General features: G+C 66.4%; 48 protein-coding genes (2 of these 48 running past the window's edge). 26 read left to right on the top strand and 22 right to left on the bottom strand.

The window, feature by feature from the left end:
- A protein-coding gene (locus ACZ1J6_RS05115; RefSeq protein ID WP_431567683.1) for a PAS domain S-box protein crosses the window boundary here: on the bottom strand, positions 1–2,905 show its 5' portion. The gene continues 842 nt to the left of window position 1, outside the view; 2,905 of the gene's 3,747 nt are visible here — the first part of the coding sequence; it begins with the start codon at positions 2,903–2,905; the stop codon falls past the left edge of the window.
- 186 nt (positions 2,906–3,091) lie between these two features.
- Complete coding sequence (locus tag ACZ1J6_RS05110) at positions 3,092–4,057, bottom strand: DUF4424 domain-containing protein (RefSeq protein ID WP_431567682.1); 966 nt, start codon at positions 4,055–4,057, stop codon at positions 3,092–3,094.
- 169 nt (positions 4,058–4,226) lie between these two features.
- On the opposite strand from ACZ1J6_RS05110, the gene ACZ1J6_RS05105 reads away from it, so the two are divergent.
- Positions 4,227–5,708, top strand: coding sequence for a hypothetical protein (locus ACZ1J6_RS05105; protein WP_431567681.1), 1,482 nt, complete (start codon positions 4,227–4,229; stop codon positions 5,706–5,708).
- A gap of 4 nt (positions 5,709–5,712) precedes the next feature.
- Positions 5,713–6,828: an acyltransferase family protein gene (locus tag ACZ1J6_RS05100; RefSeq protein WP_465127062.1), complete on the top strand. Its 1,116-nt coding sequence runs from the start codon at positions 5,713–5,715 to the stop codon at positions 6,826–6,828.
- Here ACZ1J6_RS05100 and ACZ1J6_RS05095 read toward each other — a convergent pair.
- From ACZ1J6_RS05095 to ACZ1J6_RS05065, 7 genes are all read right to left on the bottom strand, one after another.
- Complete coding sequence (locus tag ACZ1J6_RS05095) at positions 6,754–7,230, bottom strand: hypothetical protein (RefSeq protein WP_465127061.1); 477 nt, start codon at positions 7,228–7,230, stop codon at positions 6,754–6,756. The genes ACZ1J6_RS05100 and ACZ1J6_RS05095 overlap by 75 nt on opposite strands.
- 78 nt (positions 7,231–7,308) lie before the next feature.
- Positions 7,309–8,352: a Csu type fimbrial protein gene (locus tag ACZ1J6_RS05090; RefSeq protein ID WP_431567678.1), complete on the bottom strand. Its 1,044-nt coding sequence runs from the start codon at positions 8,350–8,352 to the stop codon at positions 7,309–7,311.
- On the bottom strand, positions 8,340–10,730 hold the full coding sequence (locus ACZ1J6_RS05085) for a fimbria/pilus outer membrane usher protein (protein WP_431567677.1): 2,391 nt from the start codon (positions 10,728–10,730) through the stop codon (positions 8,340–8,342). The genes ACZ1J6_RS05090 and ACZ1J6_RS05085 overlap by 13 nt, the downstream gene beginning before the upstream one ends.
- 73 nt (positions 10,731–10,803) lie before the next feature.
- On the bottom strand, positions 10,804–11,571 hold the full coding sequence (locus tag ACZ1J6_RS05080) for a fimbrial biogenesis chaperone (protein ID WP_465127060.1): 768 nt from the start codon (positions 11,569–11,571) through the stop codon (positions 10,804–10,806).
- Between the two features lie 42 nt (positions 11,572–11,613).
- The gene (locus ACZ1J6_RS05075) at positions 11,614–12,204 is read right to left on the bottom strand and encodes a Csu type fimbrial protein (RefSeq protein WP_431567675.1); all 591 of its coding nucleotides are present in this window, start codon (positions 12,202–12,204) and stop codon (positions 11,614–11,616) included.
- Between the two features lie 20 nt (positions 12,205–12,224).
- Positions 12,225–12,767, bottom strand: coding sequence for a Csu type fimbrial protein (locus ACZ1J6_RS05070; RefSeq protein WP_165921394.1), 543 nt, complete (start codon positions 12,765–12,767; stop codon positions 12,225–12,227).
- Between the two features lie 432 nt (positions 12,768–13,199).
- Positions 13,200–13,751 (bottom strand): hypothetical protein, encoded by a 552-nt coding sequence (locus ACZ1J6_RS05065; RefSeq protein WP_431567674.1) that lies wholly within the window; start codon positions 13,749–13,751, stop codon positions 13,200–13,202.
- A gap of 215 nt (positions 13,752–13,966) precedes the next feature.
- On the opposite strand from ACZ1J6_RS05065, the gene ACZ1J6_RS05060 reads away from it, so the two are divergent.
- On the top strand, positions 13,967–15,682 hold the full coding sequence (locus tag ACZ1J6_RS05060; protein WP_431567673.1) for a methyl-accepting chemotaxis protein: 1,716 nt from the start codon (positions 13,967–13,969) through the stop codon (positions 15,680–15,682).
- A 56-nt stretch (positions 15,683–15,738) separates the two neighbouring features.
- Here the strand turns inward: ACZ1J6_RS05060 and ACZ1J6_RS05055 are convergent, their stop codons facing one another.
- The 4 genes from ACZ1J6_RS05055 to ACZ1J6_RS05040 all read right to left on the bottom strand — a co-directional run bounded on the left by ACZ1J6_RS05055 (position 15,739) and on the right by ACZ1J6_RS05040 (position 20,070).
- Positions 15,739–15,942: a hypothetical protein gene (locus tag ACZ1J6_RS05055; protein WP_132265906.1), complete on the bottom strand. Its 204-nt coding sequence runs from the start codon at positions 15,940–15,942 to the stop codon at positions 15,739–15,741.
- 150 nt (positions 15,943–16,092) lie between these two features.
- Positions 16,093–17,532 (bottom strand): UdgX family uracil-DNA binding protein, encoded by a 1,440-nt coding sequence (locus ACZ1J6_RS05050; RefSeq protein ID WP_431567672.1) that lies wholly within the window; start codon positions 17,530–17,532, stop codon positions 16,093–16,095.
- A gap of 2 nt (positions 17,533–17,534) precedes the next feature.
- Positions 17,535–18,785 (bottom strand): putative DNA modification/repair radical SAM protein, encoded by a 1,251-nt coding sequence (locus ACZ1J6_RS05045; protein ID WP_465127059.1) that lies wholly within the window; start codon positions 18,783–18,785, stop codon positions 17,535–17,537.
- Between the two features lie 169 nt (positions 18,786–18,954).
- On the bottom strand, positions 18,955–20,070 hold the full coding sequence (locus ACZ1J6_RS05040) for an acyl-CoA dehydrogenase family protein (protein ID WP_431567670.1): 1,116 nt from the start codon (positions 20,068–20,070) through the stop codon (positions 18,955–18,957).
- 167 nt (positions 20,071–20,237) lie between these two features.
- On the opposite strand from ACZ1J6_RS05040, the gene ACZ1J6_RS05035 reads away from it, so the two are divergent.
- The gene (locus ACZ1J6_RS05035; protein ID WP_132265900.1) at positions 20,238–21,011 is read left to right on the top strand and encodes a helix-turn-helix transcriptional regulator; all 774 of its coding nucleotides are present in this window, start codon (positions 20,238–20,240) and stop codon (positions 21,009–21,011) included.
- Positions 21,012–21,047: 36 nt separating this feature from the next.
- Here the strand turns inward: ACZ1J6_RS05035 and ACZ1J6_RS05030 are convergent, their stop codons facing one another.
- Complete coding sequence (locus ACZ1J6_RS05030; RefSeq protein ID WP_465127058.1) at positions 21,048–22,682, bottom strand: GMC family oxidoreductase; 1,635 nt, start codon at positions 22,680–22,682, stop codon at positions 21,048–21,050.
- 139 nt (positions 22,683–22,821) lie between these two features.
- On the opposite strand from ACZ1J6_RS05030, the gene ACZ1J6_RS05025 reads away from it, so the two are divergent.
- The 12 genes from ACZ1J6_RS05025 (at position 22,822) to ACZ1J6_RS04970 (ending at position 36,212) form a co-directional block, all read left to right on the top strand.
- On the top strand, positions 22,822–23,220 hold the full coding sequence (locus ACZ1J6_RS05025) for a Zn-ribbon domain-containing OB-fold protein (protein WP_431567668.1): 399 nt from the start codon (positions 22,822–22,824) through the stop codon (positions 23,218–23,220).
- The gene (locus ACZ1J6_RS05020) at positions 23,217–24,377 is read left to right on the top strand and encodes a thiolase family protein (protein ID WP_431567667.1); all 1,161 of its coding nucleotides are present in this window, start codon (positions 23,217–23,219) and stop codon (positions 24,375–24,377) included. Before ACZ1J6_RS05025 ends, ACZ1J6_RS05020 begins: the two co-directional genes overlap by 4 nt.
- A 5-nt stretch (positions 24,378–24,382) precedes the next feature.
- Entirely contained in the window at positions 24,383–25,591 is a 1,209-nt protein-coding gene (locus ACZ1J6_RS05015; RefSeq protein ID WP_431567666.1) for an acyl-CoA dehydrogenase family protein, read from the top strand.
- A gap of 47 nt (positions 25,592–25,638) precedes the next feature.
- Positions 25,639–26,628: a thiamine pyrophosphate-dependent dehydrogenase E1 component subunit alpha gene (locus tag ACZ1J6_RS05010; RefSeq protein WP_431567665.1), complete on the top strand. Its 990-nt coding sequence runs from the start codon at positions 25,639–25,641 to the stop codon at positions 26,626–26,628.
- Between the two features lie 16 nt (positions 26,629–26,644).
- Positions 26,645–27,658, top strand: coding sequence for an alpha-ketoacid dehydrogenase subunit beta (locus ACZ1J6_RS05005; RefSeq protein ID WP_465127057.1), 1,014 nt, complete (start codon positions 26,645–26,647; stop codon positions 27,656–27,658).
- A gap of 13 nt (positions 27,659–27,671) precedes the next feature.
- Positions 27,672–29,108, top strand: coding sequence for a 2-oxo acid dehydrogenase subunit E2 (locus ACZ1J6_RS05000; RefSeq protein WP_431567663.1), 1,437 nt, complete (start codon positions 27,672–27,674; stop codon positions 29,106–29,108).
- Positions 29,109–29,122: 14 nt separating this feature from the next.
- The gene (locus ACZ1J6_RS04995) at positions 29,123–29,668 is read left to right on the top strand and encodes a VOC family protein (RefSeq protein WP_431567662.1); all 546 of its coding nucleotides are present in this window, start codon (positions 29,123–29,125) and stop codon (positions 29,666–29,668) included.
- Positions 29,665–30,879, top strand: coding sequence for an acyl-CoA dehydrogenase family protein (locus tag ACZ1J6_RS04990; RefSeq protein WP_431567661.1), 1,215 nt, complete (start codon positions 29,665–29,667; stop codon positions 30,877–30,879). The genes ACZ1J6_RS04995 and ACZ1J6_RS04990 overlap by 4 nt, the downstream gene beginning before the upstream one ends.
- 2 nt (positions 30,880–30,881) lie before the next feature.
- A complete protein-coding gene (locus ACZ1J6_RS04985; RefSeq protein WP_431567660.1) occupies positions 30,882–31,949 on the top strand; it encodes a phosphotransferase in 1,068 nt (355 codons plus the stop codon).
- 142 nt (positions 31,950–32,091) lie between these two features.
- The gene (locus tag ACZ1J6_RS04980) at positions 32,092–32,472 is read left to right on the top strand and encodes a hypothetical protein (RefSeq protein WP_431567659.1); all 381 of its coding nucleotides are present in this window, start codon (positions 32,092–32,094) and stop codon (positions 32,470–32,472) included.
- Positions 32,473–32,740: 268 nt separating this feature from the next.
- Positions 32,741–34,531: an ABC transporter ATP-binding protein gene (locus tag ACZ1J6_RS04975; protein WP_134095611.1), complete on the top strand. Its 1,791-nt coding sequence runs from the start codon at positions 32,741–32,743 to the stop codon at positions 34,529–34,531.
- Positions 34,532–34,679: 148 nt separating this feature from the next.
- A complete protein-coding gene (locus ACZ1J6_RS04970; protein WP_465127056.1) occupies positions 34,680–36,212 on the top strand; it encodes an MFS transporter in 1,533 nt (510 codons plus the stop codon).
- Here ACZ1J6_RS04970 and ACZ1J6_RS04965 read toward each other — a convergent pair.
- From ACZ1J6_RS04965 to ACZ1J6_RS04955, 3 genes are all read right to left on the bottom strand, one after another.
- Positions 36,133–37,140: a phospholipase C/P1 nuclease family protein gene (locus ACZ1J6_RS04965; RefSeq protein WP_431567657.1), complete on the bottom strand. Its 1,008-nt coding sequence runs from the start codon at positions 37,138–37,140 to the stop codon at positions 36,133–36,135. The genes ACZ1J6_RS04970 and ACZ1J6_RS04965 overlap by 80 nt on opposite strands.
- A gap of 88 nt (positions 37,141–37,228) precedes the next feature.
- Entirely contained in the window at positions 37,229–38,407 is a 1,179-nt protein-coding gene (locus ACZ1J6_RS04960) for a YdcF family protein (protein ID WP_431567656.1), read from the bottom strand.
- Positions 38,407–40,899 (bottom strand): TonB-dependent receptor, encoded by a 2,493-nt coding sequence (locus tag ACZ1J6_RS04955; protein WP_431567707.1) that lies wholly within the window; start codon positions 40,897–40,899, stop codon positions 38,407–38,409. The genes ACZ1J6_RS04960 and ACZ1J6_RS04955 overlap by 1 nt, the downstream gene beginning before the upstream one ends.
- A gap of 148 nt (positions 40,900–41,047) precedes the next feature.
- Here ACZ1J6_RS04955 and ACZ1J6_RS04950 point away from each other — a divergent pair, with 148 nt between their 5' ends.
- From ACZ1J6_RS04950 to ACZ1J6_RS04940, 3 genes are all read left to right on the top strand, one after another.
- Entirely contained in the window at positions 41,048–42,160 is a 1,113-nt protein-coding gene (locus tag ACZ1J6_RS04950; protein WP_134095609.1) for an ROK family transcriptional regulator, read from the top strand.
- A 363-nt stretch (positions 42,161–42,523) separates the two neighbouring features.
- On the top strand, positions 42,524–44,779 hold the full coding sequence (locus tag ACZ1J6_RS04945; RefSeq protein WP_465127055.1) for a TonB-dependent receptor: 2,256 nt from the start codon (positions 42,524–42,526) through the stop codon (positions 44,777–44,779).
- A gap of 196 nt (positions 44,780–44,975) precedes the next feature.
- Positions 44,976–46,427 (top strand): PAS domain-containing protein, encoded by a 1,452-nt coding sequence (locus ACZ1J6_RS04940; RefSeq protein ID WP_243841176.1) that lies wholly within the window; start codon positions 44,976–44,978, stop codon positions 46,425–46,427.
- Positions 46,428–46,484: 57 nt separating this feature from the next.
- On the opposite strand, the gene fumC is transcribed toward ACZ1J6_RS04940, so the two are convergent.
- The gene (fumC, locus tag ACZ1J6_RS04935) at positions 46,485–47,864 is read right to left on the bottom strand and encodes a class II fumarate hydratase (RefSeq protein WP_431567654.1); all 1,380 of its coding nucleotides are present in this window, start codon (positions 47,862–47,864) and stop codon (positions 46,485–46,487) included.
- A 285-nt stretch (positions 47,865–48,149) separates the two neighbouring features.
- Here fumC and ACZ1J6_RS04930 point away from each other — a divergent pair, with 285 nt between their 5' ends.
- Positions 48,150–50,423 carry a S9 family peptidase gene (locus ACZ1J6_RS04930; RefSeq protein ID WP_465127054.1) on the top strand — a complete coding sequence of 758 codons (2,274 nt, stop codon included), beginning with the start codon at positions 48,150–48,152 and terminating at the stop codon, positions 50,421–50,423.
- 137 nt (positions 50,424–50,560) lie between these two features.
- On the opposite strand, the gene ACZ1J6_RS04925 is transcribed toward ACZ1J6_RS04930, so the two are convergent.
- Together ACZ1J6_RS04925 and ACZ1J6_RS04920 are read right to left on the bottom strand one after the other, a co-directional pair.
- Complete coding sequence (locus ACZ1J6_RS04925; protein ID WP_132265869.1) at positions 50,561–51,022, bottom strand: EF-hand domain-containing protein; 462 nt, start codon at positions 51,020–51,022, stop codon at positions 50,561–50,563.
- Between the two features lie 11 nt (positions 51,023–51,033).
- On the bottom strand, positions 51,034–51,858 hold the full coding sequence (locus ACZ1J6_RS04920; RefSeq protein ID WP_431567652.1) for a DUF4198 domain-containing protein: 825 nt from the start codon (positions 51,856–51,858) through the stop codon (positions 51,034–51,036).
- 186 nt (positions 51,859–52,044) lie between these two features.
- Here ACZ1J6_RS04920 and ACZ1J6_RS04915 point away from each other — a divergent pair, with 186 nt between their 5' ends.
- From ACZ1J6_RS04915 to ACZ1J6_RS04890, 6 genes are all read left to right on the top strand, one after another.
- Positions 52,045–52,758: a 2OG-Fe(II) oxygenase gene (locus ACZ1J6_RS04915; RefSeq protein ID WP_431567651.1), complete on the top strand. Its 714-nt coding sequence runs from the start codon at positions 52,045–52,047 to the stop codon at positions 52,756–52,758.
- Positions 52,748–53,404, top strand: a complete 657-nt coding sequence (alkB, locus tag ACZ1J6_RS04910) for a DNA oxidative demethylase AlkB (RefSeq protein ID WP_431567650.1) — start codon at positions 52,748–52,750, stop codon at positions 53,402–53,404. Before ACZ1J6_RS04915 ends, alkB begins: the two co-directional genes overlap by 11 nt.
- Positions 53,386–53,979, top strand: coding sequence for a DNA-3-methyladenine glycosylase I (locus ACZ1J6_RS04905; protein WP_132265861.1), 594 nt, complete (start codon positions 53,386–53,388; stop codon positions 53,977–53,979). Before alkB ends, ACZ1J6_RS04905 begins: the two co-directional genes overlap by 19 nt.
- Positions 53,980–54,044: 65 nt before the next feature.
- Entirely contained in the window at positions 54,045–54,389 is a 345-nt protein-coding gene (rpoZ, locus tag ACZ1J6_RS04900; protein ID WP_132265859.1) for a DNA-directed RNA polymerase subunit omega, read from the top strand.
- Between the two features lie 286 nt (positions 54,390–54,675).
- Positions 54,676–55,464 (top strand): ParA family protein, encoded by a 789-nt coding sequence (locus tag ACZ1J6_RS04895; protein WP_431567706.1) that lies wholly within the window; start codon positions 54,676–54,678, stop codon positions 55,462–55,464.
- Between the two features lie 74 nt (positions 55,465–55,538).
- Positions 55,539–56,579, top strand: a complete 1,041-nt coding sequence (locus ACZ1J6_RS04890) for a DUF3667 domain-containing protein (RefSeq protein WP_431567649.1) — start codon at positions 55,539–55,541, stop codon at positions 56,577–56,579.
- Between the two features lie 4 nt (positions 56,580–56,583).
- Here the strand turns inward: ACZ1J6_RS04890 and ACZ1J6_RS04885 are convergent, their stop codons facing one another.
- A complete protein-coding gene (locus tag ACZ1J6_RS04885; RefSeq protein ID WP_431567648.1) occupies positions 56,584–56,967 on the bottom strand; it encodes a hypothetical protein in 384 nt (127 codons plus the stop codon).
- 229 nt (positions 56,968–57,196) lie between these two features.
- On the bottom strand, positions 57,197–57,671 hold the 3' portion of the coding sequence (locus ACZ1J6_RS04880; protein ID WP_465127053.1) for a TonB-dependent receptor. The gene runs 2,087 nt beyond the window's last position; 475 of the gene's 2,562 nt are visible here — the last part of the coding sequence; its start codon lies off the right edge, out of view; the stop codon is at positions 57,197–57,199.

Genomic DNA, 57,671 nt, shown 5'->3' with positions numbered 1-57,671 from the left:
GCTCTCCCAGCGTCCGCCGCAGCATGTCCTCCATCGAGGCGATCAGCGGGTTCGCGCGGACCGGGCGCGGGTCCAACGGCTGGCGGCGCGAGAACGCGAGAAGACGGTGCGTCAGCGAGGCGGCGCGCTCGGCGGAGGCCTTGGCGCCTTGCAGCCAGCGTTCGAGATCGCCGGTACGCCCTTGCGCCAGGCGGTTGTGCATCATGTCCAGGCTGCCGGTGATGCCCTGGAGCAGGTTGTTGAAATCATGGGCAATGCCCCCGGTCAACTGGCCGACCGCCTCCATCTTCTGGCTCTGGCGAAGCGCATCTTCCATGGCGCGCTGTTCGGTGACATCGCGGCCCACGGCGTGAATGCGGCCGCCGTCCGGCACGGCGGTCCAGGCAATCAGGCGGTAGTCGCCGCCGCGGGTGCGATGACGGTTTTCGAAAGCGAGCATCCCGGCGGAGGCCCGGTCCGATCCGCCAGCTTCGCCCGCGCCCGGTCCTCCCTGGTCCGCTTCCCCTTCATCAGGGTCCGGATTGAACAGGCCCGAACTGCTGGCCAGCCGCGTCAGAGCCGAGGCGGTGACGGCGCGGTCGTCGGGATGGACGAAAGCGGCGATCCGGCGGCCCAGCATCTCGCCCTCATGCCAGCCCAGCAGCCTCTCGGCGGAAGGGTTGACCGCCGTGATCAGGCCGGCATGGTCGCAGACCAGCATGAGGTCGCGGCTGATCGACCAGAGCCGGTCGCGATCCTGCGCAAAGGCGGCCTCGGCCTGCTTCTGGGCCTCGATCTCGGTATTGGTGCCGATCCAGGCCGTGGTCTCGCCCTGGGCATCGACGAGCGGCAGCGCGCGGGATAGGTGCCAGCGATAGCCTTCCTGCGCGTCGAGCAGCCGGAACTCGGTCTCGAAAACTTCGCCGGTCTTTACCGAGTGGGCCCATTTCGTCCGGGCATCCTCCCGGTCGTCAGGGTGGAGCACCGCGTTCCAGCCATCGTTGCCCAGGCTTTCGCGGGTACGTCCGGTATAGGCGTAGACACGCTCGTTGAACCAGTCGATCTGGCCGTCCGCCCGCGCGGTCCAGACCTGGTTGGGCATGTTCTGCGCCAGCGTGCTGAACTGCGCCTCGCTCTTTTCGAGCGCGCGCTGGATGCGGCGGCGGTCGGTGACGTCCTGCACCACGCCGATCATGCGGGCAGGGCGGCCCTCGCTGTCGAACTCGAACTCGGCCTTGCGGGCGATCACCCGCTCTTCGTCGGTGTCGGCGCGGTGGACCCGGTATTCCACGTCGAGCTGGGTCGCTCCCTGCTGGCGCCGGATCCAGGTGGATACGAGGTACCGGTCTTCCGGGACGACCAGGCCCTCGATCAGCTCGGTCGGCGGCGATCCGCCCGGCTGGGTGCTGGGATCGATACCGAAGATGCGCCAGAATTCCTCGGTGCCGTCGATCTTGTTGGCCGCGATGTCGATGGCGAAGAGACCCACCCCGCCCGCGCGCTGCGCGCGGCGGAGCCGTTCTTCGCTCTCCTCCAGCGCCTGGCGGGCACGGTGTTCGGGCGTCCGGTCGCGCATGAGCTTGACGAAGCCGATCGCCTCGTCGGCGGGGCCGCGCAGCGGGGTCATTTCGCTGAGGCCCCAGAACCGCTCTCCCGATTTGCGCAAGTGCCAGCGTGCATCATGGGCGCGGCCGGTCTCCAGCGCTTCCTTGCGCTTCGCTGCGGGACGGCCGAGTGCGCGGTCCTCGGGGGTGAAGAACGTGGCCATCGGTTGGCCCAGCATTTCCTGCTCGCTCCAGCCGAGCATGGCGGCAGCGCCCGCGTTCCACAGGGTGATGCGGCCATCGGGATCGGTGGCAACGATGCCGTAGTCTATCGCGCTGTCCAGGATCTGGCGGTTGAACACTTCCCGTTCGCGCAGTTGCCCCTCCGCGCCCACGCGCTGGACGTGCGCCCACGACCTTTCGGTCACTTCGCGAATGACGCCGAGTTCGTAGTCGCTCCAGTCGTGCGGCTTGCGGTCGTGGATCGCCATTAGCGCGATCAGGTGGCCCTGTTTCACCAGCGGCATGCAGACCGTGGCGGCAATGCCGATATTCTCGAATGTCTCCGCTTCCTCGGGCGCGAGTTCGCGGCGGTTGTCGGCGATGATGAGCGGCCGCCCGGCATTGAGGTCCTGCACCGCGCGCACGCCGAAATCGGCAAGGCTGTAGTGGCCGACGATGGATGGCGAACCGGCCGCGTGCCAGTCGCCGCGAATGGTGAAGCCGTCGCCGTCGCGGTCCATGTCGGCATAGGCGCAGTTGGACAGCCCCAGATGCTGGGCGGTCATGCGTGTCGTGGTCGCCAGGATCTGGTCGGCATCGCGGCTGTCGCGCACGGCCCGGCCCAGATCGTCGAGGAAGCGCAAGCGGGTCTCGCTCTGCTGCAAGGCCTGGCGTGCGGCATGGGCCTCGGTCGTTTCCACCACGACCGCGATCACGCCCGCCGGGACGCCGTCGTCGCCGGGGACGGGGGAATAGTCGAGGTTGAGCCAGACCTCCTCCGGGCGCCCGTGGCGGTGCAGGGTCAGCACATGGTCGCGATAGCTGAGCGTGCCGCCGGAGAGGCCCACTTTCATGACGTTGTCGTTGAAGTCCGCCACTTCCTCCCAGCCGTCACGCACGTTCGAACCGAGCAGGCGGCTGTCCCGCGCGCCGGCGAAGTGGGAATAGGCATCGTTGTAGATCATGACGCCGCTCTCGCCCCAGAGCAGGACCAGCGGCACGGGGGAAGGCAGCATGAAGCCCACGGTCTGCTTCAGGCTGGCTTGCCAGCCGGCGATCGGGCCAAGCGCCGTCGCGCTCCAGTCATGCGCGGCGATACGGCGTGCGAGATCTCCGCCGTGGGACAGGAACCCTTCGGCCTCGTACTCGCCGTGTTTCATCGACCCCACCTCCTGTGCGCCCACCCGCCCGTGCCCCACCCATAGGCGCGCGACCCCGAGTGCGCCCGGCCCCGCCAAGGCTTTAGCCTATCCGCAGTCGGGACACGGCGAAATGCAGAACTCCCGGAAATGTTGCCGGTTCCCGCAAGGGGCGCAAGAGGCGACGTTTTTCGCCTTTTTAGCGTCTTACTCCGAAGCCTGATCGCCGGTGCGGCGTTGCAGGAAAAGGATCGAGAGGTCGCGTTCCGGCCGCCAGTCCGTCTTCGTCATCTCGAAACGGGTCGCACCGATCTTGCGCACGCCTGCTCCGCAGAAGCTGACGAGATCCTCGGGGCGCTCCTTGTCGACCACCAGGCGAAAGCGGCCGATCGGTTTCTTCCAGTTCCCGGCCGTCACCAGGATGTATTCCAGCCAGGCCTCCGAGTAGATGATTTTCGCCGCCTCCGCCCGGCGCAAGGTGGCGAGCAGCGCTGGCTCTATGCAATAGTTCCGCAAGGCCTGCGGCTCTGGATCGCTGCCGAGCAAGGTGCCGACCGTACCGCCCACCGAGGGCTGGTAGCGATGCTCGACGACGACGGGCACGCCGGCGGGAAAGCGCTGCATCCAGTGGTAGGTCGTTTCCAGCGTCCAGGCGGGATAGCCGTCGGCATCGACAAGGCCAAGCCGCTCGGCTTCCGCGCGTGCGGAGGGGGCAAGGCGGTCCACTGCCTCCTGCGCGGGGCCAAGATGAGGCGCCAGCGGCACCGCATGGGCGCGCAGCCAGGCGGCGCGGTCGACCTTGCCGACCATGGCCTTCTGTTCGATCTCCATGGCCACCGGCTTGCCGTCCACCTTTGTCCGGAAGCCCAGGAAGTTGTCGGGCGAGTCCACCGGGATCGCGATGTCCACCTCGAAGAAGGCGCGGCCGCCCACGGCCGGCAGGGGGAAAGCCACGCGGCTGACCACGTCCTTGCCGCTGGTATTGACGAACGTGTAGCGCACCTTGACGGCCGACCGCGAGATTTCCAGGTCCTCGGTGCGCATCTCGATGGCATCGCTTTTGGTCAGGACCAGCCCGCCGGCAGCAAGCTGCGCAGAGGAATCGTTGGCCAGCGCCGCGCCCGGAAGGACGGAAAAGAGGGCCGCGACGGCGGCATAGGACGTTCTCCACATGAACCGGTCCTAACCCGCCCAGTGCCCTGGTTTCAATCGCTTGCGATGCCGCTGCCATGCCAGGACCGTTCCGTGGGCGCGGCGGGCAGAGTTAACGCTTCATTCGCCAAGCCGCGCTACACGCCGTTGCAGCGACCTTGTCGGGACGCGACTTTGCGGAGCTTGTTTCTTGGCGCGTTGGTCTGACCGGATAGTGGTATTCGCCGCGGTGCTGCTGCTGGGCCTTGCGCTCGTCTGGACCTGCCTGCAACGCGGGCCGTGGTACGACGAGTTCTACACCCAGTTCGTGACGCGTCCCGGCCTGTCCTGGATCACCGCGCTGCGCGAGAGCTGGATGGCGGACAATCATCCGCCGCTTTACTACATCCTGGCCCGGGCGACATCGTGGCTGGGGTCGATTGCGCAGCACCGCCTGCTCAACGTCGCGCTCGGCGCGCTGGCTCTGGCAGGGGCAGCCGTCATCGTGCGCGATGTTCCCCGGCTCGCACCGGCCGCCACGGTGACGACGCTGGCGCTCGCTGCCAATCCCTGGGCATTGATCGCGGGCAGCGAGCTGCGCTCCTACTTCCTCTCGCTTTGCGCGGGGACCGTGTTCGCCCTGGGCCTCTGCGCGATCCGGTTGACCGGCGCGGCGGGCGGGAAGGGTCGCCAGACGGCATTCTGGGCCGCCGCGCTGCTGGCGTTCAACACCCATATCATCACCTCGCTGGCCTGCGCCGCGATCGCCCTGCCGTTCCTTTTCGTGGCCGCGCTGCGGCGCAAGGGGGCTGAAGTGCGCGCGGTCGGCGCGCCGGTCGTGGCGGGAGGGCTGGTCTTTGCAGTCGTGACCGCGGTCCAGCTGCCGGTCTGGCTTGCCAATACGGCGGTGTTCTGGATCGAGCCGGGGTTCGATTCCGCCCGCTGGTCGGTCGAATGGGCGTTGCTGCGGACACTGGAAGCGAACCCGTTGGTGCTGGTCGGCGCGCTTGCCGGGGCCGGATTGCTCGCCCGGGACGTGCTGGTCCTGAAGAGACCGCGCAGCGAGGCGGGCGCGCTGGCGCTCCTCGCGGCAGGGGTGGTTCTGGCCGCTGGCGGCCTGGTGGTCCTCCACCTCCTGCGGCCGATCCTGGTCGAGAAATATCTCATGGCGCTGGTTGCGGCCCTTTGCGTGGGCATGGGGCTGGCGGGCGGGAGGTTACTGGAAGGGCTTGCGCCGCACTGGCGTTCGCTGGCGCTCGTCTCGGGACTGGCGGCGACGGTCTGGGCCCTGTTCCAGAACGTGCCGCTGGCGGTGGAGCGGATCAGCTGGCTGAATACCGGGCGGGCGATAGCGCGCGAGGTCGCGCTCTGCCCCGGCACCGTCGTGCATACCGACCCGTTCTGGAATGCCGAAGTCATGGCGATGAAGCCGCGCGACAACGCGCAAGTCGTGCCGTTCGCCTATCGCTATATAGCGCAGTCCTTCGGTTTCGCGCTGGCGCCTGCTGGATCGCGAACGATGGGGCAGGAATGCCCGACCGTGTTCTGGGGCGAGCATGACAGCAAGCGTCAGTTCGATGCGGGCGCGGTGGCGGCGCATTTGCGCCAGTCCGGCTTCGCGGTGGAAGGCATGGACTTCCGGCGGCTTGGCGATGGCTGGATCGCCGTGATCCCGCCGCGTAACCCGCGGTGACCGCATGACGGGTTCTCCTGCCGGCCAGGCGCCCCGCAAGCTCTGGAGCATCCAGGCGCTGCGCGGGTTGGCGGCCCTTGCGGTCGTGGCCTACCATGCCGCGCGCCATCTCGGTAAGGCCGTGGACGCGTCCGCGATCACGCGCCTGACCCAGCCGGGCCATGCCGGGGTGGACCTGTTCTTCGTGCTCTCCGGCTTCATCATCCTCCACGTTCACCGGGCGGACATCGGGCGTCCGCAGGCCCTGCGACGCTATGTCTGGCAGCGCTTTGCCCGGCTCATGCCGATCTATTGGGTGGCGCTGGCAGCGACCATCGCGCTCATGCTTCCCCGTCATGCGGACGAAGTGACCGCGGCAGGCGTGGCGCTTTCGGCCAGTCTCCTGCCGACGGTTCAAGACCCCTTGCTGGGCGTTGCCTGGACGCTTCAGCACGAGATGCTGTTCTACGGCGCCTTCGCGTTGCTGATCCTCAATCGGCGGCTCGGCCTGTGCTGTCTGGCGCTCTGGCTGGGCTGGGGGATAAGTCAGTTCTGCGGGCTCGTTCCGAGCGGACTGGACGTTCCGCGCCTGACCAGCGTGTTCAATCTGCAGTTCCTGTTCGGCATGATGGCCGCTGCTGCCGTCGCCTCCGGCCGCCTCAGCCATGGCCGCCGCCTCGCGGCGGTTTCGGCCCTGCTCCTGGTGGTGGTCGGGATGCTGGAAGCAACCGGGCGGATGGACGGCTATGGCAGTTTGGCCCGCCTAGCCTACGGCGTTCCCTCGGCCCTGCTGATTGCCGGGCTGGCGGGCTGGGAAGGGCAGGCGGCCAAGCCTGTAAGCGTTCCGGGGGTGCTCACGGCGCTGGGCGACGCCTCCTACAGCCTTTACCTCTTCCACCTTCTGGGGATCGGGGTGGCCTGGCAGATATGGCTTCGCGCCGGACCGGATCCCGCCGAGAACCTCGCGGCCTGCTACCTGTTCCTGCTGGCTGGAGCCACCGCGTGCGGTCTTGCATGCCATTACGGCATAGAGAAGCCCTTGCTGCAATATCTGCGGTCGCGGCGCTCAGCCGGGCTTGCGCGTGGCCAGCCGCGCGATGCGCTTGATCCGGCGGTATCCGCTCCGCCGCCCGCGCGCTGAGGGCTCGGCTTCCGACCGGACCCTTTGCAGCAGTGCACGCAGTTCTGCAGGCGTGGGATCCCGTTCCTCGCCGATGCGGGCGACCAGCGCGGGATAGTGCCACTTCGCCTGACCGACGGGCCGCGTCTTCACGCTTTCGGCGCGGGCAGTTCCGCTCGTGGCCCAGAACAGCAGGCCCGCCACTGCGACACATCCGAAGGTCAGTATGGTGGCCCAGAGGCTCCCTCTGCCCACGCCCAGTACCAGCACGGCGACCAGTAGCGCCGAGAGGCCCAGTCCGGCCGCCATCGGGTGATGCATGCGCAGCGCGGCCTTGACGCAGAGCACCGTAGCCGCCGTCACGAGCAGGGCGCTGACGGTGATTTCCAGGATCGCTTGCCCAAGAATGGTCAGGATCGTCATGAAAGGCTCCTCTCCCAAGAATGCCTGATGCAACTATATCGTATCGCGACGGAAAAGCCAAGTCGCCGACCCGGACGATTAGAAGGCCACATCGATGCGGATCGTGTCGCTATAGGCTCCGGCAGGCGGCGTGACCTGGCCCGGCAGGAGGGCCGCGCGGTAGGTATAGCCTTGCGAGGTCAGCGAATCGTAAGTCCCGGCATTGCTGTCTGCCGAGGCGCTGCTGCGGCGAGCGGAGCCGGTCGCGCCCCAGCGGTCGGTGGAACTGGCGGTCTTGTAGATTTCGTACTGGAGGTAGTTGGCGGTGGTGCCCGCACGCATGCGGCGTAGGCCGCTGGCCGCGTTGCTGCCATCGTCCAGGCCGACCGTGTAGGCCGTGCCGGCACTGCAGCGGATCAGGATCGTCCGCGTGATGGGATTGAAGCTCCCCACCAGCGGCGCCGAGCCGAAAGCGGCAGTGGGCGCGGTGATGATGCAGTCGTTCTGAACGACCAGGGTGATGGAAATCCGCACGGCCGTGCCCGTCCCCCAATTCGTGGGCGTGCCGAGTAGCGGCCGCACGAAACCGGGGCTGGAATCGTAGGCCAGACAGACCGCCACCCCCAGCGTGCAGACCGAATAGAACCAGCGCACATCGAGGAACCCCGTGTAGGTTCCGGCCCTGAGCGCGGATGTCGCGGTGGTGCGGAAGTAGATCGGGATCGAATTGTTGGTCCCGCTGAAGAGGCTGAGCAGCGTTGTCGAAGACAGGTTCTGCAAGTTGCCGATGGTCAGCGGCGTGCCGTTCTGCGCCAATGAGGCGACGAAGGGGATCGTCTGGCCGCTCGGCCCGGTCAACAGGAATGTCGAGGCGTCGACGCGCAAGGCGACGTAGTGGGTCGCCAGCAGGGCCAGCGCGACATCGCATTGCAGTCCGGACGAACCGCTCCCCTGCTGGGCAGTGCTGGCCACGCTGTAGGAACTGACGCTGCCGAGGTTGGTGCTGGCGGCGGATACGGTGCAGGCGGCGGCCCGCTGCGGTGTGAGAGCGAGCGCGAGGAACAGCGCGAGCGCGGCCAGGAACCGGCTCGCAGGTCGGCGGCCAAGAGGGTCAGGGAGCAGGCGTGCTATCAGGGCCGACATGTCAGGGTTCCCAGGTCGAGGATGTCATCGCGGGGCGGACCGGCGCTGAACTGGACGCGGCAGCTCGCGTCTTCGGGAAGGGCAACTTCCAGCGCGTTTTCCGGGGCGACGTTCTCGAGATAGAGCATGCCGTCCCACCCGACGTAGGTTCTGGCCGCATGGTTCAGCGTGACCGGCGTTCCTGCGGGAAGCGGCTGCCCCGCTGCATCGACGATCACCGCGCGCGCGGCGGCGACGCGCGCCACCGGGAAGCGCACCACGTAGCCGCTGCCCGCCGCCACCGCCACGCGCTGGCTCACCCGGTCGGCCTGGACGCTGGGGGGCAGGGCGAGCGTGTCGATGTCATAATGCGCCGGATACCAGGCGCTTGCGGCGGGAACGAGGAGTTGCCCGTTGCGGTCGGTCTCGCCGATGACCTGGTTTTCGTAGCGGACGGGGATGCCGGCCTCGCCATTGGTGGAAACGAGGGCGAAAGCGTCGGTCACGCGGTTCGCGGCGAACAGGCCGCCGTCCATGAAGACGAGCGCGCCACTGGCGCCGAACCACCCGGTCATGCCCCCCGCGCCGCCGTGCGGCTGTCCATAAGCGCCCGCGCGAAGCTGGATGGGCTGCGTGCGCCAGGCCGCGTCGCCGCGCAGATAAGGGCTGTCGCCGGAGTCGCGGTAGGCGCTGGCGTTCCAGCCGAACCCACCGTCCGTGGGCACCGGCCGCGTGTAGTCCGCCCGCAGCCCGGTCCTGCCGCGATCGTCCCGCGTCAGGCCGCCGCTGACGGAGCCGGTGCCGAGCGGCACTGTCAGGGTCAATGCGCCCGACCAGCTCCGCCGCTCGCCGTCTCCGCCCGAGAATTCTCGTGAGACCGTGGCGTAGATGCGGCTCTGACCCCAGAGCGGAAGCGTCCAGGAGAGGTTGGCGAAGCGGGCATTGCGGGCATTCTCCTGGCGCAAGTCGAAGACGCCCACGCCCAGGGTGCCGGTGCTGCCCAGGGCGAGGCTGGCCGTGGCCGCCGTCTGGCGTTCCCAGCCTTCGTCCTCGCGTTCCAGGCGGCCCAGATCGGTGTAGCCGCGGTCATGCCGGGTATGGCGCAGCCCGAGTGAGAACGTCCGCGCCTGATATTCATAGCCGACTGCCAGTTCCCCGCCCGCGCGTGCGCCGAAGCTGCGGCTGTAGGAGGCGCTGACGATGCCGAGATTGCCGATCCGCGCCACGCCCCCGGCACCGAGCACATGCATGTCCCGCGTCGTCTCGGCGCGCATTTCCAGCGTCAGTCCGCTTGTCAGGCCGTGGCGGGCATAGGCGCTGCCGGCCAGTGCGCCATAGTCGAAGCTGCGCAGGCCGTAATTGCGCCGAAAGGCTCCGGCAGCGATGGAATAGTCGGTGAAGCCGGCGCGCAGCAGGGTGCTGCTGACGTAGAACGGAACGGAGGTCACCACGCTGCGGCCATGAACGTCGGTGACGATCAGGTTGGCCAGCCCGCTGCCGGAGATCGGTGGCAGGGTGTCGAGCGCGAAAGGTCCGGGATTGACGCGGCTGCCGGCGATCCGCTGGCCGTTGACCACCAGGTCCACGGTCGAGGGCAAGGCGGCATTGCCCGCGAACTCAGGCAGCGGATAGGTGATGATGTCGGGCCGGACCGAGAAGTCGCGGGACACTTGCGCGCCGCCGAGCCGAACCGCGGGCGCCCAGGACAGCGATCGGGTGATAACGTCGCCCGCTTCCACGGTGGTCATGCTGCGCTCGTCCGACCAGCGCCAATATGTGTCGTAGCGCATGTAGGGGCTTTGCGCGGCTGGCCCGCCGCCGACGCGCAGGGCACCCGTGCTGGAGAAGATGCCGGCGGGTCCGAATATCCGCGCCTCGTGCCACAGCGAGGCCTGGAAACCGATGCCGCCGCCGCCGGTGGCATAAGCGTCGTAGTTGAGCAGGGCGCCCATGTCGCGCATGGCCGGGCGAAAGCCGCTTTGCTCCGTGCCGATCCGCTGGGCCGGCAGGTACTTCGGCAGGACGGTGAGATGAAGCTGCTGGCGCCCCGCGTCATAGTCCGCAACAACGCCATCGAGACTGTCGAGGTAGAGCCGTTCCTCGGTGACGGGCAGCACCATTCCGGCCCGGCGCAGGTCTTCCGCCCGCACCAGGAAACGCGGCCCTGCCTTGATGAGCGAGGCCACCACGCCGCTGTCCATGCCGTTGACCAGCAGTTCCAATTCCAGCCTTTGCTCGGCGTCGAAGTCGACCCGCTCGGGCGGCGGGGGAAGCTCGGTGAAGACGTCAAGACCGGGCGCCGCGCTGGCGATCGCCGGGGCGGGGGCAGCCAGGCACTCCGGCGCCAGGACGAGCCCCGCCAGCGCGGTGATCGCGGGAATGCCGCCGGTCCGCGACATCCAGGCCGGGCGCGATCGATCCGGTAAGGCTCCCGGCATTCCGGCTCATTCCGGTCCTGTCGTCATGTGCCGGTCATTCCGGCAGCCGTTCGATGCGGGCCATCGCCTTGCCGTTGAGGGTCGCCTCCAGGTCTCCGGCGGCGTCGACGCCTTCGGGCAGCGGCCAGCGCATCGTCGCGCCGGGCAGGACGTAGCCGAACAGCCCCTCGTTGAGGCTCGAGCGCTTGCCGTTACCCGAAAAGGCCACGCCGCTCAGGCGGGCATGGCCGCCGCCGCTGTTGCGGATCTCTAGGAACCGGCCGCCCGCCTCGGATACCGGGCGCCAGGCCAGGCGGGGCGGCGGAGCCGGCGCCTTCTTGCGGGCATCCTCGGGCCTGGCATAGGAAAACAGCGGCAACGAATAGCGCATGCGGAATGTGACCGCCGCGCCCGGCGTGGTCTGCGCATCGGCCGTGGGGATCTGGTCCACCACGACGCGGTAAGGCTTTTCGGGCACGCCCGGCGGCGGCACGAGGCGGGTGAGGCGCACCAGTTGTCGCTCCCCCGCCGCTATGGTGAGGATCGGCGGAGTGCCCAGGATATCGTTCTGGGCCGCATAGACGTTCTCACCGTTCTTCTGGGCCCAGGCATAGACGCGGACTTGCAGCGTAATGGGCGCCTTGCCCGGATTTTCGAGCCAGAGTGCGGCCGCAGGCTGGTCGCCCTCGATCACCGGGCTGACCGGCCAGAGCAGCAGCGAGCCGGCCGACTGGGCCAGCGCCGGTCCGGCAACCGGCACCAGGGCGCTGGAGGCAATCGCGGCACCGAGGGCGAGTTTAAGCGACAGAACGGCGGCGTTCATCGGTGGCTCCTCGGAGGTGGCGGGGCGAAAAGGGGGCGCTGGTCACCATGTCAACGTGACGATCAGGGTGTCGGTATAGGTTCCGGGCGGCATGGTTCCGGAGGGTGTCAGCGCGGCAAAGATGGGAAGGCGCACGTCCTCGCTGTTGGTCGAACCGATGCTGTTGCCGTAGGCCGTGCCGGCCACGATCGGCAGGGTGCAGGCCGCATCGCGGCAGAGCGCATAGGGAATGCGCGCGGTGGTCGCGCCGGTGCGCTGAAGGTTGCGCTGGCCCGAGGCGGCATGGGTGCCGCCGTCGATGGTCATGATGAGGTTTACGCCCGGCGTGCAGCGCAGCCGGATGGCCTGGCCGGTGGTGGTGGTGGCCGTCCTTTGCTGGGTGGAAAAGGTGGAGACCGTGCCGAAGTCCAGCGTGCCGACCCGTCCCGCATTGCCGCTGGAGCCAAGCCCGTCGACCAGGCAACCCGGCGTGACCGTGGCGGTGACGTCGAATGTCGCCGTCGTGGCCGCCCTTGCGCCGGCGGCGCCAAACGTGGCCCAGGCCGCGAGGACGCCGGCAGCAAGAGCGAGGCTGGAGGCGGGAAAGGCAGGCGCAGAACGCCTTCCCGCCGCGGCAGGGCGGTCGGAGGGCATGACGATTTCGGGACGCTTCCCTAGAGTTCCAGGACGACCGTGACGATGTCCGCATAAGAGCCCGGCGTCAGGCCCGGCTCCCCGAAGGCGCGGCCGTAGACATTCACGGTCTGCACGGAGCCGTCGCTGGGCAGGACGATGTCCCCGCCCACGGGTATCACGGCATTGCGCGCCGCGTCGCTATAGAGGTTGTAGGTAACGAACTGGCCGGGCGCGGCCTGGTTGACCATGGCGTGAACGCCCACCCCGGCGCCCGATCCGTCGTTCTGTCCGGCATTGAAGGAGAGCGTGGGGGTCACGCCGTTGCTGCACTGGACAGTGAAGCCGGCGGCGCCGCTCAGCACCTGGGCGTCGACTTGCGTGAACAGGGTGTTCTGCGATCCGAAGGCGAGCGTTCCGAAATTCACATTGGCCGAACCGTCGTCGTAGTTCTGGCCGTTGATGATGCACCCTGCGGTCAGCGTGATCGTGGCGTTGATCGTCCCGTTGATGTCGGCGTGCGCCGGCACGGCGGCCAGCATGCCCAGCGAAAGACCGCTTGCGGCAATGACAGTCCTCAACACGATGGCACCTCTCTTTCCTCTCTCGCTCCCGGTGGGAAGCAATGCGTTGGCAAAAGCCCGGCCGCGATCCCGCTTCGACCTGACCAGAGCCGCTGGCCGGGTGTCCTGCTCCAGCAATCGAATGAAATGGCTGGATGCGGCGGCGCAGTGCGTGAAATCGTAATCAACCCACAATGGGTGAAGTTCCGACCATATTGGAATGAAAAACCGCCGCATCGGTTATTTCTTGGGGAGGGGTACTTAATTCGGTTCATCGATAACTGTAGAAAAATCCGGCCAGACTGCGGTTTTTCGCAATGCTAATTGTAAATTAACCAAACGCGAATTTACCGCCGGATCGAACAGTGTTCGCGGCTCGAAGATCCTCATGAGCAAATTTTTTGCCATAGATTTAGAGCATTAGCGGATACACAGCCGTGAATCGGGCCATGGTCATGCGTCTCGCCATTTCTCCATGGCGGTATCGTAGGCCTGGCGGGCCTTCGCGACACGCGCGTCCAGCGCGTCCTGTCGCCGGGCGTGGGAACGTCGCAATTCCGTGATCTCCGCCGCGATCCGAGTGCGCTCCGTTTCCAGATCCTGCAGCGCTGCCTCGAACGCCCGCGCCTGCCGATCTCTTTCGTCCTCGGCGGCATCAAGCTGGGCGCGACTGGGCTTCGGCGGCGGAGCCTGGCGCTTTTTCGGAGCAGGTTTGCCGGAAGAACCGAGGGCTTCCACGGCCTTTCGCCGCGACTTGCGAGGCTGCGTCCTGGCGGCTTCGGCAAGATGCTGATCCGTGCTGCCGCGCGGCACGCGGACGACTTTTCCCGGATCTGCCAGGGCCGCCCTGGCCAGTTCGGGGTCCGTCACTTTCTCCGCCTGCCCCCGCGCAAAGAGGTCGGCTTCCGCGCCCCACGCCGCCAGAGCCGCCTTCTGGCTCGGCGCGGCCACATAGGCATCGTGGAATCCGATAGGGGTGCGGAATACCTTGAGCTTGGCGGCCATCACGACATCTCCGACGGGATCAGCGCATTTTTTGCGGCATGGTTCCCGCGGCGTCGTTCAGCAGCTTTGTTGCAAATCATGAAAATTCGCCCGGTTTCGGCGCGGGGCCGCATCATCGTCCTATAACGATTGCAGCCGCGTCCGGTCCGGGAGATCATCTCCCGGCTCGTGCTGCGCGGTGCCTTTCTCTCGTCTCCCCCCAACAGAGAACCGCCATGACCGCCATCCGTGCCTTTCTGAAACGCCAGCATCTCTCGACCAAAGTCACCCTCATGACCGTGGGTGCGCTCATCCTGCTATCCGCCGTGTTCTTCATCGGCACCCGCGTTCTTCTCGTCGACGACGCGCGGACCCAGGGAGAGGAGCGACTGGACACGAACATGCGCGTGGCCTGGTCGGTGATCGAGTGGAGCGGTCTCAACTATTCTCTGCGCGGCGACACGCTCTATGCCGGCGAGACGCCGCTCAACGCCAACAATGCGGCGGTAGACCGGATGAAGGAACTCGTTGGCGGCACCGCCACGATCTTCATGGGCGACCAGCGGGTGGCAACCAATGTCCAGAACCCGGACGGAACACGGGCCCTGGGCACGCGGCTCGCGGCCGGACCGGTGAAGGACGCGGTACTCGGCAAGGGTGAACCTTATCGCGGCGAGACCGAGATCCTGGGAACCCGCTATTTCGCGGCCTACGATCCCATCAAGGATGCCAACGGCAAAGTGATCGGCATCCTTTTCGTCGGCGTCTCGGCAGAGGACTTCTACCGCAATGTCGACAGTCTCGGCTGGCACATCCTGCTGCTGGCCGTCGTCGTCACGGCCATTGCGGCGGCGCTCTGCATGCGCGGCGCCCGGAAACTGTTCGCACCGCTGGAAACCGCGAGTGCCACGATGATGCGCCTTGCCAAGGGCGACAACGAGACCGAGATCGTCGATACCGAGCGACCCGACGAAATCGGCGGGATCGCGCGCGCCCTGCTGGTGTTCCGCGAGGCGGCGGTGGCCAAGGAAGCCGCGGACCGCGAGCAACGGCAGGTGGTGGAGCGTCTGGCCGAAAGCCTGGCGCACTTGTCTTCCGGCGACCTCACGGCGCAGATCGATCAGGTCTTCCCGGAAACTTACGAAGCGCTGCGGACGAATTACAATTCGGCGCTTTCGGGGCTGCGCGGCATGATCGGCGCCACCGGGGACAGCACTTCGGCTATCCGCGGCAGCTCTTTCGAGATCGCCCAGGCCTCCGAAGACCTGGCCCGCCGCACCGAAGCGAGCGCGGCCAGCCTCGAACAGAGTTCGGCGGCGCTGCTGGAGATCGACAATGGCCTGCGATCGGGCGCCACGGCCGCAACCGAAACGGTGACCCGCGCCGACGAGGCGATTGCCACGGTCAGCGGTGGGCGCGCGGTGGCGGCCGAGGCAGTAGGCGCCATGCGCCGCGTTTCCGACAGCGCCACCAATATCGACGGTGTGATCGAGGGGCTGGACAAGATCGCGTTCCAGACCCGCGTGCTTGCCATGAATGCGGCCGTCGAGGCAGGACGCGCTGGCGAGGCAGGACGTGGCTTCGCGGTCGTGGCCGATCTCGTCTCGGCATTGGCCAAACGATCGGAAGAGGAAGCCCGCAGCGCCCGCGCGCAGCTGACCGTCACGCAGTCCGAAATCGTCGCGGCCCTGGGCGCGGTGGAGCGGGTGGACGGGGCTTTCGAAGGAATCGCCGGAGACGTGGCGCAAGTCCATGTCCTGCTGGGCGGCATGGCGCGCAGCAATCGCGCCTCCGCCACGTCGGTCAGCGAGATCACCGCGGCCATCGGCGCGATGAACATTGCGACGCAGCAGAATGCCGCCATGGTAGAGCAGGCTTCCGCTGCCGCGCGGGGACTGACCGAGGAAGTGAACCGCCTTGCAGCGCAGGCATCGGCGTTCAGGGTCGCCTGAGCCGAGGGCGAATCAGGCCCTGATCCTCAAACGACGAACCGCTGGGCAGAAGCCTTCTAGGCCGTGACGAGGACGGTCATTTCGGTGCGGGAACGGCGGATCGTGCAGAGCTTCAGGGCGCCGTCCCACAGTTCGGCGCTGCGCTTGGCCGCTTCGCGGTGGGCGATGATCAGGGCTCCGGCAATGTCCGGGGCCTTGAACTCCAGCCGCTTGGCCAGACCGTGCTCATCCTCGAAAAACCTCAGGGTGTAGATATTCATATGAGTCCTCCAGCGGTGCGCCGCCGTGTTCGGTATTCGCACTTGCGGAAGAACGGCTAACCCATTTCGCACCATTCCGGAGTGATTTGCGTCAAATCGTTGCTCCGAAAAGCCGTGCGGTTGGCGGCGGGTGGAAGGCATTTCGGCGCTTCAGGCGGCTTCGGCCAGGCTTTCGACGGCGCTGCGGATATCGGCGACATAGCGGGCAAACTCCGCTTCCGCATCCGCGTCCGGTGGCAGGCGCAGCAGGTAGCTGGGGTGTACCGTGATCCAGCAGGGCGTTCCGTCAGGCAAAGCCACCGGGCGTCCGCGTTCCTGCCCGACCGTCACCGTGCGGCCGGTCAGCGAGCGCGCCGCCGTGGCGCCCATGGCGATGACGAGGCGCGGGCGGACGATGGCGCGTTCTTGGTCGATCCACCAGCGGCAGGCCTCGATCTCTCCGGTGTTGGGACGGGCATGGATGCGCCGCTTGCCGCGCGGCTCGAACTTGAAGTGCTTGACGGCATTGGTGATGTAAGCCCGGGTCCGGTCGACACCGACTTGCGCCATGGCGCGGTCGAACACGGCGCCTGCAGGACCGACGAACGGCCGACCGGCCAGATCTTCCTGGTCGCCGGGCTGTTCGCCCACGAACATGATCTCGGCATCGTGCGGCCCTTCGCCGAAGACCGTCTGCGTGGCCGGCTTCCACAAGGGGCAGCGCTGACAGCCTTCCGCTTCCCCGGCCAGCAGCACCAACGCTTCCGGCCCCCCTACCTGACCGCGTATCTGACCGCGCCCGGAGCCTTTACCGCGCTCGGGCGCGCTGCGGGCCTGTTCGATCATTTCCAGCTCGCGCTTGCGGGCACCGGCGATGAGCTGCGGCACCAGGGCCGTTTCCGGCATGTTCTTCCAGTATTTGCGCGGCATTTCCTTCAGCATCGCCTGCGGCATGACCCGTGCGGGGTTGAAGATGGCGCTGTAATAGGCCTTCCACACGCTCTCTACCGGGTCGTCTCCGGGGGCGTCGGCGCGCGTGGCGGGCGGACCTTCGGCCAAGGCCATGCCGTCCCAGTGCAGCGATCCGCGCGGGGTCAGGATCGACCAGCGCATATTGGTGAAGCGATCGACGAAGAAGCCGGCATTGGCACGCAGGATGTGATGTTCGGGCTCGAACCAGGCAATGAAGCGTGGCCCGTCCTGGTCCGCCAGTTCGCGGAACCGCACGAAGGCATGCATCTTGTGGCTATCGCGGCGGACGTTGCGCGCCAGACCTTCGATCCGGCGCACCAGCGGGTCGGCGCGGTCCTGAAGCGCCTGGGGTTGGGCCAGTAAGCGGAGCAGGAGAGTGTAGAGCAGCGAAAACCGTTCCGGCTCGCTATGCAGCGCGGCATCGCGCGCGAGATCGAGGAACTCCCGCGTAACCCGCAAGGGCGCGATGCGGGCATGGCCGCCCGCTACGCCTGCAGCCTCACCGGCGAAAAGGTCCACGGCGCCGTCTCCGACCTGCCAGACGATGTCCGACGGCGCCACGCCCTCGCTGGCGAAGGCACGGGCGGCAAGGCGCCAGCTTTCGAAATCGTCTTCGCTTTCCAGGCGGGCGACGCGCATGGTCAGGCCGCGAACAGTTCCAGTTGGGTCGCCCGGGGCGTGACCAGCGGGCGCAAGTCGGCACGGTCCAGCAGGCCGGTCGGGCGCCAGTCGGCGGTGACGATGAAGGGACGCAGCTTCTTTACCGAAACGGTCATGCGCGCCACGTCGTCCAGCCGCAGCGTGCGCCAGCGCCTTGCGGCCAGGATGGCCTCAACCGCCTTGATGCCCAGGCCGGGAATGCGCAGCAGCATCTCGCGCGGCGCGCGGTTCACGTCGATCGGGAACCGATCGCGAAATTGCAGCGCCCAGGCGAGCTTGGGGTCGATGTCGAGCGGCAGCATGCCGGTGGCGGGATCGGCGGCCGCGCTCACTTCCTGCGGGGAATATTGATAGTATCGGATCAGCCAGTCCGACTGGTAGAGCCGGTGCTCGCGCATGAGCGGCGGACGGCGCAGCGGCAGGACGGTGCTGGCATCCGGGATCGGGCTGAAGGCCGAATAATAGACGCGTTTCAGGTCGAACTGGTCGTAGAGCGAGGCCGCGCGCGTCACGATGTCACGATCGGTGGCGGCATCGGCGCCGACGATCATCTGGGTCGATTGCCCGGCGGGCGCGAAAGCGGGTGCGGAGCGGAAGCGCTTGCGGGCATCGGCGCCGTCTTCGATGGCCGAGCGCATCGTGCCCATGGCGCCTTCAATGCGGGCCTGCGATTTTTCGGGCGCCAGCCGCAGCAACCCGCTGGCCGTGGGCAATTCGACATTGATGGACACCCGGTCGGCATGGCGCCCCGCCGCTTCGACCAACATCGGATCAGCGTCCGGGATCGTCTTCAAGTGGATATAGCCGCGAAAATCGTGATCTTCGCGCAGGGATCGCGCCACTTCGACGATCTGCTCCATCGTATAGTCAGGCGTGCGGATGATGCCCGAGGACAGGAACAGCCCTTCGATGTAATTGCGGCGATAGAAGTCGAGCGTGAGGTCGACCACTTCCTTGGCGGTGAACCGCGCCCGCCGCACGTTGGAGGACTTGCGGTTGATGCAGTAGTGGCAATCGAAAATGCAGCTGTTGGTCAGCAGCACCTTGAGCAGGCTGATGCAGCGCCCGTCCGGCGCATAGGCGTGGCATATGCCGCCGCCGCCCAGCGTCGAGCCAATCCCCTTCCCATCACGCGAATCCCGCTTCTTGACGCCGGAGGAGGAGCACGAGGCATCGTACTTGGCGGCATCGGCCAGGATCGTGAGCTTTTCGGCGATTTCGAGCGCGGGCATTTCGCGGGACCTTGCTTTCCGCGCCATCGGCAGCGCGGCGGTGAAGGTGCAAACTGGCTCATCGCTCCCGCGGATGCAATGAAAATGTTCTCTATACGTTCCGATCGCGCGATCGATTGCAGGAAGGGGAGATAGGAAGGATCTGCGCGCCTGGAGCGTGCCACCCCGCTCAGTTCAGCAGGCGGGCGTAACGATCGAGCGCCGCTTGCGGCCCTTCCGGCCACCGGGAGAGCACCAGCAGCCGCTTGTGTCCTGCCCCAATCGCCAGTTCGTCGGTCACGCCCATGCCGCCATGGAACTGCACCATCTCATGCGCCAGAGTGAGCGCTGCCTCGCAGATGAACGCGCGCGCGCCGCTTACCGCCTCGGCGAAGCGATCGCCCTCCCAGGTCACGAGCGCGAGGTTCAGCAGGGCGCGGCTTTGCTCGATGGCAGCATATTGCGCCACCATGCGGTGCTGGATCGCCTGGAAAGAGCCCAGTGCGGCCCCGAACTGGTCGCGGGTGCGGACATAGTCGAGGGTATCGTGGAAAATGCGCTCCATGATGCCGAGCGCCTCGGCGCAGCGAGCGAGATCCGCGAGTTGCTGGACCTCTTCGATCTGCGCGGTGCCGCCCTGGAGGCGGTGGCTTTCCGGTATGTGCACACTCTCAAGCGCCAGCGAGGAGGCGATGGAGCCGTCCGCCAATGGCCAATCGCGGCGGCGGAGGCCGGGCGTGTCGGCGGGGATGAGGAACATGGCTTCGGCCTGTTCGCCGGCCTGGCCGGAAAGGCGCGCCGAGACGATGTAGCCGTCCGCGCCGCCGCCGGCGATGGAATAGGGCTTGGCACCGTCCAGCCGGTATCCGCCCTGTTCCGGGGTGGCCGTGGTCGCGATCGCGCCGCTTCCGCCCCGCATGCCGGTTTCGGCATGGGCGAGGGCGAGGCGCCTGCTGCCGGTGAGCAAGTCGCCGAGCCATGCGTCGCGCAGGTCCTCGCGCGCGGTCAGGGCAAAGAGGCGTCCTGCCAGCACCGAAGCCTCGGCCAGCGGCTCCACCACCATGCCGCGTCCCAGCGCCTCGAAAATCGTGGCTATGCCGGTGGCGTCGAGGCTGAGCCCGCCCAGTTCCTCGGGGAAGGGCGCGGCGATCAGGCCCAGTTCGCCCAGCAATGCCCAGTTCTTGCCGGAAAAGCCGCCCGGCTCGGCCAGGAAGGTGCGACGGCTAGTATGGTCGTACGTATTGGTGACGAAGCGCTCGGTGAGCGCCTTGAGCATTTCCTCGTCTTCGCTGAGATCGAAATTCACGTGGCTCTCCCGTCTGTCACACGGATGTAGCACCAGCCGTGGGAGCATCTCCGCTAGGCAAAAGACTAGTGTGCAAAAGACTAGGCCCGAACGGGCCGGATTTGGGCTTTCGAGCAATTGTGCACCCTGCCGGGGCGCGTTAAGCTCCACGGCAAGAGAGGAAAAACATGTCGCTGTTGTCACAGGAAAACATAGACGCCGTGCGCGTCTCGTCGCCGGCGGAGATCCGCCCGGCGGCGGAGGCCTTCCATCGCATCGCCATGGACCTGGGTTTCAGGGCCGCCCCCGCGCACGACATTGCCGACAAGCGCACGCCGGTCGATGCCGAGGGCAAGGTTCTGGCCATCGAGGTGTTCGGCTGGGCGGACGATGAAAGGGTCTGGTGGCGCAATTCGCGCATCGCGCTCGATTCCCCGCTCACCACCGCCTGCCGCTTCGAAAGCCAGCCGTTCTGGGCCAATGCCGAAGGTTTCCGCACGCGCGAGCCCAACGCCTACCTCCAGTCCATCGACATCGCCAATTTCGAGCAGCGCGCCATGACGCGGGCCTGCATCGCGGTGCCGGTGCACTTGCCGTTCGGGCAGATCGGCGCAGTGAGCTTCAACCCGCTGGACCGCGACCGGACCGATCTTTCCGAAGATTTCCTGCGGCTGTCCGACGCGCTCGGCCTTTATGCGCGCACGTTCATCGCCACTTACGTCCAGGTGATGGGTTCGACCCAGGCTCTGCCGCCCGGTTCGCGCCTTTCCAAGCGCGAGGTGGAGTGTCTGCGCTGGGCGGCGATCGGCAAGACCGATCTGGAGATCAGCATGATCATGTCGCGCAGCCGCGCGACGGTGCGGTTCCACATCCATAATGCGGCGACCAAGCTGAATGCGGTGAACCGCAGCCAGACGGTCTTCAAGGCCGCCCAGCTCGGGTATATTTCGCTGCACAACTGAGGTTGCAAGGCGTGTCGTCCCGCATGGCGACGGGCTTTACCGCAGCCTGTCTTCCAGCATCAGCTTCGCGCCGCGCAGGCCCAGCGCCATGGCGGGGGCATTGGTGTTCCCCGTGACATGGCCGGGCATCACCGAGCAGTCCGCTACCCGCACGCCGCGCACGCCTTTCACCCGCAGGCGGGCATCGACCACGGCGTCAGGGTCGTCGCCCATGCGGCAGGAGCGGATCGCATGGAGCCCGCAGCTGGACAGGCGGCGGAAGGCAGCCAGGATCTCTCCGTCGCTCTCCACTTCCGCGCCGGGCACCAGTTCGGGTCCGACCATCTGCCCCAGCGGCGCTTCGGCGATGAAGGCGCGCATCTTGCGTACCAGCGCGACGGCGGAGCGGCGATCGTGCTCGGTCGTCAGGAAGTTGTGGCGGATATCGGCCGGATCAGCGGAGTTCGGCCCCGAAGCCCGCACCGCGCTCTCGCTGGTGAGGCGCAGCAGCTGGCCGTAGATGGTGACGCCGGGGAGCGGGTCGATCTTGTCGAGCGGGACCGGATCCTTGTCGTCGCCGACCTTGAAAGTGTAGCCGCCAAGGTAGAACTGCGCGTCGGTGCGCCCGTCGGGATGAGCGACATTGCAGAAGGCGCCGACTTCGAAGGGGCCGGTCGCCAGCACGCCGTCATGGCGCAGCAGATAGCGTAGCATGGCCAGCCCCGCGCCCACCCCGAAGAAGCTGCGGTTGGTGCCGCGTCCGTGCTCAAGCCGGAACGGGATCGAAATCGACAAGTGCTCGATCATCCGCTCGCCCACGTCGGGTGAATGGACGAGCGGGGCGATGCCCGCCGCCCGCAGCCGCTCGGTGTCGCCGATGCCCGATCGCTGCAGCAGCAGCGGGCTTTCCATGGCCCCCGCGCTCACCACGATCTCACCGGAACAATCGAAGCGCTGGGGGCGGCCGTTTACGACGGCGTCGAGGCCCACCGCGCGGGTGCCGTCGAACACGATCCGCTCCGCCAGCGCGCCTGTCACCACGGTCAGGTTCGGCCGTCCGCGCGCCGCTGCCAGATACGTGCGGGCAGAGGATTCGCGGCGTCCGTTTCGGATGTTATGGCTGTAATAGCCGACGCGCGGGCCGGTTTTTGCGTTGAGGTCGTCCACCCGCGTGAGTCCCAGCGCCTCGCCGGATTCGATCATGCGCTCTGCCAGCGGATATGTGTAGCAAGCCGGATCGACATGGACCAAACCCCCGCTGCCGCGCATTGCGGAGGCGCCTGCGGCATGGTCTTCCAGTTCCAGGAAAGCCTCGGTCATGCTTGCGCCGTTCCAGCCCACGGCACCGGCCTCGCTTTCCCAGGCGTCGTAATCCGCCGGCTCGCCGCGGCTCCAGATCATGCCGTTGATCGAGGAAGAGCCGCCAAGGCCCTTGCCTCGAATCCACACCTCGCCGCCGCTGTCCTCGTTCGCGCCTTCCTCGCGCGGCTGGGTGACGGGATAGGCCCACATGTGCTCGGGCTTCTTGACCAGCTTGGCCACGCCCTTGGGCAAGGTGACCCAGAAACTGTCATTGCTACCGCCCGCTTCCAGCAGCAGCACTTGCGACCGGCCGTCGGCGCTCAGCCGTTCCGCCATGACGCAGCCGGCCGAACCGGCGCCGACGATGATGTAGTCCCAGGCCTTTGCCATCTGTTCGTTCTCCCGCCTCAATGCGTCGCACGAACTGGCACATTGGCTACCCTAGCGTTTTGATGAGTCACAAAGGGGGAGCGGGCGCGCTTAAACCATTCACATCAACGGACTCGAAAGCCGAGAGATGGGGAGAACGATGCGCGCCATTGCCGAAGGCCTGTTTACCGACGAGACGCCGCCCCGGCTGCTGGGCGGCCGCGAACGGGCGACGGGGCGGGTGGTGTTTCCCTGTCCCGCCGGGGATAGCTGCGATCCGGTGCCGCTGGCGCGGGAGGGCAGGCTCTGGTCCTACACCGTGCAGCGCTATCGCCCCAAGACTCCGCCATATACCGGGCCGGAAGCCTTTGCGCCGTGGATCGTCGCCTATGTCGAACTGCCGGGCGAAGTGATCGTGGAGGCACGGCTGGTGGGCGGGGATTTCGGCGCGGTGCGGATCGGCATGCCGGTACGGCTCGTGCCGCTGGCGCTCGATCCCGAGGCGGCCGAGCCGCTGGCCATTCCTGCCTTTGCGCCGATGGAAGGAACCCGCGCATGAGCGACGTCTGCATCGTCGGCATCGGCATCCATCCGTTCGGGCGCACCGAAGGCCTGTCCGGGCTTGACCAGGGCGTCTTCGCCGTGCGGCAGGCGCTGGCCGATGCCGGGGTGGACTGGCCGCAGATCCAGTTCGCTTATGGCAGTTCGGATGCCGCCGGAAACCCGGACACGATGGTCGATCGGCTGGGCCTCACCGGCGTTCAGTTCATCAATGTGCGCAACGGCTGCGCGGCTGGCGGATCGGCGCTGTTCTCGGCGCAGATGGCGATCAAGTCGGGCGAGTTCGAGCTTGGCCTTGCGGTCGGGTTCGACAAGCATCCGCGCGGCGCCTTCAATGCGCTGCCCAGCGAATACAACCTGCCGGACTGGTACGGGGAGGCGGGCTACATGGTCACCACTCAGTTCTTCGCGGCGAAGATCATGCGCTACATGCACATGTTCGGCATCTCCACCGAAACGCTGGCGCGGGTGTCCGAAAAAGCCTTCCGCAACGGTGCCCATGCGCCGCATGCCTGGCGCCGCCAGCCGGTGCCGATCGAGGAAATCCTGGCCGCGCCGCTCGTTTCGGACCCCTATACCAAGTATATGTTCTGCTCGCCTGCCGAGGGCGGCGTCGCGCTCGTGCTCGCCAGCGAGAAGAAGGCGCGCGAACTGGGCAAGCCGCTGGTCCGCCTGAAAGCGGCGACCATGCGCACCCGCCCGCCGCACAGCTTCGAGGTCTTCGCGCCCAGCGTGGATGTGGTGGAGGACGATAGTGGCCCGCGCGGCACCGCCACGCGCATTGCCTCCGCCGACGCCTTCCGCCTCGCGGGCATCGGACCCGTCGATATCGACGTGGCTCAGCTTCAGGACACCGAAGCGGGCGCGGAGATCATGCACATGGCGGAAAACGGCTTCTGCGCCGATGGCGATCAGGAACGCTGGCTCTCCGAGGGCCGCACCGAGATCGGCGGCGCGCTGCCGGTCAACACCGATGGCGGCTGTCTTGCCTGCGGAGAGCCGATCGGCGCTTCGGGGCTGCGGCAGGTCTACGAAAATGTGGTGCAACTGCGCGGAGACGGTGGCGGCCGTCAGGTGCCTCATCAGCCGAAGACCGCCTACAGCCACGTCTACGGGGCGCCGGGCGTATCGGCAGTGACGATACTGGAACGATAGAACGCATGGACATCGAACTCTCCCCCGCCGACGAAGCCTTCCGCCAGGACGTACGTGCGTTTCTGCGCGAGAACCTGCCCGATGCGGTGAAAGCGGGCGCCGCCGCCACGCCATCGGTCTTCGTGGAGCCGGATATCGGGCAGGCCTGGAATGCAGTGCTCGATGCCAAGGGCTGGCTTGGCTACCAGTGGCCGGTCGAGCATGGCGGCACCGGCTGGACGCCGCTTCAGCGCTACCTTTTCGAAAAGGAATGCGCCGCCGCCGGAGCGCCCAACCTCACCGTGCTGGGCTTGAAGCTCTTGGCCCCGGTGCTCTGGACGTTCGGCAATGCGGCGCAGAAGGCGCGCTACCTGCCGCGCATCCTTTCGGGCGAGGATTACTGGTGTCAGGGCTTTTCCGAGCCCGGTGCAGGGTCCGACCTTGCCAGCCTGAAGACCCGCGCGGTACGGGATGGCGAGCACTACATCGTCAACGGATCGAAGATCTGGACCACCCATGCCCATCACGCCAACGGCATGTTCACGCTGGTGCGCACCGATCCCGAGGTGAAGAAGCAGGCGGGCATCTCGTTCCTGCTGATCGACCTGGCCAGCCCCGGCGTCTCGGTGCGGCCGATCCTGACGACGGCGGGCGATCATGAGGTCAACCAGGTCTTCCTGGAAGACGTGCGCGTGCCGGTCGAGAACCTCGTCGGCGCCGAGGGCGAGGGCTGGACCATCGCCAAGTTCCTGCTCGAAAACGAGCGCGGCGGATCGTGCCATGCGCCCAAACTGGGCTATGATCTCGCCCAGATCGAGGCGGCCGCGAAAGATGAAAGCGACGGGCGCGGCGGGGCGCTGGCCGACAGCACCGACTGGCGGCGCCGGATGGCGAAAGCGCGGCTCGGCGTGGAGGCGCTGGAGATGATCGAACTGAAGATCATCTCGGAGATCGCCAAGGGCCGCAAGCCGGGGCCGCAGACCTCGCTGACCAAACTGCTGGCATCCAACTTGCGGCAGGAGATCGACCTTCTGGCCGTGGACCTGTTCGGCATCGCCGGGCTCCAGCTGGAAACCTCACGCCCGCTCTATGGCGACAACGCGCCGGAGCCGGTCCATTCTCGCGCCGCGCAAGTTGCCGCCGCGCGCTATCTCAACAGCCGGGCCTGGACGATTTTCGGCGGGACAAACGAGGTGCAGAGCACCATCATCGCCAAGTCCGTGCTTGGTCTTTGAAAAGGAACCGTGAAGCGATGCGGACGACAACGGGAGAGGAAGCTGGCATGCAACTGAACCGCGAGGCGCTGACCCGCGCCTATCGGCAGATGAAGCTGATCCGCGAATTCGAGGAACGCCTTCACGAAGAGATCCAGACTGGCGAGATCGCCGGCTTCACCCACCTCTACTGCGGGCAGGAAGCCGTGGCGGTGGGCGTCTGCGAGCATCTTTCGGAGCGGGACAAGATCGTCTCCACCCATCGCGGCCACGGTCACTGCCTGGCCAAGGGCTGCGACGTGACCGGCATGATGAAGGAGATCTGGGGCAGCCAGGAGGGCCTTTGCAACGGCAAGGGCGGCTCCATGCACATCGCCGATATCGACAAGGGCATGCTGGGCGCCAATGGCATCGTCGGCGCGGGCGCGCCGATCGCGGTGGGCGCGGCGCTTTCGAACAAGATCGACGGCCCGGACGAGAACGGCAAGCTGGCCGTCTCCATCGCCTTCTCGGGCGACGGCGCCTGCAACCAGGGCACCACGTTCGAGGCGATGAACCTGGCCGTCGTCACCAAGGCGCCGGCGATCTTCGTCTTCGAGAACAACCACTATTCGGAGCATACCGGCGATGCCTATGCCGTGGGCACCGCGCAGGACATCGCCAGCCGCGCCGAGGCCTTCGGCATGAAGGTTTGGCGCGCGGACGGGACGGACTTCTTCTCGGTCTTCGACACCTTTGGCGAGGTCCTGGAATTCGTCCGCACCCCCGGCAATGGCCCGGCAGCGGTGGAGTTCGATACCGAACGCTTCTTCGGCCACTTCGAGGGCGATCCCCAGCGCTATCGCGGCGAGGGCGAACTGGATCGCCTGCGCGCCACCCGCGACTGTCTTCGTCACTTCCGCGAGCGGGTGACCGGCGCGAAGCTGCTGACGGGCGAGGACCTCGACGCGGTGGATGCGGACGCCCTGCAGGCCATTGAGGATGCCGTCACGGCATCGCGCGCGGCGGCGCGGCCGCAGCCCGAGAACGTCCTCGAAAACGTTTACATCAGTTACTGACGGCGGAGCGAAGCACATGGCAAAGATGATGTACCGCGACGCCATACGCGGCACGATATTCCAGGAAATGCAGCGCGATCCGCGCGTCGTCGTGCTAGGCGAGGACGTGGTCGGCGGCATGGGCACGGCGGGCGGGCCGGAGGCGATCGGCGGGATCTGGTCCACCTCCACCGGGTTCTACGACGCCTTCGGGCCGGACCGGGTGATCGACACCCCGATCAGCGAAAGCGCGATCATGGGTGCGGCGGGCGGATTGGCGCTGGCGGGCAAGCGGCCGGTGGCGGAGATCATGTTCGCGGACTTCATCGGCGTCTGCATGGACCAGCTGTGGAACCAGATCGCCAAGTTCCGCTACATGTTCGGCGGCAAGTCGGTCTGTCCTGCGGTGATCCGCATGCCCTGCGGCGCGGGTTACAACGCCGCCGCGCAGCACAGCCAGATGATCAGCCAGTTCGTCACCTCCATGCCTGGCCTGAAGGTCGTTATGCCGGCCACTCCGGCCGATGCCTGCGGTTTGCTGCGGCAGGCGATCCGCGACGACGATCCGGTGGTCTTCCTCGAACATAAGTTCCTCTACGCCATGACGGGCGAAGTGCCAGACGATCCGGACTTCGTGATCCCCTTCGGCCACGCGCGACTGGCGCGGGCGGGCGAGGACGTTACCGTGGTCGCCTCCGGCATGATGGTCGGCTATGCCGAGACGGCGGCCGACGATCTGGCGCAGGACGGTATCGGCTGCGACGTGATCGACCTCCGCACGACTTCCCCGCTCGATGAGGAAGCGATCCTTGATTCCGTGGAAGCAACCGGGCGACTGGTGATCGTGGACGAGGCTCCGCCGCGGTGCAGTCTGGCCACCGACATTGCCGCGCTGGTGGCCAGCAAGGCATTCGCCAGCCTGAAGGCGCCGATCGAGATGGTCACCGCGCCGCATACCCCGGTGCCCTTCGCCCGCGAGTTGGAAGGCGCCTATCTGCCGAGCCCCGCGAAAGTGGCCGCCGCCGTCCGCAAGACGCTGGCATACCGGTGAGGGGGGCGCTGTCATGAGCAGAATCCGCGCTTTCACGATGCCCAAGTGGGGCATCGAGATGACCGAAGGCACCGTGGCCGAATGGATGGTCAAGGAAGGGGATGCGTTCACGCGCGGCCAGACGCTGTGCCTGATCGAAACCGCCAAGATCACCAACGAGGTGGAGGCCGAATACGACGCCACCGTGCGCCGCGTGCTGATCTCCGGTGGTAGCGAGGCAGAGCCGGTGGGCGCGCTGCTGGCGGTGTTCGACGAGGGGGCCCATTCCGAGGACGAGATCGAGGCCTTCATTGCCGCCTTCACCCCCGCCGAGGGCGGCGTGGCGCAAGGCGCATCGAAGGCCAAGGCGGCCGTGCCCGAGCCGGTGGGCGCCGCTGTCGGCGCGCCGGAACGGGTGCGCGTCCCGATCGATACTAACCGCCCGATCAGCCCCGAGGCACTGCGTCTGGCCGAGGAGGAGGGCGTCGATATCTCGGATATCGAGGGTTCCGGCCGTCAGGGCAGGATCACCCATCAGGACGTGGTCAAGGCGATGCGCGGCCCGGCTAGCCCGGTACTGAAAGGTGCGCTGGCCCAGCTCGAGGAGGATGGGAAAATCTTCGCCTCCCCGCTCGCTCGCCGCCTCGCCGCGCTCCATGGGCTTGCGCTGGCGGGCATGAAGGGCACCGGCCCGCGCGGGCGTATTTCCAAGGCGGATGTGCTGGCACTTGTCCCGGCACCGGCAAGTTCCGGTTCGCTCGCTGCACCTGAGTTCGTCGCGGGGCAGAACCGGCCCGAAATCGTTCCCTTCGATCGCATCCGCAAGGTCGTCGCCCAGCGGCTGACGCAGGCGAAGCAGGAAATTCCGCACTTCTACTTGCGCTTGTCCGCCCGCGCCGATGCCCTGCTGGAACTGCGCAAGAGCGCAAATCTCGTGCTCGGCTGCAAGGCCTCGGTGAACGACTGGGTGGTCAAGGCCTGCGCCATCGCGCTGGTCCGTCATCCCGAGGTCAACGTACAGGTCCACGGCACCGACATCTACCGCTTCCCCCATGCCGACGTCTCGATCGCGGTTGCAGGGCCGAAGGGCCTCGTGACCCCGGTCGTGCGGCAGGCCGACCGCATGCGGATCGACCAGCTTGCTGCCGAAACCCGCCGCCTGATCGACAAGGCGCAAGGTCGCGGACTGGGCATGGAGGACATGGAGGGTGGTACGTTCTCTGTCTCCAACCTCGGCATGTTCGGGGTGGAGAACTTCGATGCGATCATCAACCCGCCGCAGGGCGCGATCCTGGCCGTCGGCGCGGCGCAGCGCCAGCCGGTGGAGACGGCGGGCGGCGGCGTGGCGTTCGAGACGCGGATCGCTTTCACGCTCTCGGTAGACCACCGCGCGATCGACGGGGCTGCCGGCGCGCAGTTCCTCCAGACGCTCAAGACCCTGATCGAAGAACCCCAAGGCCTCTTCGCCTGATTGAAGGACACCCCATGACCAGTTCCGCCAGACCGGGACCTCTCAAAGCCTTGGGCGAGGTGATCCAGCTTGCCTATTTCCCCACCGATTTCGACGCGGCGCTGAAGTACTGGATCGAAACCGTGGGCGTCGGGCCGTTCTTCGTGCTCAACGACGTGCGGCTCGGCGAGATGAAGTACAAGGGCCAGCCTACCGACGCGACGTTCTCCATGGCGATCGGCTATTGGGGCGATATCCAGATCGAGCTGATCCGCACCGAGAGTGAAGAGCCCTCGCTCTACACCGGCGAATATGCCGTGCGCGATAGGCTGCACCACGTCTGCGTCTTCGTGAAGGACATTGCCGAGGCGCGCCGTGCCTGCGCGGAAGTGGGTGCGGACGTGATCGTGGAGGGCAAAGTGGGGGACGACGGCGAGGTGATTTACGTCGATCCCGGCCAGGGTCCGGGCTTCGTGATCGAATATCTCCAGCCCATGGCTGGATCAGAAGGTCTATTCGAAATGATGAAAGAGGCCGCGCGCGACTGGGATGGCAGCGATCCCGTGCGGGTGCTGCAATGACCGCGCCGATTTCCGCCCAGGCCATGGCCATGGCCGACCGCGTGGAGAGCTTCGTCCGCGAAATCGTGTTGCCTTACGAGCAGGATCCGCGCCGCGACCATCACGGCGCGCCGACCGACGAACTGGTCATGGACCTGCGCGGCAAGGCGCGCGCGGCGGGCGTGCTCACGCCGCATATCCGCGATGACGGCAGCCACCTGACCCAGCGCGAGACGGCCGAAGTGCTGATCCGCTCCGGCCTTTCGCCGCTCGGCCCGCTGGCCTGCAACACCATGGCGCCCGATGAGGGCAACATGTACCTGATCGGCCATGTCGGCTCGCCCGCGCTGAAGGACAGGTTCCTGACGCCGCTGGTGGAGGGCAGGGGCCGCTCCGCCTTCTTCATGACCGAGCCGGCCGACTGGGGCGGCGCGGGGTCCGACCCGTCGATGATGAAGACCACCTGCCGCCGCGATGGCGGGGACTGGGTGATCGACGGGCGCAAGACCTTCATCACCGGCGCCAAGGGGGCGATGGTCGGCATCGTCATGGCCGCTTCGGTGGACGAGGCGAGCAAGGGCGGAGCCTGCATGTTCCTGGTCGACCTGCCCGATCCCGCCATCGTGATCGATGAAGTGCCGAACACCATCGACACTTCAATGCCGGGCGGTCATTCCACGGTGACGATCCGGGAACTTCGGGTTCCCGCCGCGCATATGCTCGGCGAGCCGGGAGAGGGCTTCAAGTATGCGCAGGTGCGCCTGAGCCCGGCGCGCCTGTCGCATTGCATGCGCTGGCTGGGATCCTGCATGCGCGCGCACGAAATCGCGGTGGACTATGCCTGCCGCCGCGAGGCCTTCGGCAAGACGCTGATCGATCACGAAGGCGTGGGCTTCATGCTGGCGGAGAACCGTATCCTCATCCAGCAGTGCCGGCTGATGATAGACTGGTGCGCGGGCGTGCTGGACGGCGGATCGCTGGGCACGGTCGAAAGCTCGATGGCCAAAGTCTCGGTCAGCGAGGCACTGATGAAGATTGCCGACAACTGCGTGCAGGTGATGGGCGGCATCGGCGTAACCGACCGCACGATCGTGGAGCAGGTGTTCCGCGAAATCCGCGCCTTCCGCATCTATGACGGGCCGACCGAAGTGCACAAATGGTCGCTCGCCAAGAAGATCAAGCGCGAGTGGAAGCAGGCGCAGGAAGCGACCCGCGCCGAGCAGGCGGCGTAGCCATGGCCGTCGACCTTGCCGCCGACAACGCGGGTACCGTGCCCGTCCGCGAAGGCTATCGCTTCGACGAAGCGGCGCTGGCGCGCTGGATGGCGGCGCATGTCGAGGGTTTCGCGGGGCCGCTCAGGGTGGAGCAGTTCAAGGGCGGACAGTCCAACCCGACTTACCGGCTCTGCACCCCCGCGCGCAGCTATGTCCTGCGCCGCAAGCCGCCGGGCGATCTGCTACCCGGCGCGCACGCGGTGGACCGCGAGGCACGGGTGCAGATGGCGCTGGGCGCGGCCGGCTTTCCGGTGGCGCGCATCCATGGGCTCTGCACTGACGATGCCGTGATCGGCACCTGGTTCTACGTGATGGACATGGTGGAGGGCCGGATCTTCTGGGATGCGACCTTCCCGCAAGTCTCGCGCGAGGAACGGCCGGCCTACTTCGACGCGATGAATGCGACGATGGCCGCGCTTCATGCCATAGACCCGGTAAGGGCGGGGCTGGGCGACTATGGCAAGCCGGGCAATTACTTCGCACGCCAGATCGGCCGCTGGACGAAACAGTACCAGGCGGACGAACTCGCCGGTCGCAATGCCGATATGGATGCGTTGGTGGAAGCGCTGCCCGGCCTGATCCCGCCGGGTGACGAGACTTCGGTGATCCACGGCGACTGCCGCTGCGACAACATGATCTTCCACCCCACCGAGCCGCGGGTGCTGGCGGTGCTGGACTGGGAGCTTTCCACGCTGGGCCATCCGCTGGCGGATTTCGCCTATCACACGCTGATGTACCGGATGCCGCCGGAGATCGTGCCCGGCCTCATCGGCGCGGACCTCGGGGCGCTCAACATCCCTCCCGAAGAGGACTACGTAGCCGCCTATTGCGCGCGGACGGGGCGGGACGGCATCGCGAACTACGAGTTCTACGTCGCCTTCAACCTCTTCCGCCTCGCGGCGATCTTCCACGGCATCAAGGGCCGCGTCCTGCGCGGCAATGCCGCCAATGCCCAGGCGGCGAACCGGGCCGAGAGCTTTCCCGTCCTGGCCCGCATGGCGCGTGAAAGCCTGGAAGCCGTGGGCTGAAGCTCGCGACGGTGGCCGGAACGAGCGGCCTGATCGTCGTTTCCGTCATCAGAAAGCGAAACTTCCCGTTCGCCGGCGCGCTGTGATCCTGTCAGCATCGTCCCGAAGCCTCGCGCCCGGCGCGCGAAAACAGGAAACCAGCATGTCGAGCCAGCACCGCCCTTTACGCAATGTTTCGGCCAAGTGGGACGAAGTCCTGCTGGTGTGCCGCAAGTGCAGCAGGAAGGTCCACGGCGGTTTCGGCAAGGACGGCGACAAGCGCCTGGAGAAAGCGCTCAAGTCGGCGCTGAAGTCTCAGGGGCGCTACAAGGTGGTTCCGGTCTCCTGCCTCGATATCTGTCCGAAGAACGCGGTCTGTCTCGTCCAGGCGAGCGGGCCCTCTACGGTTCATCTCGTGCCGCCGGGGACGCCGATGGAGGAAGTCGTGGGCCGTCTCGCCCCTCTGCCCGAAAAAGCGCGCGTGCGCCGTGGCAAGGCGCTGCGCCAGCAGGCACCCGATAGTGCCGGTTTGCCTTCGGGCTGAAACAGGCGCTGCTCCGTCTGGTCCTTGCATCCCGTTTCTGCTAAGGACTGCCGGACCAGCAGGGCATGGGCGCCTGCCGTGACGAGGGAGGGCGAAGATGAACTATCCGTACAGTCCCTTCCGCGCGCCGAACTGACGGCAAGAGTCCCGAACCCGGCGTCCCGATGCTCAGGCTCGGGCGGCCGCCTCCCGACTTAGATCCGGTATCGCCGGGTCGCTCCTGACAATTGCCGAACCGGGACCGCGCAAGGCCGCGCGGAAAAACCTCATGACTGATACCGACGAAGACCTGTTCCCGCGCGCCGCGGTCCTGCGCAAGGTGCTGTCTTTCACGTTCCGCCATTGGCGGCGCGCGCCGGTGCTGGCCGCGGCCTGCGGCAGCGCGATGATGGTGGCGACCGTCACCGAGGTGTTCGTCCCGGTCTATGCCGGGCGGATGATCGACGCGGTCGGCGGAGGCGCCTCGGCCGAGGCATGGCGTGCTTTTGCCGCGATTACCGTGCTGGGGCTGGGCCTTGTGGTCTTTCGTTTCCTCGGCTGGTGGGCGATCACGCCGCTGACGCTGAACATGATGCGCGATGTGACGCAGGAGGCCTTCGCCCGCGTGCAGCGCCTTTCCACCGATTGGCACGCCAATGCCTTTTCCGGCTCCACCGTGCGGCGCATCACCCGTGGAATGTGGGCGCTCGACACGTTGAACGACGTGCTGCTGCTCTCCCTCCTGCCTTCGCTGACGGTCCTGGCGGCTACCGTGATTCTGCTGGCCCTGCACTGGCCGGTGCTCGGGCTGGTCATGGCGATCGGCGCTTTCGCCTATATCGCGCTGACCGTGGGGCTGGCGATGCGGGTGCTGGCGCCGATCGCGCGGCTTTCCAACCAGTGGGACACGCGGATCGGCGGCATCCTGGCCGACGCGATCGGCACCAACGCCGTGGTCAAGGCGTTCGGCGGCGAGGAACGCGAGGAGGAATTGCTCGGCCGCACGGTCGCCAAGTGGCGGCAGCGGACGCGGCGGACCTGGATGGCCTTCACCTGGGCGGGCAGCGGGCAGACCAGCCTGCTCTGGCTGGTGCGCGCGGCGGTGACGGCTGCCGCGCTGTGGCTGTGGATGCGGGGCGAGGCCAGCCCGGGCGACGTCGCTTACGTCATCACGAGCTACCTCGTGCTCAACGGCTATCTGCGCGACATCGGGCAGCACGTTCACATGCTGCAGCGCTCGGTGAACGAGATGGAGGAACTGGTCCAGCTCCACGACGAACCGCTGGGTGTGGCCGACCGCGCGGATGCCGGTCCGATCCGCATCGCCGATGGCGCGATCCGCTTCGACACCGTGACTTTCCACTATGCCGGGCAGGACAAGCCGCTGTTCCGGGACCTGGACGTGACGATCCCCGCTGGGCAACGCGTGGGGCTGGTGGGGCCCTCCGGTTCGGGCAAGACCAGCTTCGTCAAACTGATCCAGCGGCTCTACGACGTCGCGCAGGGCCGCGTGACGATCGATGGGCAGGACGTCGCCCATGCCACCCAGAACTCGCTGCGGCGGCAGGTGGCCATCGTTCCGCAGGAGCCGGTCCTGTTTCACCGCACCTTGGCCGAGAACATCGGTTATGGCCGCCCGGACGCGACGATCGCGGATATCGAACAGGCTGCGCGCCTCGCCAATGCGCATGAATTCATCATGCGGCTTCCCAAAGGCTACCGCACGCTGGTGGGCGAGCGCGGCGTGAAGCTTTCGGGCGGCGAGCGCCAGCGTATCGCGATAGCCCGCGCGTTCCTGGCCGATGCGCCGATCCTGATCCTGGACGAGGCGACTTCCAGCCTCGATTCCGAATCCGAGGCGGCCATTCAGGATGCCATGGAGCGGCTGATGGTCGGCCGCACGGCCATCGTCATCGCGCACCGCCTGTCCACGGTACGCGCGCTGGACCGCATCCTGGTCTTCCATCGCGGAGAAATCGTCGAGGACGGCACGCACGATGCGCTGCTCAAGTCGCAGCAAGGGCAATATCGCCGGTTGTTCGAACGGCAGGCCGGAACGGCGGAGGCGGAAATTCACTGATCCGCAGGCGGATATCCGGCCGCTCCGGCTCGCCATGGAGGCTCATCGGCGAGCGAAGATCGCGGCCCGTCGCAAAACTGAAATGCCAGGCGACTAGAGGCCGCGCAGGGCGTGCGGTCGTGCGCCGTTTCAGCGACGTGACATGCAGGTGCCATCCATCAGGTCCGCCCCGCGCCGGGCAGCGACACATTCGGTTACGGCGAACCCGGGCTTCGGGCGTGAGGCGCGGTTGCTGGGCTATGCCAGCGGCAATTTCGGCAAGAATCTGGTCTTCGCCGGGGCCGACGTCACATTTCTTTACCTGCTGACCGACCTTTTCGGGCTGCCGGGCTCGGTGGCGGGCCTGCTCATGCTGGTTGCGCTGGCGGGCGATCTTGTTTTCGACCTGCTGGCAGCGCTGCTGGTCATTCGCCTGCGCCGCGCGGGCAAGGGCTACCGCTGGCTCATTCTGGCGGGCGCGATACCGGGAGGCACGGGTTTCGCGCTGCTCTATGCGCTGCCGGCGCTGGGTGCGGAGCGGGTCTGGATGGTCGCCGCGGCGCTCCTGCTGTTTCGCGGTGCCTATGCCGTGATCGATGTACCGCACAATGCGCTGATGGCGCGCATGACGGTGGACAGCCGCGCGCGCGGCAGGGTGTCGGGATATCGCCTGTTCTTCAGCACGACCTCCTCCCTGACGGTCGCCTCGCTGCTGATGCCGACCGTCCAGCAGGCGGTGGCGACGCGCACGCTGGATCTTCTGGCCATGACCGGCTGCCTGGCGGGCCTGCTGTTCGCCATGACCATCGCCTTTTCGGCCTGCGCCTCGGGGAACGACACAAGCGCCGAAGGCGGGCACGACGCGGGGGAGCATGACCAGGGGCGCCAGAGCGACGGCGACGGTATCGCCGTGCCTCTGCGGGAAGGGATGGTCGCCGGCATGGGCGTGCTCGCGCTCATCACCGGCTTTGCCGTGCCGACGTTCGAGCGGATGCTGCTTTACATGGGCACATACGTCTTTCACCGGCCGGAGATGGTCAGCACGCTCCTGATCTCCGTGACGCTGGGACAGTTCCTGGGCGTACTGCTCTGGACCCCGCTGACCGGCCGCTACGACAAGAGCCGGTTGCTGGGGACGGGGCATCTGCTTTGCGCCGCAAGCCTGGCGTGCTTCGGTCTCTGCATGGCCTGGCCGCCCGCGCTACTGGCTTGCGGCGTGCTGATCGGCATCGCCTTCACATGCGTCTTCATGCTGCCCTGGGGACTGCTGGCCGATACGGTGGATTTCGTGGCCTGGAAGCGGGGGCGCCGCTACGAGACCGGGCTCTTCGCCTTCTATCTGGTGATCGTGAAGGCAGGCGGCGCGGCCGCGAACGGGGCCATCGGATGGTGTCTCGGCAGCCTTGGCTACACGCCGGGGGCGGAGCAATCGGCACTGGTGCGCGCCGGTATCCTGACGCTGGGCCTGGGCGTGCCCATTGCCGGAAGCCTGGCCGCGGTTCTGCTGCTCCGCCGCTTCGATATCGGTCATGCCCGCCACGCCCGCCTGCTTTCCGCCCTGTCGGCCGGGCGGACCGGCGCGAGAGAGCCTGGACAGCAGAGGGGATGCCCGGTCGTTCCGGTCAGGCGCCCGCTTGCGCCGGTGCCGAGCCGGTTTCCGGGTCGTAGGCCGGGTTGGCCGGATCGAGCGGCGAAGGCTTGAGCGGGACGGGCTTCACCGCGCTTTCGGCCCAGGCACGGCAGATCATGTCGCGCAGCATCGCCGCGCCCTTGGCCGTGCGTGCGTAGACGAGTTCGCGCACGTCCTTGTCCTTGAAGTTCGCGAAGCGGTCGCGCTTTTCCAGGACATAGACCTGTTCCATGTGACTGGCCGCCTCGTCGAGATAGGCGAGGACGGCGTCGAACATGTCGCCCTCCCGGTGGCCGGCGGCGCCGATGCGGGGGGCGATGTCCCCGGTGGTCAGGGCCATGCCGTCCACGAACTCGCTTTCGAACCGGCCGTGGATCGTGCGGTCACGCGTGTAGCCCTTGGGATTGTCACCCCGCCAGCCGTCGCTGTTGACCGAATCGTGCAGCGGCTGCGCGCCGTCGCCAATATAGTGGCCGAGGCGGATCACCTGGAAGGCGCAGTGCTGTTCGGCAAAGGCGGTCGCCTTGCCCTCGGCGCGCAAGGCACGGATCTGGCGCATGCAGGCGATCAGACGTTCATACGATTCCATCGCGGCATAGGGAAGCGTCCCGGTCCAGCGGACATTGGTGCGCTGGGCGGTCAGCGGATCCTTGTCCTTGATCGCCTCGTAATGCTTGTAGAGCGCGATCACGAAAGCATAGCGCGACCGCGGGATCGGCTTGAGGAAAGCGAACTGTTCCTTGAACCAGCCGTGGTTCGGATCTTCCTCGATCTTGGAGAACGGCTCGCTATCCCCGCGCCAGCCGTCCGGAAGGGAGGCGGAGCCGGCGATATAGTCCACCTGTTTGCGCAGGAAGACGGGGCCATCGTCCGGGATCGCCTCGATGGCCGCGCGGTCGATCACGGCATGGGCGGTCCCACCCCAGGCGAGAGCCGCATTCGGGTGAAGCGCAGCGGGGAAAACGGCGGCGGCTAGCGCGGCGAGAACGAAGGGGCGCATGTCGGGCTCCGGTCGAGAAAGCGGGGGTCGAGAAGGCGGGGATCGAGAAGGCAGGGGTTGAGAAGGCAGGGGTCGAGAAGGCGGAAAATCAGGGATCGAGCGGGTCGCGCGGATCGATCCGGGCCGACTGCGACGATGGGCGGAATTCCAGCTCGGTCGGCGAGACGCGTCGTCCGACTTGGCCGGGCTGGTAGCCCAGTTCGGCAAGATTGCGCTGGACGAAAGCGGGGCTTTCGATCGAGGCGCTCTGGCCGGGGTTGCAGACGATCACCGTATCCTTGTCGAGCGGCGCGCCAATGGCCATCAGCAGGCGCGTGGCATTGCGCAAGTTGGTGGTGGTGTGGCGGGCGTAAGGCTCGATGACGATGGCCTCAGCCGGCACGCCGTAGCGCTCGATCAGCGCCTTGCGCATCTGCTCCGCCTCCACGAAGCGGGTGGCGCGGGGATGGGCGCGGCCGCCGGTGACGATGATGAACGGCACGTCGCCGGCCGCGAAACGGCTGGCGGCAAGGCGCAAGTGGTACTTCCCGAAGGGGCTGACCGCCATGTCGTCCACTTCCGGACCCACGCCGGTGACGATCATCGCGCTGTAGCGGTAGCGTTTCCAGTCGAGACTTTTGGCACGCTTCATGGCCGGGGCGTTGAGGCCGCCCATGAGCGGTTCGAAGCCGATGGCGTCCGTCCGGTCGCTGCCGTCGAGCAGGGCGAGCGCGAACTCGATGCTGGGGTCCAGCGCCTGGACCGAAGATGCGCGCGGGGTCTGGGCCAGCCATGCCGCGGCCTGGAGCCGGGCGCGGGCTTCCTGCGGGTCGATCGTGCCTGCACCGTCGATCTGCGGATAGGCGGGTACCTGACCGAGACCGAACGTTCGCACGATGGCGTTGACGCCGGCGATCTCGCGCGCGGCCTGGGCCGCGGTGCCGTCATCCGCTCTGCCGAGGTTGGCCGGCTGGACCGCCGCGCCGGAGAGCGCGGCGCTTTCGGCCGGCGTCCAGATCATGGCCTGGGCCAGGCAGCCGAGGTCTGCCGCGCAGGCTTCGCGGCGTTCCTGGCGGGCGCGCAGCATCGCGGCGACCTCGGGCCTGGCCATGAGCGCGGCCATCGCCGAAGTGTCCTGGCCGAGAGCCCCGAGCAGGGGGAACAGCCGGTTGGACAGGGCTTCTGCCTGGACGTCGCGAACCGCCCCGGCCGAAGCCGGGACGGAAGCGAGCGAGAGCATGGCGGCAGCGACGAGCGGCGCCGCCATCCGGTACGCTTTTACGCGCATTACCAGGACTTGCTCACGACCAGGCGGAAGTTGCGGCCGAAGATCGGGCGGCCGTAGATCGCTTCCGCGCTGCCCTGGCCGGCCAGCGAGTCGGTGCGGGTATTGCCTTCGGTCAGGCCATGGGCGTTGAACAGGTTGTCGCCCACCACCTGAAGCTGCCAGGTACCGTGCGAGACCGTGAAGCCCGCGCCGATCGTGCCATAGGCCGGCAGCGCGGTGTTGTTGTAGAGGTCCACGAAGCGCTTGCCCATGTAGGTGTAGCGTCCATAGACCGAGATGTCGGTGTCGTCGGTAGAGAAGTTGAAGCTCGGACGGATGTTGCCGTAGACCTTCGGCTGGCGGACGATCTGGTTGCCTTCGGCCTGCTCCGGATCGGCGCCGGTGGCGCTCTGGAAGTTCTTGTACTTCGGATCGCTGACCGTGAGAGCGCCGTTCAGCGTGAACCACGGGGTGACCGACCAGGCGCCGTCGAATTCGATACCCTTGACTTGCGCTTCGCCGATGAAGGGTACGTTCACGTCATTGCGGCCCGTGGTCGGATCGAACGCGAGGAACGAGGCGTTGAGCGGGTCGAAGTTGGTGTAGAACCCGGTCACGTAAAGGTACGAACGGCCCGAGGCGAACTTGAGGCCGGCTTCGAACTGGTCGGCCACGGTGGTGATGATCGTCGGGTTGATGCTCATCACGGTCTGGACGTTCGGCGGCGTCTCCAGGTGCGAGGCGCGGCCGTAGACGCCGATATTGCTGGTGAAGTCGTAGTTGGCGCCGACCGTCCAGTTGGTGACGTTGGGCTTCAGCTTCTGGTTCAGGATCACGCCGGTGAAGGCGCGGGTCGTGTCGTCGGCCAGGGTGGTCGCATCGCCCAGGTTGATCTGGGTGGTGAGTGCGGCCCAGCCCTTGTAGCTGTAGCGTTCGTGGCGGATGCCGGCATCGATGCGCAGGCCCGGCACGATTTCCCAGGTGTCGTTGGCATAGACCGCGAACATCTTGGCGTCGGAATCGCCCTGGTTGAGCGTGGCGGCGTAGTTGAGCACGCCGTTGTCGGTAACGCGGCCCACAACGGCGCCGGCAGCGTTGTAGCCGACGAGGTCCAGGGTGCGCGGTTCGCCCGCCACTTCGATCAGGTAGTTCTGATAAAGCGTGCGGCTGTCTTCGCCATAGAGGCTGCCGTAAAGGCCCAGCTTGATGTCATGGCTGCCGATGCCCGTCTCGAACTGCTTGGCGACCGAGAGATTGGCCTGGCCCGAGTAGAACTTCGAGTGGATGTCGCGGTACTGGCCCTGCATGACCAGGCCCGAGGCCGCATAGGGATCGTAGACGGTGCTGGTTCCGGCCAGCACATAGCCGAAGCGCGTGGCGCCGAAGGCAGCGCCGCCGGAGCGGTTGAGATAAGTGTTGGCGAAAGCATTGGCGTCGACCGGGTTGGTGGTCGAATAGAACGCGGTGAAGTCGTTCTTGCCCTGGGTATAGCCCGCCGCGGCCGTGACCAGCCAGCCGTCGAAATCGCCTTCGTAGTGAACGCCGAAGTTCAGCATCTGCATGTGGCGACCATCCGACAGGTCGCTGTTGCGGCTCTGCACGACACCGTTGCCGTCGCGGTACTTCAGGTTGACGTGGCGGAACGCCGGCGAGTTCATCGTGCCGTCGAAATAGTCGATGTACTGGTTCAGCGATTCGCCGGTCAGCGGGTTGTTGGTCGGGATCGGCAGGTAGAAGACGTTGTGATCGTTGACGTAGTTGACGTTCAGCTTGATGAAGCCGTTGTCCATTTCATGCTTGATATTGGCGCGGATCTGGCCGCCCTTGTCGTTGGGGAAGCCGTTGTCGCGGTAGCCGTCATGATAGCGCATGAAGCCGCCGATCGCGTAGTAGGTCTTCTCGCCCAGCGGGCCGGCCTGATAGGCGTCGAGGCGGTAGAGGCCGGTATCGCCCAGCGTCACTTGCGCCTTGCCGCGCGCCACGTCGCTGCCGGTCACGGTGATGGCGTTGATGATCGCGCCCGAGTAGCTAGCGTAGACGGGGGCCGGGCCGCCGCGGACCACTTCGACGCGGTCGGTCATGAGGTCCTGTTTCAGGATCGCGTCGCCGCGGAAGAACACGCCGTCGTTCTCGTGGAACAGCGGCAGGCCGTCCTGCTGGAAGCTGACGAAGCCGCCGTCGTTGGGCAGGCCGCGGATGCGATAGATGTTCTGCACTTCGCCGCCGGTGATCTCGGTCTGGAAGCCGGGCAGCTGGCCGATCAGGTCCGCGAAGTTCACGGGCGCGATCTTCTGGATGTCTTCCTGCGAAACGGTGTTGATCGCGTAGGACACGTCGAAGCGGCGCTGGGCGCGGGTCGAGCCGGTGACGATGATGTCGTCGGACGAGGAGGACTGGTCGTCGGCCTGAGCCGGAGCGGTGGACGCGGCAGCCGTCTGGGCGGCGGCCGGAGCAATGAATACGGTGCAGACGGCGGCCAGCGCCGTGCCGGAAGCGAGAATGCTCTTGAGCATTGGAAGGACCCTCATTTCGTTGATGCCGCCTTTCTAGAGGCGACGCGCAAGCCCCTTGACGGCTGAAGATGACGCTTTTAATTATTATTCGTGAAATAATTAATTATGACAGTTTCGCGGCAGTGCCCGAAGCCTGGAGCCGATCGCCATGCATTTGCCTGCCCTGGAAAAGGATCAGCGAAGGATCGTCCAGGAATTGCGCAAGGCCGGGGCCTTGTCTCGCTCCGCCCTGGCCAGCCGGCTGGAGATAAGCCCGGCGGCGCTTACCAAACTGTCGCGGACGCTCCTGTCTATGGGCGTGGTCGAGGAACTGGACGACCCCGCCCATGCCGCGCGCGGACGTCCTGCCGTGCCGCTGAAACTCGCCTCGGGGGGCGGCTATGCCGTGGGCGCCACGGCGCACAAGGGCATGCTGGACATCGCGCTGGTCGATTTTGCAGGCGGCACCATCGCTACGCATCACGAAACGATCGAGCCCATCGATCCCCGCCAGTTCGCCCGCAAGGTGCGCGAAGTGACGCATGATCTCGTCAGCCGTCACAATCTGCTGGGCCGCCGCATGCTGGGCATGGGCGTGGCCGTTCCCGGCCCGGCGCTCTCGACTACCGGAGACAAGTGGAGCGTCGTGGATGCCTTGCCCGGCTGGCGCGGTTCACCGCTGCGCCAGATCCTGTCGAGCGAGCTGGGCTGGCCGCTCTGGCTGGAGAACGATGCCAATGCCGCGGCGCTGGCGGAATTCTACCTTGGCGGCCTGCTCCGGGACTTTTCGACGGTCGTCGTCCTGCTGCTCGGTTATGGCATAGGCGCCGGGGTCATCGTCGACGGGCGGCTGGTGCGGGGGCAATACGGCGTGGCGGGCGAAGTGGGATGCCTCTTCCCGATGGATCGCCCCCGGCCGAGCCCTCTCGATCTGCTCGCCTGCCTGCGGGCGGATGGCTGCGCAATCACGTCGGTGTCCGAGATCGATCCCGCCGCGCCGGAACAGCGCAGCACCATCGAGAGCTGGATGGACCGGGCGGCGGCCCAGCTCGAAGTGGTGTGCAATACCGCCTTCGCCTGGATCGATCCGGGCGCGATCGTGCTGGCCGGACCTTTGCCCTCCGTCATCCTGAATGGCCTGCAGGACCGCCTCAGGCAGGCGCCGCTGGTCCAGACCGTGGAAAGTCGCCGGCCGCCGGTGCGCGTCTCCGGCGTGGGCGGATCGCCGATCACGCTGGGAGCGGCGCTTCTGCCGATCCATGCTTTCGCGGCGCAGGAATGAGGGCAGGCTTCGGACCGGCGGAGCAACTCCCGGAAATCTCGTGAATTTGCCTGTGCTCTTTGCGCCTTCGCGCAAGGCCAAGGGACCGGGCATGGCTTCGGTCTGGTCGCTTGCGGCAATGTGTCCTGTCTCTCGGCGAAGTAACGCAAGGAATTGCGGGGCGATCGATTGACCCCCGCCGCGCTCCTCCCCACGGCTTGGGGACGGGACCGAAAGCTCGGCCCGAAATCGAAAAGCGTATCGGGGAAGGCTCTGGCCTGACCGGCGACGGTGGCGGGGCTCACCCCCGGATCGGCGGCGTCCCTGCGCGATGGAGGAGGGTGTGCCATGCCTGTTATGCGATCATCGACGAAGCGACCGGCCTTGCGACGAAGCGCGGGCGCGCTGGCCATGGCAGCGGCCTGTGCCGCGCCCGCCGCCCTGGCCCAGGCTGCAGCACCGACGGGAACGCAAGCCTCCCCCGATCCCGCGACCGCCCCGCAAGATTCATCGCATGGCCTGCAGGAAATCATCGTCACGGCCCAGCGCCGCGCTGAAAATCTTCAGGACGTGCCAATCGCGATCACCGCCGTGACCTCGGCGGCGCTCGGCTCCGCGGGAATCGCGGAAACGAATACCCTGACCCAGGCGATACCGGCGGTGCAGTTTTCGCGCTCGGGTGCGAGCGGCCTGTTCTTCGTGCGCGGCGTGGGCACGACCAATGCCTCCATCGGCGATGAGGGCTCGAACGCCTTCTACGTCGACGGCGTCTACATGCCGGACCTTTCCAGCACGGTCATGCAGTTCAACAACATAGACCGGGTGGAAGTGCTGAAGGGGCCGCAAGGTACGCTCTTCGGGCGCAATGCCTTCGGCGGGTTGATCCACGTCATCACCAAGGAGCCCGGCGATCGCTTGGAAGCGACGGCGCAGGCCGGCTATGCGAACTACGACACCATCCAGGGCCAGGCCTACGTCGGCGGCCCGGTTTCGGAAAACATCAGCGCGGACCTGGCGCTTACCGGCTACGACCAGCGGGACGGCTGGGGGCGCAACGTCACGCTGGACCGGGACATCAAGAAGATGTGGTACTGGGGCGCCCGCTCCAAGATCGTGATGCGGGCGAGCGATGCCGTCAAATTCGTGCTGGGCGGCGATTACTACCGGACGAACGACAATACGGCGATCGGCTGGAGCGTGGATGAGGACTACCTCGTCGTCGGCGGCATCCGGTCTATCGGCAGCATGGATACCGCGTCGAACAGCTATTCGCTGACCAAGCTGGAGAATTGGGGACTGAGCCTGACGGCGGACGCCGATCTCGGCTTTGCCAGGCTGACGAGCATCAGTTCCCTGCGGGACAGCACCAATCGTTCGGACTTCGATGTCGATGCCACCCAGGTCCCCTACCTGCATATCGGCTTCACATCGGGCTCGCGCGCATACCAGCAGGAGCTGCGCCTGGCATCGAACGAGACCGATCCGCTCAGCTGGCAGATCGGCGTGTTCTATCTCCATTCCAAAGTCTACAACCGCTCCCAGCTTGCGGGACTGGCGCTGGGCGGGATCAACACCGGCCAATATATCGACGCGACCCTCGACACCGATTCCTACGCCGCATTCGGCGAAGTGACATATGCGCTGACGCCGACCACCAAGCTGACGGGCGGTGTCCGCTATACCAAGGACAAGCGCCAATTGGGCGGCGGCTATGCCGCGCTGGTGAACGGTGTGGCGGGCACGCTCATCCCGGTCGACGACGAGATCAGCTACGGCAAGTTCACCTGGCGCGCTGCCCTGCGGCAGGAACTGACGGAGGACGTCAGCGTCTATCTCTCCTACAACCGCGGGTTCAAGGCCGGGACGTACTCGCTGCAGAACCCGCAGCTTCCGCCAGTGCTGCCGCAATATATCAACGCTTACGAGGCCGGTGTGAAGTCGGAGCTGTTCGGCCGCGCGCTGCGGCTCAACGCGGCGATCTTCCACTACGACATTTCGGACTATCAGGTCCGCTCCGCCGCGGTGGGCACGCTGGGCACGGCAGCGCTGCTCAATGCCGCGTCGGTGAAAGTCGACGGGCTGGATGTCGATTTCGAGGCGGCGCCTGCCCAGGGCATCCGCATTTTCGGCGGCTTCACTTGGCTCAATTCCCGCTTCCACTACTTCGGCCCTACCGAGACACTGGCGGGCGCGCCGTTCATCTATCCCAATCCCGCGATCTGCAATGCGCCGGGCACCAGCGTTCCGGGTACGGTCACCGGGCCGCAGGTGGGCGGTTTCCGCACCTGTTTCGGAGACGCCTCCGGCTTCCAGACGCCCACCGCGCCGGACTTTTCGGCCAGCCTGGGCATGAGCGCGACAGTGCCGATCGACGAAATCCAGGAACTGCGGGTCTCGGTCATGGGCAGCTACAACAGCGGCTTCCCCTTCGAGACGGACGGCGTGCTGCGGCAGGATGAATACATGCTGCTCAACGGTTCGGTGGAGTACCGGCCAAGCGAGCATTGGGGGCTGGAGTTCTGGATGAAGAACCTGTCCGACACGAAGTATTTCCAGCAGAAGATTTCCACCGGGCTGGGCGCCACCACCGCGCGGGCGGCACCGCGCACATATGGCGCCACGCTGCGTTTCACTTACTGACGGGCTTTCGCAGGGGGAGGGCCGCGCCGGCTACACTGCCGCGCGGCCCTTTCGCTCTTGCCCCTTCCGAAGCGAGGCTCCGCATGTCGAAGGGCGAGGAGGATGCCTGGCCGGCCTGGCCGGTTGACAGCGGAGCCGCCGGGCCGCAGTGCTCTGCCATACGCGCTTCGGGCGCCGTACCGGCATGGAGCTAGGCTTGCCCATCGATCTAGAGGCGCTATTCTCACTTTCACCCAATCCCTACATCGTCCTCGACCGCGATCTCAAGATCGCGTGGATGAACGAGGCTTACCTGAAGGCCACGATGCGCCGCCGGGAAGAACTGATGGGGCAGGGCGTGTTCCAGGCTTTCCCCAGCGAACCGGGCAGCGATAGCTACGAGATGATGCAGGCCTCCTTCGCGCGCGTCCTGGCGACCGGCGAGAAGGACGAACTGGCCCTCATCCGCTACGACATTCGCGGCGACGACGGCACGATGGAGCGCCGCTACTGGAGCGCGACCCACACCCCTCTGGCAGGTCCGGACGGCGAAGTGGCCTTCATCCTGCAGCACACCGTGGACGTGACCGAGCTGCACGGCCTGCGCAAGCTGCGGGACGAGATGCACGTCATGGACCAGGCGCGCGCGGTGCAGGCGCGCAACCGCGATCTCGCCGCCGAAAGCCAGAGGATCAGGACGATGTTCGACCAGGCGCCGGGCTTCGTGGCGATCGTCGAAGGGCCCAGCCACGTCTTCACCATCGCCAACAATGCCTACCGCCGCCTGATCGCCCAGCGCGACATCGTGGGCAAGACGGTGGCCGAGTCCCTGCCCGAAGTGGTGGACCAGGGCTTCGTCGATCTGCTGGACGAGGTCTATCGCACTGGGGAGCCCTATATCGGCCGCGATGTGCGCGTGGCGCTGGCCAGCGAGGAAACCGGCCAGCTTGAGGATCGCTACCTGGACTTCATCTACCAGCCGATCTTCGACGAGGAAGGCAAGGTCGGCCAGATCTTCGTGCAGGGCCAGGATGTCAGCGAGGAAGTGGCCGCGCTGGAGCGGCAGCAATTGCTGATCGACGAACTGAACCACCGCGTGAAGAACACCCTGGCGATCGTCCAGAGCCTGGCCACCCAGTCGTTCCGAGACATCGAAACGGCCGGCGACGCGCGCCAGATCTTCGATGCGCGCCTGCGGGCCCTGGCCCTGGCGCATGACCTCCTGACCGAGCGAAGCTGGCAGCCTGCCGAACTGGCCGCGACCGCGCGCGCAACGGTGACGGCGGCAGTCGGCGGCGCGATCGAGCGCGTCACGATTTCCGGGCCAAAAGTGCTGCTGGCGCCGCACACTTCGGTGTCCATGGCCCTGACCCTGCACGAACTGGCGACCAATGCCGTGAAATATGGCGCGCTCTCGGACGGGGAGGGGCGCATCGCCCTGGCCTGGCATCTCGAAGCGGAGGGGGACCTAGAGCGGCTCGTCATCGAATGGACCGAGCGGGACGGGCCGCCGGTCGGTCCGCCGCTGCGCCGGGGATTCGGCACGCGGCTCGTCGAACGCAGCTTCGTGGCGGACAAGGGGCTTTCGGTGCTCGATTTCGCCCCCGGCGGGCTCCATTGCCGGATATCGCTGGTCCTGCCGAAGACCGACGAAGCCGAGGAAAGCTGAACCGCGTCGGCGGCGGCGCTTGAGGCAACGCCGTCGACTGAGCTCAAGCGGCCGGGTTCAGACCATCGTTTCCGGCCGCACCAGACGGTCGAAAGTGGCGCCGTCTACCAGGCCGAGTTCCAGCGCGGCTTCGCGCAGGGTCTGCCCTTCGGCATGGGCATGCTTGGCGATCTTGGCGGCATTGTCATAGCCGATTTCGGGCGCCAGCGCGGTCACCAGCATCAGCGAGCGCTCCAGCAATTCGGAGATCCGGGTGCGGTTCGGCTCGATACCGTCCACGCAGCGTTCCGCGAAGCTGGTCATGCCCGTGGCGAGCAGTTCGATAGAGCGGATCACCGCCGCGCCGATCATCGGCTTGAACACGTTCAGCTCGAAAGCGCCCTGAAGGCCGCCGACTGTTACGGCCTGGTGGTTGCCGATCACCTGAGCGGAGACCATCGTCAACATCTCGCACTGGGTGGGATTGACCTTGCCCGGCATGATCGAACTGCCGGGCTCGTTCGCCGGGAGATCGAGTTCGCCCAGGCCGGATCGCGGGCCGGAGCCGAGCAGGCGGATGTCGTTGGCGATCTTCGTCAGCGCGACGGCCAGGGTCGACAAGGTGCCGGAAAGCTGGACCAGGGCGTCGTTGCTGGCGAGGGCTTCGAACGTGTTCGGTGCCCTGACGAAGGCCTTGCCGGTCTGCTCGGCCAGATTGGCGGCGATATCCTCGCCGAAGTTTTCCGGCGCGTTGAGTCCGGTGCCGACGGCGGTGCCGCCCTGCGCCAGACGCAGCACGCCCTTTTCGGCGTCGCGGATCCGCTGGTAGGCATCGCGGAGCTGTTGGACATAGCCGGAGAACTCCTGGCCCAGTGTCAGCGGCGTGGCATCCTGCAAATGGGTGCGGCCGATCTTGACGATATCCGTCCAGGCCTTGGCCTTGGCATCGAGCGACGCGGTCAGCCGGTCCAGTGCGGGCACCAGCTCCTCCTCGATCGACACGACCGCCGCGACATGCAGCGCGGTGGGGAAGCTGTCATTGGAGGACTGGCCGCGGTTAACGTGATCGTTCGGATGGACCGGGCTCTTGCCGCCGCGCTGGCCGGAGAGGATCTCGTTGGCGCGTCCGGCAATCACTTCGTTGACGTTCATGTTGCTCTGGGTGCCGCTGCCGGTCTGCCAGATCACGAGGGGGAATTGCGCGTCCAGCTTGCCCGCAACGATTTCACCGGCGGCCGTCTCGATGGCGTCTGCCAGCTTGGCGTCGAGGCCGTGCGCGCGGTTGGCACGGGCGGCGGCCAGCTTCACCCGGGCGAGGGCGCGCACGATCGGCAAAGGCATGCGTTCGGAGGCGGCAAAGGGAAAGTTCTCGATGCTGCGCTGGGTCTGGGCGCCCCAATAAGCCTCCGCAGGAACTTCGATTTCACCGATGCTGTCGGACTCGCGACGAATATCCATGGCCGTAACCGTCTCCTCGTTGCCGGACCGCGCTATCTGGCCCGTGTTGAACCTAGGATCTCCCCCCGAGGGGTTCAATGGCGGCGAATCAATGCACCGCTGGGAGACCATGGCCGTTGTTTGAGGAAAAGCATATGCGAAGCATTAGCAATTATCGCTTAAGGTTCGGCGGTTTCCGCATGAGCCGGTTCTCGTCCTGACGGGCAGGGTCAGGTGTGCATATTGCGCCGACGGTGTAATACCGTATACGATCCTGGTTTCCATTCCTTGCCGAGGTCCTATCCCATGTCGCTTGCTGCTCGTCGTGCCCGTATCTGCGGATTGATGTTGGCGGGCTGCGCGGCAATCGTTTCCGGGGCGGTGATTGCGGCGCCGACGCGGGCAGACCTGGAACGGTCGCTGGCATTGCGCGAAAGCTGGCAGTATCTCACCCGCGACGTGTCCTGGCCCGCGCACTGGACGCCGGACGGAACGGCCTTTTCCTATCGCAAGACCGTGGAAGGCGGCTTCGCCTTCGAGACTGTCGAAGCCGTTTCGCAGAAGCGCAGCGCCGCGTTCGACCAGCAGCGCCTGGCCGCGAGCCTGACCGAAGCGCTGGGCCATGCGGTCGCCCCGCTGCGGCTCCCTTTCGCCGAGTTCGATTATGCAGGCGATCGGCAGACCATACAGTTCTGGCTCGACGAAGAGGGCTGGCGCTGCAAGCTGACTGACTACACCTGCCAAAAGCAGGAAGACCCGCGCCGTCCGCGGGGTTTCGGCGTGGTGCGCGATCTCTCGGTACCGGCGGACAATCATCCGCGCCTTTCGCCGGACGGCAAGTGGGAAGCCTTTGTCCAGGATGACAACCTGGTGGTCCGCGCTGCGGGGACATTGGAGGTCGTTCGCCTCAGCAGCGATGGTTCGTCCGGCAATTTCTATGATCCCGAGACGATTGCCTGGTCGCCCGACAGCCGGCACCTGATCGCTTATCGCGTGCGTCCCGGTTTCGCGCGCCATGTCCTGCGCGTGGAAGCGGCACCGAAGGACAAGGCGCAGCCGGGCCTCCAGACGCAGCTCTATCCCAAGCCCGGCGATGCCATCGACGAGGAGCAGCCGGTGCTTTTCGACATTGCTGAGAAGCGGCAGACCGTGGTCGACCCGGCGTTGTTCCCCAATGCCTACGAGCTTTCCGGGGTGCGCTGGCGCGCCGACGGCAAGAGCGCCGAATTCGACTATGTCCGCCGCGGTTTCGGGCAGGCACGGATCATCGCGGTCGACGCTGCCAGCGGCGCGGCCCATGCCGCCGTCACCGAGGATGCGAAGACGTTCGTCTATGCCGACCGCCGTTTCTCGCACGACGTGAAGGGGCTGGGCGCCGAGATCGTCTGGGCTTCGGAGCGCGATGGCTGGAACCACCTCTACCTGATCGACGGCCGCACCGGCAAAGTGAAGAACCGCATCACCACCGGCCAGTGGGTGGTGCGCGACGTGGTGAAGGTGGACGACGAAAAGCGGCAGATCTGGTTCGCCGCCAGCGGCATGACCGCTGGCGAGGACCCCTATTTCCGCCACTATTATCGCATCGATTTCGACGGCCGGAACCTCACCCCGCTCACGCCCGAGCGCGCCGATCACACCGTCAGCTTCTCTCCCGACATGCAGTTCTACGTCGATACTTACTCGCGGGTGGACCTGCCCAATGTCAGCGTGCTTCACCGTACGAGCGACGGCGCGCCGATCATGGAAGTGGCCAAGGGCGATATCAGCCGCCTCGCCGCCGCCGGCTTCCACGCGCCCGAAGTGTTCACCGCCAAGGGCCGTGACGGCAAGACCGACATCTGGGGGCTCGTCGTCCGGCCGCGCGATTACGATCCGGCGAAGAAATATCCGGTGATCGAGAACATCTACGCCGGCCCGCACGACAGCTTCGTGCCCAAGAGCTTCTGGCCCTTCGGTTACCATTCCGGCGGCGACAAGGTGATCGGCATGCAGGCGTTGGCCGACCTGGGCTTCATCGTCGTGCAGATCGACGGCATGGGCACTGCCAACCGGTCCAAGGCTTTCCAGGACGTGGCATGGAAGAACCTCCAGGATTCGGGCTTTCCCGACCGCATCCTCTGGCACAAGGCTCTCGCGGCGAAAGACCCGGCCTACGACATCGGCCGCGTCGGCATCTACGGCGCTTCGGCGGGCGGGCAGAGCACGCTCAACGCGCTGCTGTTCCATGGCGATTTCTACAAGGCCGGCGTCGCCATGGCGGGCTGCTACGACAACCGCATGGACAAGATCAGTTGGAACGAACAGTGGCTGGGCTGGCCGGTGGACAAGAGCTATGCGGATGCCTCCGGCGTCGACAATGCCGCTCGGCTCCAGGGCAAACTGTTCATGATCGTGGGCGAGCAGGACAGCAATGTCGATCCCGCCTCGACCATGCAGGTCGCCGATGCCCTCATCAAGGCGGACAAGGACTTCGACCTGCTGGTGGTGCCGGGCGGCGAGCACAGCGTCGGGCGGTCGACCGGCCCGATCGATTATGTGACGCGCCGCCTGTCCGAGTTCTTCATCCGCAGCCTGCAGTGAAGCTGCACTGGCTGGCTTCGTTCCGCTCGGAATGATGGACCCGGACTGGACACCGCCTCAGGCTCGGCGCGGTACCTCAGCGGAGCGGCGATAGGGCGGTCACCACGCCGCCCTATCGCGCCCCCTCGCCGGCCAGATCAGTCGGCGTCCTTGGCAGGCGTGTCGTCGGCCGAGACGAAGCCGTCGTGGTTCGTGTCGTGGCGCAGGAACATGCCCCAGCCGGTGGCGGCGAATTCCGCCGGGGAGATGCTGCCGCTCTTGTCGCTGTCGAGCACGCCGAAGCGCACTTCGGCCTGACGGAGCTGGCGGGTACGCTCTTCGGCGCGGTCCTTTTCGGGGCGCTGCGCCAGTTCGCGCTCCAGGCGCTCCCGGTAGTCGCCGACATATTCGTCATGCGAGAGCACGCCGTCGCGGTTGCGATCCATCCGGGCGAATTCGGCGTCGCGGCCGCGCTGGAACTCTTCCTTGCTGACCTTGCCGTCGCCGTCGAGATCCTGCTCCTTGATGAAGGTGGCGAGATCGTGGGAGGCAGCATGGGCCGCCGTGCTGCCGGCGAGGGTCGCGGCGATCAGGGAGGCCGCGCAGATGGCCGTCTTCATGGTATTCATCCTCAGTTGGTAACCGAATAAGTCAGGGCGTAAGTGTAGCTTCGCGCGGGCTGCGCGCCCATCACCCCGACGCGGTGGCGGGTCATCGCAAAGTAGAGACCAGGTTCCGGCGCGGTAATGGTGAAGCGTCCGCGGGCGTCGCTGGTGATGATCGGCAGCCTTCGGTTCTCGACCTGCCCGGCGCGGGCTTCTTCCACTTCGACATCGGCATTGGCGAGCGGCTTGCCGTCGAACAACAGCTCGAATTCGGCGGGCTGTCCCGCGCGAATGAGCGACGGGTGGGTCAGCGCGCGATATTCGATGCCCTTGCCGGAAGGCGCGAGTGCGGCATCTCCGGGCTTGCCGCGCGTCACATAGGCTTCGGCCTTGGTCACGCTCTGCATGTCGACCGGGACGACGCCGGCAGGAAGCGGCCGGTTCGGCGCCACGAATTCCCATGTGCCGTCGATCAGCGCGGCCTTGGCGACGCGGCCCTGCCGCTCTCCGCTGGTCAGGCGGTAAGTGCCGTCAGCGGGCAGCGGGGCTTCCAGGATCACGAGATCGCGCAGGGCCACGGGTTTCAGCGGCACGGCCTTTCCGTCCGGTCCTACCAGGTGAAAGTCATCGGACTGCATGGCGACGGTCGGCACGAAGACGTGCTCGCTGAAAGAGGCTTCCACGGTGACGTGATCCTCCTTGTCGAGCGCGAAGCCGTTGGGCAGCAGGTAAGGCGAATGGGCAAGGGCCGGCGAAGCCACAAGAGTGACGGCGGCGAGACTGCCGAGGATAGGGGCGATCGTGCTGAAGCGGTGAGAGAAGGGCATCGGGTCTTTCTCGATGATAGGCATGGCGAACTCTTGGCCATATAATCTAATGCGAATCAATAGCGATAATTGTATCCGGAGAGCAATATCGCCGTGCGGTTGCGGCATCCCCGGCAGCGGCAGGCAACTCACCCGCCCGGCCATCTGCAATGAAGTTTGACCGCAAGGATCGGATCGCTATCGCCGGGCTATGAGCTTAGGCGCTGCCCGATGATCGAAAGCACGTACTTTTCCGAGGACGCCGCCGCCTGGGCGAATGCCGAGACCCAGCTCGACAGCGAAGGATGGGCTTTGCTCCCTAGCCTCCTGGATCCAACCGAATGTGCGCGGATCGCGGCGCTTTACGATGTTTCCGGCCCGTTTCGCAGCCACATTCACATGGCGCGGCATGGCTTCGGGCTGGGGGAATATCGCTATTTCGCTTATCCCTTGCCGGATCCGGTGCAAGCCTTGCGCCAGGCGCTCTACGCCCGCCTGGCGCCGCTTGCGAACCGCTGGAACGAGCGCATGGGCCTGACCACCTGCTTCCCGCCGGACCACGAGAGCTTCATCGCCCGCTGCCATGAGGCCGGCCAGCGCCGTCCCACGCCGCTGCTGCTGCAATACGGGCCGGGCGACTATAATTGCCTCCACCAGGACCTTTACGGCGAACATGTCTTTCCGCTGCAGGTAGCGGTCCTGCTGTCCGCGCCCGGCCGGGATTTCACTGGCGGAGAATTCGTCCTGACCGAGCAGCGACCGCGTATGCAGTCGCGGCCGATCGTGGTGCCGCTGGCTCAGGGCGATGCGGTGGTCTTCGCCGTCAACAATCGGCCGCAGCGCGGATCGCGCGGGGACTACCGCGTGACCATGCGGCACGGCGTTTCCAAGCTGCATTCCGGCAAGCGGCATACTCTGGGGATCATCTTCCACGATGCAGCCTGACCTGTTCGCCGAAAGCCGCGAAGCCATCCCGCTCGGCCCCGGCGCCGTGCTGCTGGGCGGTTTCGGACTGGCCGAGGCTTCCCTGCTGCTTGCCGAGATTCCCCGCCTCGCGGCTATTTCACCGTTCCGGCACATGACGACCCGCAGCGGCGGGCGTCTGTCGGTCGGGATGTTCAATTGCGGCGAGACCGGGTGGGTCAGCGATCGCAAGGGCTACCGCTATCAGCCGCTCGATCCGGAAACGAGGTTGAACTGGCCGCCCTTGCCGCCGGCCTTCCTGTCGCTGGCCGGGCGTGCCGCAGCCAGGGCGGGATATGATGGCTTCCTGCCCGATGCCTGCCTCGTCAACCGGTACGATGCGGAGACGCGCCTCTCGCTGCACCAGGACATGGACGAGCGCGACCGGGAGGCGCCGATCGTTTCGGTGTCGCTGGGGCTTTCGGCCAGCTTTCTCTGGGGAGGCCTCGCGCGCGGTGACAAAGTGCGGCGGCACCGCGTGCACCATGGTGACGTGGTGGTCTGGGGCGGGCCCTCGCGACTGGTTTTCCACGGACTGGACAGCGTGGAGCGGGGGCACCATCCTGAGACCGGACCCTGGCGCTACAACCTAACATTCCGGAAAGCCCGATGCCGAGAGACCTCGTGACCGAAACGATCCACCGCTGCCGCTGGGCCGAGGGCGATGACCGCATGCGGGCCTATCATGACGAAGAGTGGGGCGTGCCCATCCGTGATTCCCGTGCGCTTTGGGAAAAACTGGTGCTGGACACGTTTCAGGCGGGGCTGTCGTGGCGAACGATCCTTCACAAGCGCGATGCCTTCCGCGCCGCTTTCGAGGGCTTCGATCCCCTTCGCATCGCCGCCTATGGGCCTGCCGAGATCGAGCGGCTGATGGGCGATGCCGGTATCGTCCGCTCGCGCGCCAAGATCGAGGCGACTATCCGCAACGCCCGCGGCTTTCTGGACATGCAGGAGCGGGGCGAGGATTTTTCGGCTTTCGTCTGGTCCTTCGTGGACGGCGATCCTGCCATGGGTGACGGGACCGGCAGCGCGGCGCGGTCGGCTGCGGGCGATGCGCTGTCGGCGGCGCTCAAGAAACGGGGCTTTGGCTTCGTCGGCCCGGTGGTCGTCCATGCCTGGCTGCAGGCGGTGGGCGTGGTCAACGACCACGAGACGACGTGCTTTCGCAGGGACGCAGTGGCAGGCGCGCAGATTTCTTGACTTTGCCCGGATCGGGGCTTATCGGGCCAGGTTCACCGATCCACCAGATTTTATACGGAGTGCCCATGGCGCGCGTTACCGTCGAAGATTGCGTCGACAAGATTCCCAACCGCTTCGATCTGGTCCTTCTTGCCGCGCAGCGCGCGCGTGAGATTTCGGGCGGTGCGGAACTCACCCTCGAGCGCGATCGTGACAAGAATCCGGTCGTCGCCCTGCGCGAAATCGCCGAGGAAACCGTCACCCCTTCGATCCTCAAGGAAACGCTGGTCACCTCGATGCAGCGCGTCCTGCCGGACGACGACGACGAGATGGACGAAATCGGCTCGCTCAGCCAGTCGGCCGAAGCCCTGCGCATCACGGCCTCGGCTCCGACCCGCAACACCTCGCTGGGCGGCGACTACGACGGCTGATTTTCCGGGCTGACCGGGAAACCGGATTCAGCCCTTTCAGTCGATCCTGCGGCATTTTCGGCCCGCGCTTCCTTCCGGTTCTCCCATGCAGTGCAGACTGCGGGAGACCGGATGAAAGCGCGGGCCGTGCCCGTTTGGCTGGGTGGCCATTCGTTCCGTTCGAATGCCCTGGGCCATAATGCCAAGGTTCGCGGTTGACGGATGGGCCGTGACGGGCAACGATCTCCGCGTGGCTGGAAAGAAGAACAAGTTGCCCCGGATCGCCGGCGGATCGGTGCGGGCGCGGATGCTGTCGGCAGCCGCGCGTGAGGACGAGGATGAGGGGCCACGTCCGGAAAACAGCGCAACGATCGCCATCTACAGCGTGAAAGGCGGCGTCGGTAAAACGACGTTCGCTGCCAACCTGGCCTGGTGTTCGGCGCAGGACGGGCATTCGACCTTGCTCTGGGACCTCGACGCAGCGGGCGGTTCCGGGTTTCTCTATGGCCTCGAACCCAAGGGTTCGGGACTGGCCGAGGATGTCTTCTCGCGCGATCGATCGCCTACGCGCCTGATCCAGCGCACAGCCTGGGACGGGATCGACGTTCTTCCTGCAGACGAAAGCATTCGCGCGCTTGACGCCCAGCTGGTGCGCATCGGCAAACGTCGGCGCCTGGCCAAGCTCACGGAGGAACTGGCCGGAAACTACGCCCGGATCGTGCTCGATTGCCCTCCGGTGATGAACGAGCTGTCCGCGCAAGTGGTCCGCGCGGCCGATCTGGTGATCGTGCCGCTGCCGCCATCGCCGCTTTCGGCACGCGCCTTCGATCTGGTCGTGCGCGAGATTGCAGGCAATACCCGGCGTCATCCGCCGATCCTGCCCGTGCTGTCCATGCTGGATCTGCGGCGCGCCCTTCACAAGCAGGCGCGCGACGCCAACCCCAATTGGCCGACCGTGCCTTATGCCAGTGCGGTGGAACAATGCGCGGTGCACCGCCAGCCCGTCGGCGCGCATTCCCCGCAAAGCCCCGCGGCGCAGCAGTTTGCCCGGCTGTGGAATGCCATCGAAGCCAAACTCGCCGAGCGGCGGGTCTGACGCGGGCTTCTCTGGAACGACTGTTCAGGGCGGCGACAACGCGGTAGGTTCATCGGCGTTTCAGGGGGAAACGCATGAACGGGATCTCGGAAAGTCTCGCGGAAATCGGCCAGGGCACTTTGACTGCCTCTGCCGTGGACCCGGCGCAAGGGAGCCAGGGCCATACGCATGAGACGGCCTGCCTCAATTGCAGCACGCCTCTGATCGGTACGCATTGCCACGCTTGCGGCCAGGCGGCCCATGTCCATCGCAGTCTGGGCGCTTTCTTCCACGACCTGCTGCACGGCGTGTTTCATTTCGAGGGGAGGATCTGGCGGACGCTGCCGATGCTCGCCTGGCGGCCGGGGCGGCTGACCCGCGAATATATCGACGGACGGCGCGCCAGCTATGTCTCGCCGATCGCGCTGTTCCTGTTCAGCGTGTTCCTGATGTTCGCGGTCTTCCACGCGCTCGAAGGCAGTGAGGGCGGCGAAACGCCGGCCGTTCGGAGCGGCGATCTCGACAAGGCGATCAGCGGCACCGAGGCCGAACTCGGCGTCCTGAAGGCACAGCGGCAGAAACTGAAGGACGGCCGTGCCGATACGGGCGACTTGGACCGCCGTATCGACGGCAGGGAGCAGGCGCTGGAGGCGATGAAGGACACCCGCTCCGCCATTGCCGAAAATATTCCCGATACCCGGCGGTTCAGCGATTTCCACCAGATCGATAAGGCCATCAGGAAGTTCAAGAAGAACCCCGAACTCGCCGCCTACAAGCTTCAGACTTACGCCTATAAGTACAGCTGGGCACTGATCCCGATTTCTGTGCCGTTCCTGTGGTTGCTTTTCCCGTTCAGTCGGCGGTTTCACCTCTACGACCATACGGTTTTCGTCACTTACTCGCTCTGTTTCATGACGATGCTGGTGATTCTCGGCATGGTGATGGACTGGCTCGGCGCCAATGCACTGCTGGCCGTGCTGTTCTTTCTCCCGCCGATCCACATGTTCAGGCAATTGCGCGGGGCTTACGGCCTTGGCCGCTTCGGCGCATTGTGGCGTACGGTGCTGCTCGTCTGGTTCTCCTCGACGGCGCTGATCATCTTCTTCGTGATGATCATGGCACAGATCAGCCTCTGATCGGTCAGGATGGGCTTTCGGTGAGCGCTCTGGCCCGGCGGGTCTGCTTGAGCGTCAAGGCGACCATGATCCGCGTCGAGCGGATCGCGAGATCCAGCAAGCGACCGCGCGGCTCTTCGCAGGGGAGGGCGGCGGCGCGGGTGGCCGGTCCTTCCAGCAGAGCCACCATCAGCCGTTCGTCCGAGGAGAGGCTATGCGACCTGCCCACCCGGAACGGGCGGCCGAGCGCGCCTTCGAACAGGAGGCAGAAGCTGTCGATCACCGGCGCCAGCACGACGCAGTCCAGCGTGTCCAGGCACGAGGCGAGGGACGGCTGTGTGGGGCGATCCTGTCCGCGAGCGTGCCGCCAGCACCGCGCCGCATCGACCAGCACGCTCGGTGGCAGCATGGCCGAGAGGTGAGCAGGTGCGAGCGGAGCAGGTGCAGGCCGGATTGGTGAAGGCCGGATTGGTGAAGGAAAGTGGAAGGTCATCGTCAGGCACTCCAGATCGCCAAATCAATGCTATTGCAAATCATTCGCAAATACCAGCCTTAACTTTCCCTTCCCGATGTCGTTCGCTTCGGGCTTCGATCCGGCGAGGCGAAGGCGGCGGATCGGGCCGCCTTCGCCTCGCCGTTCAGAACCGGGTGTTCCCGCCCGAGCGCTGCTGGCCTCCAGGAGGTCCCGTGAAGAAGAGCTTGCGGAATGTGATCTGGAAAGCCCGGCCTACCGGGTCGAGGTAGTAAGGCGAATAGGCCAGCGGCGTATTGCCGTTGCCGTCCCGCACTTTCTGGCGCGCATCGAACAGGTTGGCGACGGAGAATGTCACCCGCGCCCCGCGCAGGAAGGGTATCTTGTCCACCAGCTTGGGCTGCTGACCCAGGTCTGCAAAGAGGCGCAAGTCGAACTTGGCGAAATCCTCGAAGCGGAGTTGGGTGGTGGGATAGCCGTCCACGCCGTCGACCGTGGTGCCGCTCTGCCAGCTGCCGGTGAGGCGCAGGCCCAGGCCGCTCTGGGAATAGCCGCTCTGAAGTTCCAGCTTGTGGCGCGGCGTGCCGCCGCTGCTGGCGCCGATCGTGCCGCCGTCGAGCAGATCGATCTCGGGTTGCCCT

It is taken from the genome of Novosphingobium sp. BL-S-21, from assembly GCF_055521655.1.
The sequence above is the reverse complement of the archived record's forward strand: the minus strand, read 5'-3'. Positions and strand labels throughout refer to the sequence as shown.

Coding starts and splice junctions, on each gene's coding strand:
- ACZ1J6_RS05110 (WP_431567682.1), bottom strand. CDS start 4,057: ATGTGGAGAACGTCCTATGCCGCCGTCGCGGCCCTCTTTTCCGTCCTT.
- ACZ1J6_RS05100 (WP_465127062.1), top strand. CDS start 5,713: ATGACGGGTTCTCCTGCCGGCCAGGCGCCCCGCAAGCTCTGGAGCATC.
- ACZ1J6_RS05095 (WP_465127061.1), bottom strand. CDS start 7,230: ATGACGATCCTGACCATTCTTGGGCAAGCGATCCTGGAAATCACCGTC.
- ACZ1J6_RS05090 (WP_431567678.1), bottom strand. CDS start 8,352: ATGTCGGCCCTGATAGCACGCCTGCTCCCTGACCCTCTTGGCCGCCGA.
- ACZ1J6_RS05085 (WP_431567677.1), bottom strand. CDS start 10,730: ATGTCGCGGACCGGCGGCATTCCCGCGATCACCGCGCTGGCGGGGCTC.
- ACZ1J6_RS05080 (WP_465127060.1), bottom strand. CDS start 11,571: ATGAACGCCGCCGTTCTGTCGCTTAAACTCGCCCTCGGTGCCGCGATT.
- ACZ1J6_RS05075 (WP_431567675.1), bottom strand. CDS start 12,204: ATGCCCTCCGACCGCCCTGCCGCGGCGGGAAGGCGTTCTGCGCCTGCC.
- ACZ1J6_RS05065 (WP_431567674.1), bottom strand. CDS start 13,751: ATGGCCGCCAAGCTCAAGGTATTCCGCACCCCTATCGGATTCCACGAT.
- ACZ1J6_RS05060 (WP_431567673.1), top strand. CDS start 13,967: ATGACCGCCATCCGTGCCTTTCTGAAACGCCAGCATCTCTCGACCAAA.
- ACZ1J6_RS05055 (WP_132265906.1), bottom strand. CDS start 15,942: ATGAATATCTACACCCTGAGGTTTTTCGAGGATGAGCACGGTCTGGCC.
- ACZ1J6_RS05050 (WP_431567672.1), bottom strand. CDS start 17,532: ATGCGCGTCGCCCGCCTGGAAAGCGAAGACGATTTCGAAAGCTGGCGC.
- ACZ1J6_RS05045 (WP_465127059.1), bottom strand. CDS start 18,785: ATGCCCGCGCTCGAAATCGCCGAAAAGCTCACGATCCTGGCCGATGCC.
- ACZ1J6_RS05035 (WP_132265900.1), top strand. CDS start 20,238: ATGTCGCTGTTGTCACAGGAAAACATAGACGCCGTGCGCGTCTCGTCG.
- ACZ1J6_RS05030 (WP_465127058.1), bottom strand. CDS start 22,682: ATGGCAAAGGCCTGGGACTACATCATCGTCGGCGCCGGTTCGGCCGGC.
- ACZ1J6_RS05025 (WP_431567668.1), top strand. CDS start 22,822: ATGCGCGCCATTGCCGAAGGCCTGTTTACCGACGAGACGCCGCCCCGG.
- ACZ1J6_RS05020 (WP_431567667.1), top strand. CDS start 23,217: ATGAGCGACGTCTGCATCGTCGGCATCGGCATCCATCCGTTCGGGCGC.
- ACZ1J6_RS05015 (WP_431567666.1), top strand. CDS start 24,383: ATGGACATCGAACTCTCCCCCGCCGACGAAGCCTTCCGCCAGGACGTA.
- ACZ1J6_RS05010 (WP_431567665.1), top strand. CDS start 25,639: ATGCAACTGAACCGCGAGGCGCTGACCCGCGCCTATCGGCAGATGAAG.
- ACZ1J6_RS05005 (WP_465127057.1), top strand. CDS start 26,645: ATGGCAAAGATGATGTACCGCGACGCCATACGCGGCACGATATTCCAG.
- ACZ1J6_RS05000 (WP_431567663.1), top strand. CDS start 27,672: ATGAGCAGAATCCGCGCTTTCACGATGCCCAAGTGGGGCATCGAGATG.
- ACZ1J6_RS04995 (WP_431567662.1), top strand. CDS start 29,123: ATGACCAGTTCCGCCAGACCGGGACCTCTCAAAGCCTTGGGCGAGGTG.
- ACZ1J6_RS04990 (WP_431567661.1), top strand. CDS start 29,665: ATGACCGCGCCGATTTCCGCCCAGGCCATGGCCATGGCCGACCGCGTG.
- ACZ1J6_RS04985 (WP_431567660.1), top strand. CDS start 30,882: ATGGCCGTCGACCTTGCCGCCGACAACGCGGGTACCGTGCCCGTCCGC.
- ACZ1J6_RS04980 (WP_431567659.1), top strand. CDS start 32,092: ATGTCGAGCCAGCACCGCCCTTTACGCAATGTTTCGGCCAAGTGGGAC.
- ACZ1J6_RS04975 (WP_134095611.1), top strand. CDS start 32,741: ATGACTGATACCGACGAAGACCTGTTCCCGCGCGCCGCGGTCCTGCGC.
- ACZ1J6_RS04965 (WP_431567657.1), bottom strand. CDS start 37,140: ATGCGCCCCTTCGTTCTCGCCGCGCTAGCCGCCGCCGTTTTCCCCGCT.
- ACZ1J6_RS04960 (WP_431567656.1), bottom strand. CDS start 38,407: ATGCGCGTAAAAGCGTACCGGATGGCGGCGCCGCTCGTCGCTGCCGCC.
- ACZ1J6_RS04955 (WP_431567707.1), bottom strand. CDS start 40,899: ATGCTCAAGAGCATTCTCGCTTCCGGCACGGCGCTGGCCGCCGTCTGC.
- ACZ1J6_RS04950 (WP_134095609.1), top strand. CDS start 41,048: ATGCATTTGCCTGCCCTGGAAAAGGATCAGCGAAGGATCGTCCAGGAA.
- fumC (WP_431567654.1), bottom strand. CDS start 47,864: ATGGATATTCGTCGCGAGTCCGACAGCATCGGTGAAATCGAAGTTCCT.
- ACZ1J6_RS04930 (WP_465127054.1), top strand. CDS start 48,150: ATGTCGCTTGCTGCTCGTCGTGCCCGTATCTGCGGATTGATGTTGGCG.
- ACZ1J6_RS04925 (WP_132265869.1), bottom strand. CDS start 51,022: ATGAAGACGGCCATCTGCGCGGCCTCCCTGATCGCCGCGACCCTCGCC.
- ACZ1J6_RS04920 (WP_431567652.1), bottom strand. CDS start 51,858: ATGCCTATCATCGAGAAAGACCCGATGCCCTTCTCTCACCGCTTCAGC.
- ACZ1J6_RS04915 (WP_431567651.1), top strand. CDS start 52,045: ATGATCGAAAGCACGTACTTTTCCGAGGACGCCGCCGCCTGGGCGAAT.
- alkB (WP_431567650.1), top strand. CDS start 52,748: ATGCAGCCTGACCTGTTCGCCGAAAGCCGCGAAGCCATCCCGCTCGGC.
- ACZ1J6_RS04905 (WP_132265861.1), top strand. CDS start 53,386: ATGCCGAGAGACCTCGTGACCGAAACGATCCACCGCTGCCGCTGGGCC.
- rpoZ (WP_132265859.1), top strand. CDS start 54,045: ATGGCGCGCGTTACCGTCGAAGATTGCGTCGACAAGATTCCCAACCGC.
- ACZ1J6_RS04895 (WP_431567706.1), top strand. CDS start 54,676: ATGCTGTCGGCAGCCGCGCGTGAGGACGAGGATGAGGGGCCACGTCCG.
- ACZ1J6_RS04890 (WP_431567649.1), top strand. CDS start 55,539: ATGAACGGGATCTCGGAAAGTCTCGCGGAAATCGGCCAGGGCACTTTG.
- ACZ1J6_RS04885 (WP_431567648.1), bottom strand. CDS start 56,967: ATGCTGCCACCGAGCGTGCTGGTCGATGCGGCGCGGTGCTGGCGGCAC.